The sequence below is a fragment of the Robertkochia marina genome, from assembly GCF_004799345.1.
Classification (GTDB): domain Bacteria; phylum Bacteroidota; class Bacteroidia; order Flavobacteriales; family Flavobacteriaceae; genus Robertkochia; species Robertkochia marina.
This window is the reverse complement of the sequence record NZ_SSMC01000003.1, coordinates 403,701-461,371: the sequence shown is the minus strand read 5'-3', so window position 1 is coordinate 461,371 and position 57,671 is coordinate 403,701. Positions and strand designations below refer to the sequence as shown.

At 45.4% G+C, this 57,671-nt stretch carries 43 protein-coding genes and 1 tRNA gene (1 of these 44 only partly in view); 22 read left to right on the top strand and 22 right to left on the bottom strand.

The features are described 5' to 3' along the window. Positions 1-25 precede the first annotated feature (25 nt). From E7Z59_RS12630 to E7Z59_RS12615, 4 genes are all read left to right on the top strand, one after another. A complete protein-coding gene (locus tag E7Z59_RS12630; protein WP_136336701.1) occupies positions 26-949 on the top strand; it encodes a hypothetical protein in 924 nt (307 codons plus the stop codon). A 1,163-nt stretch (positions 950-2,112) separates the two neighbouring features. Continuing rightward, positions 2,113-4,722 (top strand): right-handed parallel beta-helix repeat-containing protein, encoded by a 2,610-nt coding sequence (locus tag E7Z59_RS12625; protein WP_168731298.1) that lies wholly within the window; start codon positions 2,113-2,115, stop codon positions 4,720-4,722. A gap of 145 nt (positions 4,723-4,867) precedes the next feature. Continuing rightward, the gene (locus tag E7Z59_RS12620; RefSeq protein WP_136336699.1) at positions 4,868-6,178 is read left to right on the top strand and encodes an OmpP1/FadL family transporter; all 1,311 of its coding nucleotides are present in this window, start codon (positions 4,868-4,870) and stop codon (positions 6,176-6,178) included. Positions 6,179-6,497: 319 nt separating this feature from the next. After that, positions 6,498-6,574 (top strand) — tRNA-Pro (locus E7Z59_RS12615). Between the two features lie 827 nt (positions 6,575-7,401). Here the strand turns inward: E7Z59_RS12615 and E7Z59_RS12610 are convergent. From E7Z59_RS12610 to E7Z59_RS12595, 4 genes are all read right to left on the bottom strand, one after another. After that, on the bottom strand, positions 7,402-7,947 hold the full coding sequence (locus tag E7Z59_RS12610; protein ID WP_136336698.1) for a phosphatase PAP2 family protein: 546 nt from the start codon (positions 7,945-7,947) through the stop codon (positions 7,402-7,404). Positions 7,948-8,325: 378 nt separating this feature from the next. Further along, a complete protein-coding gene (locus tag E7Z59_RS12605) occupies positions 8,326-8,736 on the bottom strand; it encodes a hypothetical protein (RefSeq protein ID WP_136336697.1) in 411 nt (136 codons plus the stop codon). Between the two features lie 37 nt (positions 8,737-8,773). Then, the gene (locus tag E7Z59_RS12600) at positions 8,774-9,559 is read right to left on the bottom strand and encodes a hypothetical protein (protein ID WP_136336696.1); all 786 of its coding nucleotides are present in this window, start codon (positions 9,557-9,559) and stop codon (positions 8,774-8,776) included. Between the two features lie 79 nt (positions 9,560-9,638). Beyond that, the gene (locus tag E7Z59_RS12595; protein WP_136336695.1) at positions 9,639-10,271 is read right to left on the bottom strand and encodes a porin family protein; all 633 of its coding nucleotides are present in this window, start codon (positions 10,269-10,271) and stop codon (positions 9,639-9,641) included. Positions 10,272-10,499: 228 nt separating this feature from the next. Here E7Z59_RS12595 and E7Z59_RS12590 point away from each other — a divergent pair, with 228 nt between their 5' ends. The 6 genes from E7Z59_RS12590 (at position 10,500) to E7Z59_RS12565 (ending at position 18,437) form a co-directional block, all read left to right on the top strand. Further along, a complete protein-coding gene (locus E7Z59_RS12590) occupies positions 10,500-10,997 on the top strand; it encodes an RNA polymerase sigma factor (protein WP_136336694.1) in 498 nt (165 codons plus the stop codon). A 70-nt stretch (positions 10,998-11,067) separates the two neighbouring features. Beyond that, positions 11,068-11,985: a FecR family protein gene (locus E7Z59_RS12585; RefSeq protein ID WP_136336693.1), complete on the top strand. Its 918-nt coding sequence runs from the start codon at positions 11,068-11,070 to the stop codon at positions 11,983-11,985. A 19-nt stretch (positions 11,986-12,004) separates the two neighbouring features. Then, positions 12,005-14,488 (top strand): TonB-dependent receptor, encoded by a 2,484-nt coding sequence (locus E7Z59_RS12580; protein WP_168731296.1) that lies wholly within the window; start codon positions 12,005-12,007, stop codon positions 14,486-14,488. Positions 14,489-14,647: 159 nt separating this feature from the next. Further along, complete coding sequence (locus E7Z59_RS12575) at positions 14,648-15,364, top strand: hypothetical protein (protein ID WP_136336691.1); 717 nt, start codon at positions 14,648-14,650, stop codon at positions 15,362-15,364. 349 nt (positions 15,365-15,713) lie between these two features. Continuing rightward, positions 15,714-16,397, top strand: coding sequence for a hypothetical protein (locus E7Z59_RS12570; RefSeq protein WP_136336690.1), 684 nt, complete (start codon positions 15,714-15,716; stop codon positions 16,395-16,397). A 429-nt stretch (positions 16,398-16,826) separates the two neighbouring features. Further along, a complete protein-coding gene (locus E7Z59_RS12565; protein ID WP_136336689.1) occupies positions 16,827-18,437 on the top strand; it encodes a S8 family peptidase in 1,611 nt (536 codons plus the stop codon). Between the two features lie 191 nt (positions 18,438-18,628). Here E7Z59_RS12565 and E7Z59_RS12560 read toward each other — a convergent pair whose 3' ends face one another. From E7Z59_RS12560 to E7Z59_RS12490, 15 genes are all read right to left on the bottom strand, one after another. Continuing rightward, positions 18,629-19,495 (bottom strand): RnfABCDGE type electron transport complex subunit B, encoded by an 867-nt coding sequence (locus E7Z59_RS12560; protein WP_136336688.1) that lies wholly within the window; start codon positions 19,493-19,495, stop codon positions 18,629-18,631. Between the two features lie 46 nt (positions 19,496-19,541). Continuing rightward, positions 19,542-20,399, bottom strand: coding sequence for a ferredoxin reductase domain-containing protein (locus tag E7Z59_RS12555; RefSeq protein ID WP_136336687.1), 858 nt, complete (start codon positions 20,397-20,399; stop codon positions 19,542-19,544). Positions 20,400-20,435: 36 nt separating this feature from the next. After that, positions 20,436-20,669 (bottom strand): hypothetical protein, encoded by a 234-nt coding sequence (locus E7Z59_RS12550; protein WP_136336686.1) that lies wholly within the window; start codon positions 20,667-20,669, stop codon positions 20,436-20,438. Positions 20,670-20,680: 11 nt separating this feature from the next. Further along, a complete protein-coding gene (locus tag E7Z59_RS12545) occupies positions 20,681-21,262 on the bottom strand; it encodes an electron transport complex protein RnfA (protein ID WP_136336685.1) in 582 nt (193 codons plus the stop codon). Continuing rightward, a complete protein-coding gene (gene rsxE, locus E7Z59_RS12540) occupies positions 21,259-21,885 on the bottom strand; it encodes an electron transport complex subunit RsxE (RefSeq protein ID WP_136336684.1) in 627 nt (208 codons plus the stop codon). Before rsxE ends, E7Z59_RS12545 begins: the two co-directional genes overlap by 4 nt. After that, positions 21,875-22,591 carry an RnfABCDGE type electron transport complex subunit G gene (locus E7Z59_RS12535; RefSeq protein WP_136336683.1) on the bottom strand — a complete coding sequence of 239 codons (717 nt, stop codon included), beginning with the start codon at positions 22,589-22,591 and terminating at the stop codon, positions 21,875-21,877. The genes rsxE and E7Z59_RS12535 overlap by 11 nt, the downstream gene beginning before the upstream one ends. Beyond that, positions 22,588-23,607, bottom strand: coding sequence for an RnfABCDGE type electron transport complex subunit D (locus tag E7Z59_RS12530; protein WP_136336682.1), 1,020 nt, complete (start codon positions 23,605-23,607; stop codon positions 22,588-22,590). Before E7Z59_RS12530 ends, E7Z59_RS12535 begins: the two co-directional genes overlap by 4 nt. Beyond that, positions 23,600-24,958: an electron transport complex subunit RsxC gene (gene rsxC, locus E7Z59_RS12525; RefSeq protein ID WP_136336681.1), complete on the bottom strand. Its 1,359-nt coding sequence runs from the start codon at positions 24,956-24,958 to the stop codon at positions 23,600-23,602. Before rsxC ends, E7Z59_RS12530 begins: the two co-directional genes overlap by 8 nt. A 15-nt stretch (positions 24,959-24,973) precedes the next feature. After that, the gene (locus E7Z59_RS12520) at positions 24,974-29,935 is read right to left on the bottom strand and encodes a 2-oxoacid:acceptor oxidoreductase family protein (protein ID WP_199287173.1); all 4,962 of its coding nucleotides are present in this window, start codon (positions 29,933-29,935) and stop codon (positions 24,974-24,976) included. 53 nt (positions 29,936-29,988) lie between these two features. After that, positions 29,989-30,348, bottom strand: a complete 360-nt coding sequence (locus E7Z59_RS12515) for a hypothetical protein (RefSeq protein ID WP_136336680.1) — start codon at positions 30,346-30,348, stop codon at positions 29,989-29,991. A 420-nt stretch (positions 30,349-30,768) separates the two neighbouring features. Then, positions 30,769-32,412 (bottom strand): RagB/SusD family nutrient uptake outer membrane protein, encoded by a 1,644-nt coding sequence (locus E7Z59_RS12510; RefSeq protein WP_136336679.1) that lies wholly within the window; start codon positions 32,410-32,412, stop codon positions 30,769-30,771. Positions 32,413-32,434: 22 nt separating this feature from the next. After that, entirely contained in the window at positions 32,435-35,566 is a 3,132-nt protein-coding gene (locus E7Z59_RS12505) for a SusC/RagA family TonB-linked outer membrane protein (RefSeq protein ID WP_136336678.1), read from the bottom strand. A 309-nt stretch (positions 35,567-35,875) separates the two neighbouring features. After that, a complete protein-coding gene (locus E7Z59_RS12500; protein ID WP_242015620.1) occupies positions 35,876-38,344 on the bottom strand; it encodes a zinc-dependent metalloprotease in 2,469 nt (822 codons plus the stop codon). A gap of 336 nt (positions 38,345-38,680) precedes the next feature. Next, positions 38,681-40,336: a bifunctional metallophosphatase/5'-nucleotidase gene (locus E7Z59_RS12495; protein WP_136336677.1), complete on the bottom strand. Its 1,656-nt coding sequence runs from the start codon at positions 40,334-40,336 to the stop codon at positions 38,681-38,683. Positions 40,337-40,367: 31 nt separating this feature from the next. Then, positions 40,368-40,784 carry a DsrE family protein gene (locus E7Z59_RS12490; protein WP_136336676.1) on the bottom strand — a complete coding sequence of 139 codons (417 nt, stop codon included), beginning with the start codon at positions 40,782-40,784 and terminating at the stop codon, positions 40,368-40,370. A 480-nt stretch (positions 40,785-41,264) separates the two neighbouring features. Between E7Z59_RS12490 and E7Z59_RS12485 the strand changes: the two genes are divergently transcribed. Next, positions 41,265-41,714, top strand: a complete 450-nt coding sequence (locus E7Z59_RS12485; protein ID WP_136336675.1) for a DUF2267 domain-containing protein — start codon at positions 41,265-41,267, stop codon at positions 41,712-41,714. On the opposite strand, the gene E7Z59_RS12480 is transcribed toward E7Z59_RS12485, so the two are convergent. Beyond that, positions 41,711-43,423 carry an adenosylcobalamin-dependent ribonucleoside-diphosphate reductase gene (locus E7Z59_RS12480; protein ID WP_136336674.1) on the bottom strand — a complete coding sequence of 571 codons (1,713 nt, stop codon included), beginning with the start codon at positions 43,421-43,423 and terminating at the stop codon, positions 41,711-41,713. The genes E7Z59_RS12485 and E7Z59_RS12480 overlap by 4 nt on opposite strands. Before the next feature lie 271 nt (positions 43,424-43,694). Between E7Z59_RS12480 and E7Z59_RS12475 the strand changes: the two genes are divergently transcribed. Together E7Z59_RS12475 and E7Z59_RS12470 are read left to right on the top strand one after the other, a co-directional pair. Then, positions 43,695-44,345 (top strand): dienelactone hydrolase family protein, encoded by a 651-nt coding sequence (locus E7Z59_RS12475; protein WP_136336673.1) that lies wholly within the window; start codon positions 43,695-43,697, stop codon positions 44,343-44,345. Between the two features lie 3 nt (positions 44,346-44,348). Next, positions 44,349-44,978 (top strand): phosphoribosyltransferase, encoded by a 630-nt coding sequence (locus tag E7Z59_RS12470; RefSeq protein ID WP_136336672.1) that lies wholly within the window; start codon positions 44,349-44,351, stop codon positions 44,976-44,978. A 27-nt stretch (positions 44,979-45,005) separates the two neighbouring features. On the opposite strand, the gene E7Z59_RS12465 is transcribed toward E7Z59_RS12470, so the two are convergent. Further along, entirely contained in the window at positions 45,006-45,503 is a 498-nt protein-coding gene (locus tag E7Z59_RS12465) for a hypothetical protein (RefSeq protein ID WP_136336671.1), read from the bottom strand. 394 nt (positions 45,504-45,897) lie between these two features. Beyond that, positions 45,898-48,354: a phosphoenolpyruvate synthase gene (ppsA, locus tag E7Z59_RS12460; RefSeq protein WP_136336670.1), complete on the bottom strand. Its 2,457-nt coding sequence runs from the start codon at positions 48,352-48,354 to the stop codon at positions 45,898-45,900. A gap of 236 nt (positions 48,355-48,590) precedes the next feature. Here ppsA and E7Z59_RS12455 point away from each other — a divergent pair, with 236 nt between their 5' ends. The 9 genes from E7Z59_RS12455 to E7Z59_RS12415 form a co-directional block, all read left to right on the top strand. After that, positions 48,591-49,262: an SGNH/GDSL hydrolase family protein gene (locus tag E7Z59_RS12455; RefSeq protein ID WP_242015621.1), complete on the top strand. Its 672-nt coding sequence runs from the start codon at positions 48,591-48,593 to the stop codon at positions 49,260-49,262. A 103-nt stretch (positions 49,263-49,365) separates the two neighbouring features. Further along, the gene (locus E7Z59_RS12450) at positions 49,366-50,499 is read left to right on the top strand and encodes a PQQ-dependent sugar dehydrogenase (protein ID WP_136336668.1); all 1,134 of its coding nucleotides are present in this window, start codon (positions 49,366-49,368) and stop codon (positions 50,497-50,499) included. A 135-nt stretch (positions 50,500-50,634) separates the two neighbouring features. Beyond that, a complete protein-coding gene (udk, locus tag E7Z59_RS12445) occupies positions 50,635-51,243 on the top strand; it encodes a uridine kinase (RefSeq protein WP_136336667.1) in 609 nt (202 codons plus the stop codon). Further along, positions 51,244-51,579 carry an FtsB family cell division protein gene (locus E7Z59_RS12440; protein WP_136336666.1) on the top strand — a complete coding sequence of 112 codons (336 nt, stop codon included), beginning with the start codon at positions 51,244-51,246 and terminating at the stop codon, positions 51,577-51,579. Then, on the top strand, positions 51,572-52,975 hold the full coding sequence (locus E7Z59_RS12435; RefSeq protein WP_136336665.1) for a methylmalonyl-CoA mutase subunit beta: 1,404 nt from the start codon (positions 51,572-51,574) through the stop codon (positions 52,973-52,975). The genes E7Z59_RS12440 and E7Z59_RS12435 overlap by 8 nt, the downstream gene beginning before the upstream one ends. 3 nt (positions 52,976-52,978) lie before the next feature. After that, entirely contained in the window at positions 52,979-55,105 is a 2,127-nt protein-coding gene (gene scpA, locus E7Z59_RS12430; RefSeq protein ID WP_136336664.1) for a methylmalonyl-CoA mutase, read from the top strand. A 25-nt stretch (positions 55,106-55,130) separates the two neighbouring features. After that, a complete protein-coding gene (locus E7Z59_RS12425; protein ID WP_136336663.1) occupies positions 55,131-56,012 on the top strand; it encodes an SDR family oxidoreductase in 882 nt (293 codons plus the stop codon). A 207-nt stretch (positions 56,013-56,219) separates the two neighbouring features. Beyond that, positions 56,220-56,993, top strand: a complete 774-nt coding sequence (locus tag E7Z59_RS12420; protein WP_136336662.1) for a ParA family protein — start codon at positions 56,220-56,222, stop codon at positions 56,991-56,993. Between the two features lie 3 nt (positions 56,994-56,996). After that, positions 56,997-57,671, top strand: the 5' portion of a protein-coding gene (locus tag E7Z59_RS12415) for a ParB/RepB/Spo0J family partition protein (protein ID WP_136336661.1). Its footprint extends 228 nt past the window's final position; 675 of the gene's 903 nt are visible here — the first part of the coding sequence; it begins with the start codon at positions 56,997-56,999; its stop codon lies beyond the right edge, outside the window.

Genomic DNA, 57,671 nt, shown 5'->3' with positions numbered 1-57,671 from the left:
TTGTATGACCCAAAAATAATCATGCATGGATTTTATGCTAGTACATAAAATGAGGACACCCCTTGATGGGTGGAGAATCTTTAGTCGAGCCGATATAACACTTGTTTTATTTCTAATCGTACCTAATATGTTGACTAGTCAGGTAAAAGCACCAAAAATGTCCGAATCGTTTAGACTTGAATATGGTCAAAAGATTCTTGAGAATACCACAAGAATATTGGCTAGGTCAAAGGATACCACGTATGCCGATTATTGGAATTTGGCGCTTGCCAATTGCTTATTATCGGCGGATGAGGAAATAGTAAAAGAGTTGTTATTGAAAAGTAAAGCCAAGAATAGTAGAAAATTTCAAAGTTTGATCGATGATAGTGCAAGATATTATGGAGGTATCGATAAACTTCCATTTCACGAAATGTTGGGGAAGAAATTCCTCGATCTATTGGAAACCAAGGTGATTCCGGATCAGGCAGTCAAGGGGATGGATAAACCCGATAGTGATAATCCAACAAAGCCAATTAATATTGGTCTGGTAGAGATGATGAAAACCCTTTATGCAAAAGACCAAAAATATCGAAGCTTACCTGATTTTCTTGAGAACCTATCCTTGATTGAAAAGCAAAGAAAGTTGGATGATGCCAATGGGGTCGCATTGCAGAGGATTTTTATGAAATATGGTTACCCTGGTGTTACTTTTGTTGGTGTAAAATATGCACCGTATGCATCTATTATTATGACACATACGAATGAAATGGAACTTTTTAAGACATTATTTCCTTATGCTTTGAAAGCCTACCATAATAATGATTTGAGTGAAAATATATTTATACTTTTGGTAGACCGATATCATTGGAGGATGGATGGGAAGCAAATATTCGGCACCCAAGTTGGGGTTCCTTTTTATGAGGAAAATCAAATTAAAAAGCTTAAAAACAAGTATTTGCTGCAATAACCGGTAATATAAGAATTGTTTAATCGATAAATTATTGGAGAACCCGAAAATCCATAAAAGAGTAGGAAAATCATGTTTAATGAATTTCAAGGTTACCCATACGGTTAACCGGGAGTTGAAAACCTAAGAATATTCAGTATTCATAAGGGTTGGTGTTGACAGGACAAGCTTCCTGCCACCCCGACAAAAAAGCCGAACAACAGAAGTTGTTCGGCTTTTTTATTTGAACGAGGCGAAAGCCTGACTGTCGACAGACAGGCTTGCTTTCAGGCCGAAGTGAGAATAAAAAAGCAGGCCGCGCGACAGCGTGGGTTCGGCTTTTTTGCAACGACCCTCTACAGGATCACGGTCCTGACGAAGGAAGGGACGTGAATCCTGTTTCTGAAAAGCGACAAAAGCCTGACTGCCCTCAGACAGGCTTGCTTTCAGGCCGAAGTGAGAATAAAAAAGCAGGCCGCGCGACAGCGTGGGTTCGGCTTTTTTGCAACAACTCCTACAGGATCACGGTCCTGACGAAGGAAGGGACGTGAATCCTGTTTCTGAAAAGCGACAAAAGCCTGACTGCCCTCAGACAGGCTTGCTTTCAGGCCGAAGTGAGAATAAAAAAGCAGGCCGCGCGACAGCGTGGGTTCGGCTTTTTTGAATCACCCCCTAAAGGATCACGACCCTGACGGAGGAAGGGACGTGAATCCTGAAGTAACAGGTGACAAGTGACAGGTGAAGACGTGGTTGGACTTTTTGCCAGGAATATCCCTTCCGTCCTTTGGAATAACCAAATATTCAAGCCCCAAATCCCAAAAAAAAAGAAACAATCGAATTAAGCCCCTTCTCCATGATCATCAAAAAGGCGACCTCAAAGGTTACCTGGACACCGTCATCTCCCCAGAGTTCGATCTCCCGGTCCTCACTAAGTACTTCCTTACTGCCATAATTCCCATTAACAAGAAATAGTAATCATTTTTCAGGGTATTTCTTATCGATTTGAAAGGCAAGGAATACAGGTAAATAATGAAAAATAATCACCCGTATATTTCGACTAAAAATAAGGTCAATTATCGCCCTTAAAAACATCTATTAGGCTGAAAATGTGTACTTTAGAATCGTAATCAGCCCTTCCCTCCCACACTGTTGGATTTATACTTATGCCACCTAAGACTATGAAAATGCACAAAAGCGAGGAAGGATTCTTAGTTTATTCATCTGTCAAATCATGCTTCCGGCCCACCAAGGCCGGACTTTTATTCCTGTGTCTCAGCCTTTGTTCTGTACTGACCCTTTATGCGCAGAATGTTACGTATTATTTGGCTGCCGAAGGGGATGACAATTCTGACGGGCGCTCTCCGGCCACCGCCTGGAAATCCATTGAAAAGCTCAACGAAGTAAATTTAAGTCCCGGCGACAGTGTACTTTTTAAAGGCGGTGATGAATTTCGGGGGTCAGTGATCCTGGATGAGCTTGACGGTAATGATCCTTTGAACTTCCTGGCAATATCATCCTACGGTTCAGGTATGGCCACCCTTAACGGAGGCAACGGATACGGCCTGGTTATCAATGAAACCGAGGGTATCTCTGTGACCCGACTGAAGATCATTGGCAGTGGCATGGAGACCAACAGCCAAAGCGGCATCTACCTTCTGAATGCGCTTGACAGCGATTTTAAATTTACGGGATTTGAATTGCGGGAACTGGAGATCAGCGATTTCGGCCAGCGTGGAATCCTCATTAGTGGTCTGTCGGGAAATTCCGGATTCCGCGATGTACTCATTGAAGATGTTACCATATATAACTGCAAGGATGCCGGTATTTTTGCAGTGGGAGAATTTTCCAATACTAAAACCGGGTATGCTCATGATAATATCGTGGTGCGTAGAGCCGAGGTATTCAACATTACCGGTTACGACAAGGATAAACACTCCGGCAGCGGTATCGTATTGTCAGACACCCGGAATTCGCTCGTAGAGAATTGCGTGGTTCACGACTGTGGAGAGCAGAACACCCAATGTGGGGGCCCTGTGGGAATCTGGTTCTTCGAATCAGACAATGTAACCATCCAACACTGCGAGGCCTACAACATCAGTTCAGGAACCGGATGTGACGGAGGAGGCTTTGATATGGATGGTGGGGTTACCAATGGCCTGATGCAATACAATTACTCTCATGACAATGACGGTCCGGGTTTCCTTGTGGGGCAGTTCATTGACTCCCGTCGTATGTTTGACATCACCGTGAGGTACAACATCAGTGAAAATGACGGAAGAACCAATGGAGGTGGCATTTACCTTTTTAATGTCAACCCCAACTTCGCACCTGAGAAGGTAAGAATCTATCACAACACGGTCTTTGTGAGTCCCTCCGCGGATAATGAAAATCTAACTGCGGCGGGCGCTCTTGACGGATTTGAGCTTGGGCCCGACATTGTGATCGCCAACAATATATTCTACACCACGGGCAATGTTAGTTTTACCAATATCCCTGAAGGTAAGGAGGTGAGCTTCGTAAACAACCTCTATTACACCGAAGGCACTCCAAAATGGATCTTTCAAGGCCGTAATTACAACAGTCTCGAATCTTTCAGGGAATCAGGTAATGAAACCATAAACGGGCAACCGGTAGGTTTAAATGAAGATCCTTTGATGGAAAATCCGGGAGGTGGCGGTACCATTGGTTTTGGTAATGAACTAAGCTCGCTACCGGCCTATCAGTTGGGGCATCGCTCTCCGGCTTTGAATATTGCTACCCCGTTAGGCGACAATAACAGCCTGGTGGATTTCTTTGGCACAGAAGCCTTGCTGGGACCTGAGCGGGATCTAGGAGCCTTTGAGCTGGATGATCAGATACCTCCTGAGATCACCTTGTTAGGTGATAATCCCTTTACCCTGGAAGCAGGATTCGATTTCGAAGATCCGGGCGCCATTACCGATGATGGTTCTGAGGTGGTAGTAATCACAGAAGGGTTGAAAAAACAGGTAGGAGAATACGAGGTGATCTACACCTCCACTGATGTTTACGGAAACTTTGCCGAGACAAGCAGATTGGTTACGGTGATCGACACCCGTGCTCCCGAGATCGCCTGTAATGAAATGTTTCTTGAACTTGATGAGAACGGCCGGGCAGAGCTTACAGAAGAGTTCCTGACAGCAAATATTACCGATCCCAGTGAATTTGAAGTGGTATTTGATGCTGCTACCTTTTCTTGTGAATCCATTGGAGTTAACCCGGTTCAGGTAACTGCCATTGACGCTTACGGTAATACAGCCACCTGTACTGCCAATATTGAAGTGGTTGACCTCAGCCCTCCGAAGCTACAAACGCTTCCTGAAGACCTGCCGCTTCAGCTATATGTTGCCGAGCTTGAAAAACTGGAAATGCCGGAAATGAGAAGGCTTATCGATATCAGAGATAATTGCACACCTGAGGAAGAGATCATTATAACTCAATCGCCCAATGCAGAGAGTCTTCTGGGAGCCGGGGTTTATGACCTTCGTATCACCCTCACCGATGCCTCAGGAAATTCGACAACCCTTAATTTTCCTTTGACCATTTCGGAAGGAGTACCCAATGATGATATCTTTTTTATCTATCCCAATCCTGTGACTGATATTGTGCGATTTAACAAGAATGTAGTACGCACCACGGTTTTTGACATGAAGGGTGCTCAATTACTTCAAACCTATGACCCGCGACTGGACCTTTCATTCCTGCAACAAGGTACTTACCTTTTTGAGGTAATTACTCCCGAAGGCACCTTTTACAAAAAAGTGATCAAAAATTAACTCCCCCCTTCCTCAGAAATCCCTCTTCTCACCTTTTGTCTATGACAAAAGTCATGTATACTAAAAGAACTCTGGTGTAAATTTATTCTATAATCCAACCAGACCCAATAAAACCTAATAATGCATTTCTAAAATTCACAACACTATGAAAAAATTATTATTGAGTGTATTGAGTGTCTTATTTTCTGTTGGATTATATGCACAGGCAGGACACATTATGCAAGGCGTCGGTGCCAAAAACATGTCGATGGGAGGTGCCGCCACCGGGCAACCTATTGATATTTCAGGGGCACTGCACTGGAATCCTGCTGCCATTACGAATTTTGAAGGTTCAGAATTCAAATTCGATATCGGCATGTTCTTTTCATCTCCTGAATTACGCTCTTCCGTTCCAGAATTTGACATGTCCACAGGGCAACCCACCGGAAATGTCATCAGTGGCGTAACCGAAGATGATCGTGGTATCTCTCCCATGCCTGCCCTGGCTTTTGTTTGGGGAGATGACGAAAGCAGGTCCAAATTTGGTGTCTCTGCCTTTGGGATCAGTGGTTTTGGGGTTACCTTCCCTGAAAGCATGACCAACCCCATCAATGCTCCACAGGAATTTGGAGGTTTTGGAAGAATAGAATCTGATTACCTGTTATTCCAGGTTAGTTTTACCTGGGCTTACCAGCTTACAGAACACCTGTCAATTGGTATCCAGCCCAACCTGAATTACGCAGGCCTGGAGCTTATTCCAAACCCCACAGCAAGTCCAAATCAGTCAGGATACCCAAGTACTGATGCAGCATCTGCCTTTGGGTTCGGAGGCCAGGTATCTGCCTTTTACAATAGTCCTTTTGGCTTAAAAGCGGGGGTTTCTTACAAAACCACCCAAAGTTTTAGTGAATTCGGGCTCGACAATACCTATCCTGACGGTTCTGTCCAGGAGAATGAATTTAAGATCAACTATCCCGCCATCCTATCTTTCGGATTAGGGTACTCTCTGGGTAATATCGACCTGGCCTTAGATTACCGTTTTGTTGATTATGAAAACACGGCCGGCTTTGACGCTTCAGGATGGACACCCGCTGCTTCAGTTCAAGGTTTTGGATGGGATAATATCAATATCCTTTCGGCCGGGATTCAGTTCAAAGGTATTAACCGATTACCATTACGGGTAGGATACACCTACTCTTCCAATCCGATCAGCTCAGAATTGGCCTTCTTTAATATTCCGGCTACTGCGATTATTAAAAACGCCTACCAGTTCGGTTTAAGCTATGAATTCAGCGACCGATTCGTACTTGATGCTGTTTATCATTACGGCGACAGTGATGGGGCGACTTCAGGACCTGTTTTAAACCCCATGTTAATCTCTCCGGAGAATCCGCTTGGAGCATTCCCCGGAAGTGAAGTTTCTTACGATATGACAACCTCTATGATACAGGTAGGTGTAAGCTACCGTTTCAATTAAAATAAATTTTCTATCTATTTGGTAAGATCCCCGAAGTCTTCCTGATACAGGAGCTTCGGGGATTTTTGGCCGCTATCACTTTCAGCGTTGTTTCGCAGAGGGATGGGCCTTAATAATTGGCTTCCAGCCCATTGATATACTCCAGGCAAAGAGAGGGGTAAAATCTGATAAAAACTTATTGTTAATATTCAATAAACGTTTATTTTTGCAATCCACTTTTGAGCAAACTGCCGGGTGGTTTTCGGTTTAAGTTTAAGTTAAGTTCAAACCGGAAAGTTTAGGTTTAATGATTTTACATGAAACAGCCTCGGCTGTTTTTCGGGATGTGGCGCAGTCTGGTAGCGTACACGCATGGGGTGCGTGTGGTCGCTGGTTCGAATCCAGTCATCCCGACCAGGAAAAGCCAAGCAAGGAATTGCTTGGCTTTTTTTATGCCCAAAAGCGTAGAAAGCCAGCTTTCTTAAGCGACTTGGGTATAAAAAAAGCTAAACCCGCACAATCGTGCGGGTTGGCTTTTCCTGAGCAATAACCACCCCGGCCGTAGGCCACCCCTCCTCAGCAAGGAGGGGATATAATCATTTTCAAAATCAGCCGTATTACACTCCCCTATCTGGATCACGGCCCTGACGCAGGAAGGGACGTAATCCTTGCGTAACAGGTGACAAGTAACAGGTAACACGATCATGCGGGTTGGCTTTTCCTGAGCAATAACCACCCCGGCCGTAGGCCACCCCTCCTCAGCAAGGAGGGGATATAATCATTTTCAAAATCAGCCGTATTACACTCCCCTATCTGGATCATGAGCGCAGCGAATAATCCGGAGGGGGATGTGGGGATGTGGGATGTCGAGATATCACAAGAAAGTTTAAAAAGGGCTTTTCCTGAGCAATAACCACCCCGGCCGTAGGCCACCCCTCCTCAGCAAGGAGGGGGTATAATCATTTTCAAAATCAGCCGTATTACACTCCCCTATCTGGATCATGAACGCAGCGAATAATCCAGAGGGGGATGTAGGGATGTGGGGATGTCGAGATATCACAAGAAAGTTTAAGAAAGAGTTTTTCCAGAGGCTTCCCCTTCAAAGATCACTGACCCCGACAAAGGAAGGGGAGGTAATCCGGAGGTGACAAGTAATAAGTGACAAGTGACAAGTTACGTGTTACGTGTTACTGACTATAGGCAACAAAGTGAACAAACCTGAACAAAAGACCCCTTAGCCCGCGTTAAAATTTATAGGTAAACCCCAGAAGGTAGCTGCCATCGCCGCTGTTAAAGCTAAGCTGCATATGTTCCTGCTGGTATTCGGTGGTAAAGAGCAGGTTGCTGCACAACCCAATGGCCGCTCCTACGGTCACATCTATAAGGTCATGTTTATCTGCATCAATTCTACTGGCAGCGGTAAATCCCGCCAATAAGTAAGATGGAATGCTGTATTTAAAACCGTAACGCCTGTGTACATACCCCGCACTATGAAATACCACAGAGGTGTGGCCTGATGGGAAGGCGTCGTTATTACTCATATCAGGACGCTCCTTGTCTATGGCGTATTTTAAGCCATAGGTAACCGCTGCGGTAAGCACGATCCCCTTAGAAAATTGCCAGGCGCCCTTTTTATCTCCAATGAGCAGACTTGTGCCCAGGGTAGCTGCAGGCATGGTAAACTTGATCACGTCACCAATAATCTCCACGGTGCCTGCTTCAGGAGTGGGCTGCACGGATTCCTGCCCCTGCACTCCACTAAAATTCAGGATGAAGAGCAACAGCAACATCCTGAGAAGAAAAGTATGTATAGTCGTATGGCAATCCCGCATTCTAATATGTTATCTCGTGTATAAAAGTTTTACCATCTATGGTGTACATCGGCAATACATGCCTTTGCCAATGGATAGGGTATACAGATTACAAGAATAATCATTTTATCATTTAACACGATGCTGATCTCATTTTAAAGTCAGATTCACTCCTTAACAAGAAGAGTTATCCATGGAATTGATATCCGGCATAAGTAGAATGAATTCTTGACCAGAAACAGGGCAACCCTAATCAGGCAAGCTCAAACTGCAAACTGTAAACCGCAAACTGCTAACTAAAAAAAGGGCCATCCTTTGCAGGACAGCCCTTACTAGTAACTATCAAAATCGGCTACCCTAGTTGCCGGGAGAGATCGAAAAGGATCCGTCGCCGTTAAAATCAGACAGTACGATCTGTACCGTCCAATCGCCGGGTACACCAGCCTGTGATACTCCCGAACGAGAATCATCGCCTTGTCCTTTAACCAACGTCTGGTCCAGAACAACAGTTCCTTCAGCATCCTGCAGGATCAATTGAAATGATCCGCCGCTCGAGGTAGTGATATCCATATTATAATCTACTGTAGTTAACGGATTGCTCCAGGTATAGCTGTTGCTCAGGCTTCCTCCGGTACCGGTAACATCTCCGTCAAAATCGGTGTTTTGCGCCGTGAGATTAACTTCTGCAGTTGGCCCGTCATCATCGCTGCAACTAACGGTTGCTAAACTGATAAAGAGCACCATAAACGCTTTAAAAACAAATTTCATAGTATAGGTATTTAAGTTAATTAGTTAAAAACTGGGGTTAGTCATCTAATAATTCGATGTGCTTCTTGATGGCTTCCTTGATGGTATCAGCAAGGCCGTTGTTTCCATCCTCATCCATCGGACTGATCTCGATCGTACCGTCTCCATTCCCATCGGTAGCCATAGACAGGTCTACTCCGAAATCATGGTTGAAGATCGCAGTGATATCAAAGTTGATCGTAATACTTTCAGTACCTTCAGTAATGACAATATTTTGTTGAACATCCTCAAAATCGACCTCTACCTCTTCGTTAAAGTCGTGCCAGAAAACAAAAGGGGTACCTGCATAGCTTCCTTTCACCAGGATCGACTTACCGAAGAGTTCACTTTCCTGGTTCATGCTTTTGTCAAATTTGAATTCCAGTTCTTCAAACTCTCCTACAGGAACACTGATATTCATTAATTCTACCGAACCGGCTAAAAGATCTACCTCAAAAGGACCTTCCAGCTCGATCTCATCTTCAAAATCGTAGAAGCCGTCGTCATCCCATTCTTCTTCATATTCTCCTTCGGTTTCACTCTCTGTCTCCATTTCATAGTCTTCCCCTTCATATTCGATCTCCAGCTCGAACTCTTCGATATTGATCCAGAACTCTGAAAGGGAGAGGTCGGCATTAATATCCTTAGCGGCAACGGCCGATTTAGCACTGGCATCCACCAGGGAATTATCGATACTGATACTCAGTTGTCCGCGGGTTGCCGGATCGTCGTTATCAGAACAAGAGATCATTAGAAGACCTGCAAATAACAGGGCTCCTGCTTTGGATAAAAATTCATTTTTCATGGTATACATTTTAAAAGGGTTATTATTAAATAAACGATGTGTTTTACGTTTCGTATAAAAATGATTTAAAAGTCTTGACCTACAGGCCAAAAATATACCCTACAGAGAGCATCAATGATCGGGTCTTTACGCTCTGCCCCGGATCAAAGAACCCCTCTTCCAAAGGGTCATCATTCGTATCAGTCAGTCCGAAATTGTATCGGGCACTGATCTCCAAACCGGAATCAAAGGTATATCCTCCTCCAAATCCGAGCGCGATATTAGTACCTTTAACCACCTCGCTCGATCCGATCGCCTCGGTAACATTTTCGATCGTGTCTTCTTCTTCAAACTCTCCTCCACTTAAAAATCCTATCTGGGGGATGAGCATCAGGTTGATCTTGTCAAGGATCTCATATTTTAATCCGGCGCCAAAAGTGATATACCCCAGCTTGGCCCGTTCTATTTCTTCATTGTCTTCAAACTTGGCGCCTTCCTGTTGAAAAAAAAGCTCGGGTTGAAAGATCAACTGATCTGCGATACCCAATTGACCGAACACCCCAAGGTGTACCCCCAGCCTGGAATCAGGGTTGGAATAATCCAGGGCCGGATCAACGTTCAGGCTGCTGAAATTAACGCCTCCTTTAACCCCCAATTTCAAGGATTGAGCATGTAATGTGGCTCCACATAAAATTGCGACCGCCAGTACTAGTAGATTTTTTGAATTCATCATAAAATTTGGTTCTCGTTTCCTATTAAACAATCCACACCGGAAAGTTTACCCCCCCGGATGTAGGATTTTTTGCATTAAGAAGAATTCAGATTGCATTGACGACATCAACTTAGCGCTTACCCTCTCTGTTCAATACTCATAATAGTCTTCTTACGACTCTGAAAATCATTATAAAATAATTCTCCTATCTTCATAGCGGATATTGCAACCTTAGACCCCTGAATTTGAATGAACGTTTGCGATAAAAAAGTATTCGAGAAAATTTATGCCGAGTATATTCAGAAGATCAGTGACTTCCTGTTTTATAAGTACGGTGAGGGTCATGACCATTTTGACATTGCCCAGGAAGCCTTTGTAAAGCTATGGCAGAACTGTAGCAAGGTGACCCCGGAAAAAGCCAAGGGCTACTTATACACGGTAGCAAACAATACAATGCTTAACGAATTGAAGCATCAGAAAGTGGTATTAAAGCACCAAAAGGAGGCTGTCAAAGATTATGACCAGGAAGACCCGCAATTCATTCTCGAGGAGCAGCAGTTTCTTAAAAAATACGAACAGGCCCTTGCCGGACTCAGTGAAAATCAAAGAGTGGTTTTCCTGCTGAACCGTGTGGAAGGGAGGAGTCACCAGGAAATTGCAGAATTATTAGATCTCTCCATCAGGGCCGTTCGAAAGCGTTTATACATGGCCGTTGACAACCTGAGAAAACACATTGACGGGATTTGAATTGTAAAATTTAAACCCATTAGGGGTAAAAAAAAGAGATTAAGTTGTTTAGCATATAAAAGGAAACCCGATGAAAAAAGAAGACCTCATCTTAAAGTGGCTTGACGATGACCTGACTCCCGAAGAACTCAGGGAGCTGGAGGCCATGGAGGGTTTTGATACCTACCGGAAGATCATTGAAAGCGGTAAGTACTTTCACAACCCTAAAAAGGTGGATCCCAAAAAGGGATTGGAAGCCTTAGGGGATCGCATGAGGCCCGCCCCCAGGGTCATTTCCTTTAAAGAACGTATCAGGTATGTAGCCGGGATCGCAGCCACCATTGCGGTACTTATTACCGGGTACCTTTTTTACCAACAGCAATCGCAGGTAAATTTCTCGGCAGACCTCGCCGAGCAAAGTTCCATAACCCTTCCTGATAACTCCCAGGTAACCCTGAATGCCCAATCTGAGATCATGTTTAACGAAAAGGGATGGTCTAAAAAACGCAGTTTGAAATTAAAGGGAGAAGCCTGGTTTAAGGTGGAAAAGGGATCTGCCTTTAAAGTGAATACCAAAAGCGGGTGGGTTCAGGTACTGGGTACCCAGTTCAATGTGTACAACCGGAAAGGCATTTTTAAAGTAAGTTGTTATGAAGGCGCCGTAAAGGTAGGAGTCGGTTCAGAGGAGTATACTCTACGTCCCGGGCAAGAGCTTCTGTTAGTAGAAGGAACATTAACCGAGCGTAGGATCGGCGATAAGCATCCGTCCTGGATCGATGGTCGTTCAGCCTTTGAGAGTATTCCCCTGGCCCAGGTCTTTCAGGAGATCGAAAGACAATACGATATTAGGGTGGAATACCGGAAAAAACTTTCTTCTCCACTCTTTACCGGAGTATTTCCCCATGACAACCTGGACCAGGCACTTCGATCGGTGTGCCAGCCATTCGGGCTTCAATTTAAGATCAGTGTTGATGGTAAAAATGTAAAGATCTCTGCCGTTGAGAAATAGCCTTTTGGTAACATTTATATTGGCATGCACCCTGTTTCTTGGAGCCATTACCTCCGGATTCTCACAGGAAAAAGCCCCCCTGAAATCGGTGCTTAAAACCCTGGAATCCCGTTATGACTGTAGTTTTTCTTATGCCGATGACCAGGTCGCTGGTTTTGAGGTTATACCCCCCTCCTCCTCGTTCACCTTAGAAAAGGCCATCAACAACCTGGGCCAACAAACAGGATTGGTTTTTCAGATCCTGGACAATCTTATTATCACCATTGCAGCAGTCAAGCCGGTTCCTGATACCTTGTGTGGCACGGTTACCGACCTTGAAAAGAATCCATTGGAGGGGGCTGAGATACGAACCCGCTACCAACGAACCTTTACCGATAATAAAGGTTTTTTCCGGCTTCCCCGGGTGAACCAAAGCGACACGCTTTCCATTTCCTTTCTTGGATTTAAGACTTTACAAATACCTGTTTCATCCATTGACAGATCCGGCTGTGAAAACTACAGTTTGGAAGGAGATATCAACCCATTGCAGGCCATCACCTTATACAACTTTTTGGCCAGGGGAATATCCTTAAGGGGAGATGGAAGCCTGCAGGTGGAAGCATCTGAATTCGGGATCCTGCCCGGGTTAACCGAGGCCGACCCCTTACAAACGGTGCAGACCCTTCCGGGCATTAACAGCAATGATGAAACCGTAACCAATATCAATATTCGGGGGGGCAGTCACGACCAGAATTATATCACCTGGAACGGCATGCCCATGTATCAATCCGGGCACTTTTTCAGTTATATCTCTGCCTTTAATCCGGACCTTGTACAGGAGACCAACCTGGTGAAAAATGGCACTTCGGCAGCCTATACCGGAGGGGTTTCGGGGAGCATCCTGATGAGCACTAAACAGGCAACCGACAGTATATTTTCCGGAAATGCAGGTCTGAACCTCATCAATGCCCATGCGTCATTGAATATCCCACTTAGCAAGAAAGCTTCTCTAAAAGTTGCAGGAAGAAGATCTTTCAATGATCTGTTTCGCTCCCGGGCCTACCAGAACTATTTTAACCAGGCATTTCAGAATACAGAGGTCATTACCAACAGAGAAAATGTTATTGAAGCCAGTGACTCCTTTCGTTTCTTTGACCTTGGTGGAGTTCTGAATTACACCCCCGGCAACAAGGATCATTTACAAGCAGGCTTCCTGCTTATGGATAACAGTTTTTCATTTTTAGAAAATGCCTTTGTTGACAACGTCGAGCAATCGAGAGAAAGCAACAGCACCCAACAACATACCGGAGGCTTTTTCAACTACCAAAGGTCCTGGAACCGGGGCCTCACCACCTCCCTTAACACCTACCATGTTCAATATACCCTGGAAGGACAAAACGCCGACATCTTACAGGATCTGTTGTTCATACAAAACAATAACATTGCAGAAACCGGGATAAAACTGGAAGGAAAACTGGCGATCAAGCCGGATCTTTTAGTAAAGGGGGGGTACGAACTGAATCATACCCGGGTGCAAAATACCGATACCCTGCAGGGGGGAGCTATCGCCACCGAGATCGAGCAGCGCCTAACCAGGCACGCCCTCTACAGTGAAGTATTCTGGAACCCCTGGAAGGGTGGTTCGGTACGACCGGGCATTCGCCTTAATTACCTGAAGCAACCTGACCTGCTTCTGGCGGAACCCCGTTTAAACCTGGTGCAGGCACTTGGTAATGTCGGTTCTTTAGACCTTTCGGCCGAGGTAAAGAGCCAGGTGATCACCCAAGAGGTAGATCTGCAAACGGATTTCTTAGGGGTCGAAAACAGGCGTTGGTTTCTCTCAGAAGAACCAGAACGCCCCATACTAAAAAGCAGGCAGCTATCGCTCGGATACCGGTATCAAACGGGAGGATGGAAATTTCATACGGAGGCCTACCTTAAAGCCGTGGAAGGGTTGAATGCCAGAAGCCAGGGATTTACCAATGCCTTTGAAGGGGTGAATGCCCTGGGGAAATACTTTTCTAAAGGAGTAGACCTTATCATCAACCATCAATCTGATGCTTTTAATGGCTGGGTGAGTTATTCCCTGGCGGAAACCACCTATGATTTTGAAATCCTCTACCCTGAGTATTTTCCCAGCAATTTTAATATCAACCACGCCGTTTCTTCGGGGTTGAGCTATTCCTGGCGCCGGTTAACAACATCCGTAGGCATGAATTGGCGTTCGGGCTTACCTACTACCCTGCCTGTACCCGGCAATGAGGTGGTAAACGGGGCTATTAATTACGAGGCGCCCAACAGCAGGGTCTTGCCCTATTACCAACGAATAGATGCCTCCATGAATTATGCGGTTAAACTCAGGGAACACAGTTATGTGAAGTTTGGGGCTGCGGTTTGGAATCTGTTCGATCAGGAAAATGAGATCAATCGCTTTTACCGATTTACAGATATTAACTTTCCGCAACGGGTTTCCCGATTCGGATTGGAACGAACTGTCAACCTGTTCGTAAAAATTGAATTTTAGAAACTTGTTCATACTTCCTTATCTAAGGAAAGTTGCTGTTAGCACTAAAAAAATTGAAAGTGGCAGGGGTAAATTTCCCCTTCAAGGTTGTTTTAGAGATAAATGGGACTACCCCATTTACAGTAATTTGAAAATTAAATACAATAAACTGAATAAATAATGAAAAGATTAATCCCCATGAATTGGTCCTGCTTATGTGCTATGGTAGCTTTTACCATAACCCTGGCAAGTTGTTCCAGCGACCTGGAAGATGTTGGTTCCGGAACCTCCATCCTGGAGGTCTCAGCCTCCCTGATAGCGCCGGTACAGGCGAAATCTGTTCTTACCGAAAATAGATTTACCGGAAACCTGAATTTCACCTCCGGATATATCTGGGTGAGTGCTGTAGAATTTGACGGCACCCTTGACAGAGGTACTTCGATCAACAGAAGGGTTGAACGAGCTTCCCGGATCGACTTTATGAGTGGCGAAGGCGTGCCACCCATTGATGATGTGATCATACCTTCAGGCACCTACAGCTATGTAAACATCGAAGCCGAATTAAGGGATGAAGACACCCAGCCGGCTATCGTCATGGAAGGTACCTATACCCGTACTGATGGCAGTTCGGTACCGCTGCGGTTTGAATTTAACTCCGGGGAGACTTTTGAGGCAGAGACTGAACAAACGATAACACTAACCGAGGATGCTACCGTGATCGGGAAGATCGTTATCGACCCTTATACCTGGTTTACCAACGTTTCTGCGGAAATGATGGATAATGCCAATATCAATGCAAACGGGGTTCTCCTGATTACCGGAGAGTTTAATGAAGATATCTATGATCTGGTTTCTGATGGTTTGGATGAAAGCACAGAATCTGAGTTTATAAACTAACAATTTTGGTACAGACGCAGTTTTACTATAAATACTACCGCGTCAACTAATTCCTAATACTATTCATGATGAGAGCAGCCTTTTTAAGGCTGCTTTTTTTATATATCTTATTTGATCACCCTATTTTTCTAATATATGCTCCGGCGCTTCCCTCCTTCATCCTTCCTCTTTAATCTTGGTTCCTGGCTCTTGGAGCTCTCTAAGAACAGCTAGCCCTCTCCTCCCAAAAATCAATTCCACCCTTAAGCTTTAAAAAAAGCTGCATTAGAGGGGGTAAATCACAAGCCTTTAATTGTTATAAGAGTAGTAAACACATAATAACTCACTTAACCCAAAAATTACCTTCATTATGAAAAATCTATTGTTCGCTTTCATGGCGGTTGTTGCACTGAGCTCCTGTAGTAAGGACGACACCTCGGGTGCCACTTTAAAACTTACTGCCGGTATCGAAAATCCCTCAGCAACACAGGCTAAAGGTGTTTCCTTACTTGCCAAAGAACCCGGAACCCTTGATTTTACCTCCGGATATATCTGGATCAGCGAGGTGGTGTTTGACGGGGATTTTGCCTCCGGAGAATCGGTAAGTAAATCGATCGGAAGATTTTCGAAAATAGACTTTGCAACGGGCGTTGCCGAACCAAGTCTTGATGATGTAACGATTCCTTCAGGTACCTATACCAATGTATACCTCGGGATCGAACTGAGAGACGAAGATGCTCAACCTTCTATCATTATGGAGGGTACCTATACAAGAACCGATAACACTGAAGTTCCTGTTCGTTTTGAATTCAACTCAGGAGAGGTTTTTGAAGCAGAAACAGATCAAACCGTTGTAGTAGCCGATGAGCAAGTGGTTACTGCCAAGATCGTATTTGACCCCAATGTATGGTTTAGCGTAGTGTCTGTCAACATGCTTGACAACGCCAACCTGAATGCAGAAGGTGTTATGGTGATCAGCGGTTCAAGAAACGAAGCCATTTTTGATCTTGTGGCCGACCGTTTAGATGTAAGTACAGACGCAGTTTTCTATTAATACTACCGCGTCAGCTAATGCCTATTAGCAGCAATGATGAGAGCAGCCTTTTTTAAGGCTGCTTTTTTTATGCATTTTGTCTTTACTAAGATATGGCCACTCAAAAATTCTATGCCTCCTTATTTTCGATTTTATGATTGAATAATCTTCAGTTTTTCCATATCCTGATCCCAAAATAGAAGGATTAATAATCCGTAATAGTAAAACGAAACACTAAGAATACAACCACTCTATATCTTTTGAACAAGTCATCAAAAAGTGAGAACAATGCGACGTGCGCTAAAGGAATGCTAGTAAGACCAAGGGTAAAAAAGATGAAAGTTGACCTAAAGAGAGCAACAACCGCATATTCTTTTGATTTACAATTATTTTTACATACTTTTCTTACAGAAATAGTCAATACTACCCAAATATAAATACTATACCCGTATGCGTAACATAGTTTTACCCTTATTATCCTTTGGACTTGTTTCACTTCAATTTTATGCTCAAGACACTCCGGAAAATTGGCATTTACTGGATAAAGAACAGGATAATGTCCCGGGAATCAGCCTGCAAAAAGCCTACAACCTTTTAGAAGAAAATAACAGACCATCAACTCCTGTTATTGTTGCTGTACTGGATTCAGGCCTTGATATCGAGCATGAAGATATTCAAGGTGTATTATGGACCAACCCGGGAGAGATTGCAGGAAACGGAATAGACGATGATCAAAATGGATATATCGATGATATTCACGGGTGGAACTTCATTGGAGGCTCTGATGGAGAGAGTCTGGAAGCCGAGACCCTGGAACTCACCCGAATTTACAGGAAGCTAAAAACACAATTTGAAGGAAAGAACAAATATACCATCACTGCCGAGGAGCGGGAAGACTATGAGGATTTTCTCAGGCATATGAAGGCATACAATGAAGGGAAAATAGAACTGGAGGCAGCTATAAAAAATGGCTCGGAAGAGTATGATTTCTTTAATAAACTGATACCACCGCTTCAGAAAGCAATAGGAAAAAAATCCTTTAACGAAAGTGAATTAAAAAGGGCAAAACTGAGAGGTTCAACTCTTGAAAATCTAAGGGCTAATTTCTTCCGAATATTAGAACGCAATAAAGACAAAAATCTCACCGCGGAGAAATTAATTAAACATTACGAAGAGCTTTCCTCCAGGATGGAAATGATGGAGACCCGATTAAAATACAATTACAGTTTAGATTTTAATGGCAGGGAGGTGATTGGAGACAACGAGTCCGATCTGAATGAAAGATACTACGGCAATAATGATGTTACCAAAAGATCGGAGCACGGCACTCATGTTTCAGGTATTATTGGGGCCAAAAGAAATAATAATATAGGCATAAACGGCATTGCTGATGATGTTATCATCATGCCTATACGAAGTACGCCCATGGGTGATGAAAGAGATAAGGACGTTGCCAACGGGATTCGTTATGCTGTTGATAATGGAGCTAAAATTATCAATATGAGTTTTGGTAAGGATTTTTCACCTCATAAGGAAGTGGTTGATTCTGCGATCCAATATGCGGAAGAGAAAGGAGTACTCATTGTGCATGGAGCGGGAAACGACCATAAAAACATCGATTATTTCTATAATTATCCCAGTTCGCTTTTACAGGACGGCACACTTGCGACAAATTGGATAGAGGTAGGAGCCAGTTCTGTTCATATAGATGATAATCTGGCAGCCTCCTTTTCTAACTATGGTCAATCTGCTGTAGATATTTTTGCTCCAGGGGTTGATATTTTTTCCACCCTGCCAGATAACAACTATGATACCCGAAGCGGAACAAGTATGGCTGCACCAGTGGTTTCGGGGGTTGCCGCTTTATTACTTTCTTATTTTCCACAGCTAACTCCTGAGGAAATTAAAACGATCATTACCACATCGGGAACAAGATATGATCTCATGGTCAACCAACCTGGCTCTGAAAGCAAAGTTCCATTTTCGGCCTTATCCAAAACCGGAAAGGTCATCAATGCCTACCAGGCTATTAAATTGGCGCTGGAACTCTACAGTACTTGATTGCTTTAATGCTGGGAACATTCCTGTCCTTGTCACTGGCCAAATCCTATTACCATGAAAGTGATAACAAGAAGGACGGAACTTAAAGAATTATAAGGATCATCGACCATAAAACGTCTTTGATCCTTCTTCTTTCGTCCATATTCCTACATCTTGACTCTTGACTCTTGACTCCTGGCTCTTGATTCTCCCTATGAACTTCCAACCCTGCGCTCCCCTTTTCTAATGATCTTTCTGCTGTCTTTTCCTTTCACGGGTGTACCATCATCATCTAACCAGACAATAGCCCCGGTAGGGCATCGCTGGATAGGATCTTTCGTTTGGTGAAACTTCGAGTAATCAATAACAGGAAGGTTGTTTTTCATGGTGATCAGGTCTCCGGGGGCGTCCATGGCGCAACGGCCGCAGGCGGTACACCCCACATGGCAATCTTCCAGGATGGCCTCTCCGTGTTCCAGGTTTTTACAGGCCACCCAAAGCCGGTTGCTTACCGGTTGCAGGGAGAAAAGATCTTTCGGACAGGCTACCACACAGTCGCCACAGGCGGTACATTTATTCACATCTACCACCGGCAAGCCATGTTCGTTCATGGTAATGGCGTCAAAATCGCAGGCCACTTCACAGTCGCCATGACCTAAACAGCCCCAAAAGCATCCTTTACCGCCACCGGAGATCAGAGCTGCCCCCTGGCAGCTTCTTATACCTTCATATTCGGCACGGTTGATAGCCACATTGGTTCCGCCGGCGCAGGCAAGTCGGGCTACCTGCCGTTCTTCCCTGCCAAGATCGACCCCCAGGAACTGGGCGATCGATTGCCTGCCTTCATCGGTGCTCACGGTACACTTGCCCGGCAGGGCTTTACCTTTTACCAGGGCTTCGGCAAAGGGTCTGCAGCCGGGGTAACCACAGGCCCCGCAATTGGCCTTAGGGAGCATGTCTTCTACCGTTTCAATACGAGGGTCTTCATACACAAAAAGCTTCCTGTTTGCGGTAATAAGCATTACAGCAAGCAATAGGGTTAACCCTCCTAAGGCGGCCAAGGCAATAAATACAGACATAGTACTTCAGCGGTTCGTTAAACAAGTGGTTTACCTATCTTTCATCTTAAAAAATGATCTCGGCCCATTTTCTACCGGCGATCAGTTCAGCTTTTCGCAACCTCCATTTCTCTTCTGAGCCCAGAATATTGGCAAAAGCCTTGTTGAGTTTTTTATGGATGGCTTCATACCCTGCTACATACACATAGGTGTTCGAACTGGCCAATAACTCCTTGATCTCCTCCGTCTGGGCTTCCAGCGCCTTATCCAGATCAATAGGGTCGGCCCAGGCCGGTCTCGGACTCAAGGCGTGAAAAGCCTCAAAGGTTTCTTCATCATAATAATCAGAGATATCACCGTCTTTATCGTTCATATACAACAACTCCAGGCCACTGCGTGCCCCATAGAAGAGCCGTATTTTTCCTTCCCAGTCTTTAACGTTTTTATAGATATGTTTGATAAAGGCCCGGAAGGGAGCGATACCGGTTCCCAATCCTATCAGGATCATGTTTGCGCTCTTATCTTCAGGCACTCTGAATGGCAGTTCGAAAGGACCTGTCAGGGTGATCTCATCTCCGCTCCTTCTGTCGCATAGATAGTTCGAGGCAATTCCCTGGTACTCTTCCCCGCTAAATTCATCAATATATGAACAGCGTTTTACCAGCATGGTGATCTTTGGGTTGCCATTCTCTTTTACGGGCAGGTCTGCCACGCTGTAAAGTCGGTGATGCATGGAGTTGCCGAATTCATCCTTTGTATTTACCAAAACGCCAAAGCTTTGGTCTACCTGACATGTAAATGCCGGATCCTGTACTTCCAGTACGATCTCCCTTACCTCCTCAGTATCTGTTGGGGTAAGGCGGGAGGTATTGCGTACCACTGCCTTATACTGTTTGTCGACTGCAAAATCTGATAAATGTGCCATGATTTCTATGTATTTCTTGGATAAGCGTTTTTATGATTAGTCATTATTGAGTTCCCTGAAAACTAAGTTCGGGTTAGGTTTCCGGAGCTCCCGCTCCTTTTTTCCACACTGGGTGGTACACCCGCAATTAGAGCAGCTTCTTCTTCCTGCAAGCACATCATCTTCACGGTATTCTTCGCGAAATGCGTCCTTCCATAGAACTTGCACCAGCACCCATACCAGCACGATGCTTACAATTAAACCGATTCCTATTAAAAGTGAATGCCACATACTTTTATGTTTTAAGCTCCCAGGCCTGCAAAGCCCATAAAACAGAGCGATAATATTCCGGCTATAAACAATGTCAATGCGGTACCTTTAGAAATGGAGGGTACCTCTGCAAAAGTGAGCCGTTCTCTTAATCCTGCGATCAATACCAGTGCCAGTGTAAATCCAACTCCGGCCCCCAGGGCATAGACCACACTTTCCAGCAATCCGTAGCCTTTATTGGTTTGGAATAAAGCCACTCCCAGAATAGCACAATTGGTAGTGATGAGGGGGAGGAATATTCCAAGGGACTGGAACAATGCCGGACTCATTTTTTTAATAAACATCTCTACTAACTGAACTGTAGAGGCAATCACCACTATATAACTGATCAGCTGCAGGTAAGGGGCATCAATAACCACCAGGAAGGCATGAATGCCGTAGGCACATACCGAACTGATGAGCATGACGAACATCACGGCTCCTCCCATTTTTGTGGCGGTTTCCATCTTTCCGGAAACTCCCAGAAACGGGCAGATGCCCAGGAAATAAGCCAACACAAAATTGTTCACCAAGGAGGCGTTGAGAAAGATCGTTCCAAGAGATTCTGTATTCATGCTTTTTTGGTTTGAAGGGCGTTAATTACCAATAACCATGCAGCCAGGGTAAAGAACCCTCCTGCAGGCAATATCATTACGATCCAGCTTTGAAATCCTTCCGGAAATACCGCAAGGCCGAATAAGGATCCGTTTCCAAGGAGTTCCCTCACGGCGCCCAGGCACAACAGGGCGAAGGTAAAGCCAAGGCCCATTCCCAGGGCATCCAGCACCGATTTACTCACCGTATTCTTTGAGGCAAAGGCCTCCGCCCGACTCAGTATCAGACAGTTTACCACGATCAGAGAGATAAAGGCTCCCAGGGCCTTGTGCAGCTCTACACTAATGGCTTGTATGGCGTAATCGGTCACGGTCACGAAGGTAGCAATGATCAAAATATAGGAGGCTATACGAACCTGTTTGGGAACAAAGTTTCGCAGCAGAGACACCAGGATATTCGACATCAACAGCACGAAGGCTGTCGCCAGACCCATAGCCAGGGCATTTTCGGCTGTATTAGAAACAGCCAATACCGGGCACATTCCCAACACCTGAACAAATACCGGGTTATCCCTCCACAACCCTTTGATAAACTCATCGGTCGAGGTGATCTTCTTCGCAGATGGAGGTGGGTTATTTGTCATCGTTCTCGTTTTTTTTTGGGTTTGCTTTGGGGGTTTCCATCATTTTATAATTGTCAAAAAGCAGGGGGATCACTTCTTCAGTGCTGCTGCCAATAATATCGCCCACAGCCCTGGAAGAAATGGTAGCCCCGGTTATACCGTCAATTTCCCAGGCATTTACCTTGGCTCCCTGTTTAACGGTGGTCACCTTATTGGCAATGTTTCCTTCCTTATTCAGGCCTACGTCAAGGGCCGTAAAATTGTCAAGAAACCGTTGTTCCTTTTCTATCTTATCTCCCAGTCCGGGAGTTTCTTTACTTTCCAGTACCTGAAATCCTATTATTTGTTGCTGCTTTGGGTTGTATCCATACAAGATCCTGATCTTATCGGCATAGCCCTGGCCGGAAGCCTCTACGGCATAGCCCACCAGTTGATCAGCACTATCATACCCGGCGTATACTAACGAAACCGGTGATTCTTCCGTATCGGGAGCTATCAACTTTCCTTCTGCATTTACGCCAAAGGTTCGCGAACTCACCGCCCCGGGTAATACTTCAAAAATGGCCTTTTCCAGGGCCTCGGCCTTTAGTTGTTGTACGCGAGGCTGGGTAAGCTCAAAGGTCACCACGATCAAAAGGGCACTGAGCACTCCTATACCCACCATGGCCTTTAGCATTTTTGTACTGCCAGCAGGGTTTTGTGATGCTATATTCACCGTTTCACTCATACCGCTTTCATTTTTGGGGTAGTACCGTACACCCGGTTCTTAATAAGCCTATCGATCTGGGGAGAAATGGCATTGGCCAGGAGAATGGAATACATAACGCCTTCGGGGAGTCCGCCCCAAACGCGTATCACGATGGTCAGGACCCCTATAATAGCTCCATAGATCCAAAGTCCGAGGGGGGTAATGGGCGAGGATACCATATCGGTAGCCATAAAGACTGCTCCGAGCATCAACCCCCCTGAGAACAGCATAAACACCGGCGAAGGATATAGTTCGCTATTCACCAGGTACAGGGCTCCACTCAGCAAGAAAGCACTCAGCAAAACCGCAGCCGGGATTCTCCAATTCATCATATTCCTTGCTATAAGGTAGATCCCTCCCAGGATAATGATCACGGCACAGGTTTCTCCGGCCGAACCGCTTACCAGCCCAAAGGCCAACTCTGAGGCCGGTGTGGTATACCCTTCAAACTTAAATGCCGATAAGGGGGTGGCTCCGGAAATGACATCGTATTGGGGCTGCATTAAGGGTAAGGCGAGTACCGAAGAGGCTACTTCGGAGAACCGATCAGGTAAAAAGGCGGGATGCCAGGTGGTAATGGCTACCGGAAAGGCTGCCTGTAATACCGCTCTTGCTACCAGGGCCGGATTAAATACATTATACCCCAGGCCGCCAAATATGTATTTACCCAGGGCGATACCCAGGGCTCCTCCTACAAAGGCCATCCATAACGGAAAAGCCGGAGGCAGGGTAAGCCCGAGGAGTATCCCCGTGATTACTGCCGAATAGTCGGCAATGGTGGTTTCTTTTTTTGAAAGGCGGCATAGAACATGCTCTGTGATCACACTCCCCAAGGTAGCTGTGGCAATGACCAGCAGGGCATTCCACCCAAAGGCATACACCGAGTAAAACACCACCGGCAGTAAGGCCCAAACCACATTTTTCATGATCTGATCGGTAGTGTGCCCCTTGAAGATATGGGGTGATGAACTTATATGTAGGGTCTTTTTAAGCATTTACTTTTTCTTTTTGCAGGGCTTCCTTCTTCCGAACCGCACGTTTGGCCAATCGGAAATATTGTACCAGCGGAATATGAGACGGGCACACATAGCTGCAGGAACCACATTCAAAACAATCCATTAAATTAAAATCGGATGCCATTTCTTCATAGGCCCCGAATTTGGCCAGGATCCCCATTTGCGAGGGATTCAGCAAGATCGGGCAGGCATCAACACAGGCCCCGCATTTAATACAGGGATAGGTTTTAGTATTCAGACTTACCTCTTTCCTGGTAAAGACCAGGATACCGGAGGTTCCTTTTACAATGGAAATATCGAGGTTAGATACGGCCATCCCCATCATCGGGCCGCCCATATACACCTCACAAACATCCTCCTCTACCCCTACCTGCTCTAAGACGAACCGCAGCGGCGTACCTACGGGGATCAGGTAGTTCCCTTTCTTTTTAACCCCGGGACCGGAAATGGTGATCACCCTTTCCTGTATGCCTCTTCCATGAGGTAATAAACGTCCGATCTCTGCGGTGGTGGCCACATTGACCACTACCACGCCTACTTCTATAGGAAGTTTTTTTGAGGGCACTTCACGACCGAGTATAGCCGTGATCAGCATCTTCTCTGCCCCCTGCGGATATTTTACCGGCAGTACTTTTACAGCAATGGGCAGATCTTTCGGCAGGTGTTTTTCCAGGTGGGCCGCAGCATCCTTTTTATTGGCCTCGATACCAATAATGGCCTGTTTTGCCCCGGTTACTTTCAGCAGGTATTTGATACCGGTAAAAATATCCTCCTCCTGCTCCAGCATCACCCGGTGATCGGTCGTCAGGTAAGGTTCACATTCCACCCCGTTTATAATAAGGGTTTCACAGGTCTTGCCGTCAGGCACTTTTAGCTTTACATGGGTGGGAAAGGCGGCCCCTCCCAGTCCGACAATACCTGCATCCTGAATACCCTGGAGGATCTCCTCCGGGGTAGCCGTGTCCGGGTCTATGGGTTTACCTTCTTTTACCTCCTGGGTTGAAAACGGAAAAGCTTCGAGATAGATCCCGGGCGACATTTTTCCCGAAATGGTAGGCACATTGGCGATCTTACGCACTGTTCCCGACACCGGGGCATGCAAGGGTACGGAAACGTACCCCCCAGCTTTAGCCAGTAATTGCCCCCGTTGGACTTCCTGCCCTTCCCGGACCAGGACCTGAGACGGGGCGCCAATATGCTGCTCCATAGGCAGGATGATCAGCGGGGAAAAGGGGAATTGCCTAATAGGCAACCCCCTGGTCTCTTCCTTACTTTCAGGCGGGTGTATCCCATGTTTAAAGGTATCCTTATGGAAATTGAATAACGACATAGTGCCTTTTGTAATTTAATTATACTTCTCAGCGCGACTTATCCACTTTTCAATATCCTTTTTAGAGCGATCGGCCGGCAACCCGGGATGGATCACCCCGGCGGTACACTTTTCAGCAGCCTTCACCAGGTCTTCATAAGCTCCTGCCTTTGGGTTTTTAATAAAAGCCTTGTTGTCATCGTTATAAGCGAAAATATTCGCGTTGATCTTCATACACTCGTCACAAGAGGTACATTCTCCTGTTTCCAGCCATGGGGCCATATACTCGCCGTTGGATGCTGTTTCAGCCTCCTTTTCAACTGGCCCGACAGGGGTATCCACTACCAGGCCTTCCATGCCGTTGTTATTGCCACCGGCCAACTTCATCAATCCCTGTGCGATCTTGCCAACCACCTCGCTACGTATCTTTTCTTCCAAATTTTCCTCAATGGACTGCTCAGCATCTACGCCTGCAAGGTCTTTCAGAAGCAACCAGAAATCGCGTCGTTCCTCACAGGACTCCACGATGGGTTTAGCCACCAAAACTCTGTTGAGTTTTTGATCTCTGTCTACTGCCCAGATAAAGGGGAATTTACCTTCTCGGTCGCTTTCTTCCATGTCAAGGAATTCAGCTAACAATACCATGTTATCATTCCAGGCATCTCTGGGTACTTTGCGGAAATGTTTCCTGAACCGCGCTTCTGTAAGGGCAAAATCGGCAAAGGTCATAGGCAGCTCCATGGTGCGTTCCTGTCCGTATTCGAGGTATTTTAAACGATAGGTCGGCCAGTCTTTATTAAGATCCGGATTCCCTGACAGGTCAAAGGCCTCGGTGGTTTTAATACCGTGATCCGGGTTGTATTTAAAGACCGGATAGGCTCTTGATTCCACAGCAAGTTTCGCCTGGTTTACCCCCATATCATCACCGACCCCATGTTCAGGCTGGCAGGTGGTATAAAGGTTAAATATAGCCGGACGCTTGGTCATTAAGCCATCGATAAATCCTTCTATCATCTGGCTCGTATTGGCCAGAGACCCTTGTAACACGTAGGTATTTCTATGGGCCATGGCGATCAGGCCGATCTCTTTTCGGGGTTCTTCCTTCCCTTTCCAAACCTTACCGTATTGAGCCATGTCAGACACCTGGCCGATAAAGCCGGAGGTACAGGCCTGCCCACCGGTATTAGAGTATACCTGGGTATCAACCACGATCACTTTGATCGGTTTACCGGAGGCCATCATACGGGAGAGGTTCTGGAAACCTATGTCGTACATGGCGCCATCACCTCCGAGGGTGACCACCGGCGGACACAACAGCCACTCTTCATCAGTGAATTGCTGCCAGGTAAAATAGGTAAAGAACTCATCGTGTTCTGTTGGGTCGTACTTTCCATCAAGAATAAGCTCTGCTTTTCTAATGGCTTTAAAGCCTTCTGCCATTTTAGCCATATGTCCCTCAAAGACACCCATGGCCATAGAGGTAGAATCCTGGAACAGGTGATTGGCCCAAGGGAAAGGATACGGGTTAAAAGGCCAGGTACTGCCCCAAACCGAGGTACAACCTGTGGCATTGAGCATTCCCATATTAGAACGCCCTTTTCCGGAGGTACCATTGGTATATTTCCATTTGAGCTTTTTCAGCTGTGCCAGCAGCTGGGTAATATTTCGCAGCCATTCCTGGTCAATCGGTTCTCCACCTTTCTCAGATTCGAACCTGCGGGTGATCTCTGCCATGGTGAGATCAGCATTTTGCATCTCGCTAACGATCTTGGCCATGGTGGCAGAATCTGTGAGATCTACCCCACCCATCAGTTTCCCCTGGACATGCTTCTCCAGTTTATCGGTAAGCTCTTCAAGGTAGGCCATATGTTTCTCTATACGCGGCTGCATCAGCGACTCTACCGTGGCGGTAAAGATGTGCACCACCGATTTTTCAGAACATCCCAAACACGCTCCGTCTCCACTGGCAAAATTCAGGTAAGCATCTTTATTGAGCAGGAGTGTTTCCAGCGGACCTATCTTTTCTTCCAGATCATCAATGCGATTAAATTTCTGAGGTGTATTGGGCAGGGCATTCCAGAGATCCCATTGCTTGTTCAATTCTACCACAGAACCTTCTGTTTGCGGAATTTTGATCAGGGCATTGTCGTTACACACGGCCACACATTCCATACATCCTTTACAGGTGTTGGGGTTGATGGTGATACTGAACAAACCTCCGCTGCCTTCTTCTTTTTTCTCATGAAGGTCAAAATAAGGCCGGGTTAAGGCGAAATTGAATTCCCCCAACTCCTCTTTGAACCAATCAAACTCCTTAACCATTTCGGAATTGCCTTTAAGATCGGCGATGGTCATTTCTATGGCATTCTTGATATTTTCATTGACGGTAGCCCCGTTATTGGATGTTTTGAACAGGGTTCTTACGTTACTCTCGAGTTTACGCACGGCTCTGGGCAAGTGTTCCAGCTTACCGTGGTTCTTTTTAACCCGTGTTACGATAGTATCGAAAACATCAGACACCTCACTCACAAGACCCGGAATGGCGGTATCAGGACATACGGTATAACAATCACCGCAGGCGGTACAGTTATTCGGGATCCATTTAGGGTGTTCAAAGCGGATGCCTGTCATATTGCGGAATACCGATGTTACCGCCGGCATCACACTCAGCCCGATGAATGGATCGGTGAGGTTATCATTCCCCATGCCTCGCAGATAGAAATTCCCGGTTTGCTCCCAGAAACGGTGAATATCACTCAATTTGGATTCACTTTGGGGAATTTCCTTCAGCATTTGAGGTACAGGGGGCATTTCCTGAACACTGCCATTGGTCTGATTACCCGCTCCTACTTCCTTTTCAGTGATCTCAACGACCTCATCGAATCCGCGTTTTACCACCCGCATATTATCCTCGACCACCCGTTGCCCTTTGGTACCGAACTTATGCTGCAACTGGTCTTCGATGGCTTTTAATAGTTTTTCTTCGGAAAGTCCGGATTTCTCCATTAAGGGCGAGGCGGCAAAAAATGCTCCCTGGAAGGCAATACCCTGCATACGCAACTGTAATTCGGGGTCGGTGGCCTCTTCGCGGGCGATCTTGAATCCGTCAATATAGAAGAGTTTGATCTCTTTATCAATGATGATCTTCTGATAGAACTCCGGTATATCGGCCCATACCTCTTCAGGGGTTTTACGGTCACTTTGTATAATAAAGCTTCCACCCTGTTTCAGCCCTGCAAGGGCATTGGTATGTTTAAATACATTGGGATCGGGAGAGAGCACCACATCTACGAAATAATATTCGCAGTTAATGCGGATAGGTTCTGAAGCCGCTGCCAGGTAATAGGTGGTGGGTTGTCCCTTTTTCTCTGAACCATACTTCGGATTGGCTTTAATGTTATACCCTAATAATTCATATAAGGTCATGGCCAGGTTCTTTCCTGTGGTAATGGCACCCCAGCCACCAATGGAGTGAAAACGCACCGTAATGGCGTCTTTAGGCATCAGGTTAGGATTTTCTGAGCCGCGTACCGACAGGTCCTTTACATGCGGGTAAGAGGCTGCAATAGATTCCTGGTAGGCCTTCTGTTTTGGTGAATTGGCCACCTCCCTGATAAAATCTATGGAGAGATAAAAATTCTTTTTGTGTTTCCCGTCGGGAAGCATGTTCTCAACAGCGCCGATAATACCTTCGGGCTGCAGGTCACGGCTACCCATACCAAAAGAACCGGAATAAATGGCGGGCATATCTGTTACCGCATAGGAGATAAGTTCGCGATAAGGGTGTTGTTTTTTATGGGCACCGTTCTCGACACATTTGTTCAAGACACTTCTCACCTCCCTGGTGATCGGAGAATCAACAGCCAGGGGCTGATCGAGACGCTCCAGGATGGTCACCGCTTTTTTGCCTTTTAAAACCTTAGCCAGCAAATCTGCCGGGAAAGGCCGGAACATCACCAGGTCAACCACCCCTACTTTAATGCCCCGGGTTTCGCGCAGGTAATCGGCTACTACCTCTGCACTGGGCACCAGGCTTCCCTGCCCCAGGATCAGGTAATCAGCATCTTCGGTTTTATAGGTCATCACCCTTTTATAGCGCCTTCCGGTAAGCTGGGCATATTCTTCAAAGGCCCGGTCGGTCAGCTCCTGTATATGATCAAAGAAGAAGGGACGCTGGGCGGCAACGCTCTGCATATAGGAGTCCTGGTTTTGTACGATCCCGGCCATAACCGGGTTATCAACATCCCAAAGCTCCGGAATACGGCGTCGTGTTTCGCCATAGATAATACGTTGGGCCGGAGTGGGGGTTTTGATGATATCATCAGGACGCCCCAGGTACTCTTTGATCAATTCCCTTTCCGGCAGCATAAATGATTCTATCAGGTGGGTGGTTAAAAACCCGTCCTGGGCAATGATCCCGGGAGTCAATGCCAACTCTGCTATGCGGTGGGCTATGATGTTAAGATCGGCTACATGCTGTGCTTTTTTAGCGAACATCTGGAAAAACCCGGTGTCATCAACAGCGTGGTAGTCGTCGTGACCGGCGTGCACGTTCAGGGTTGATTTGGTCATGGCACGCGCACCTATATTAAGTACATAGGTCAGACGTTTTCCTACCGCCGCATAGAGCGACTCATGCATATAGGCTATTCCCTGTCCTGAGGAAAAGTTTGCCGCTCGCAACCCTGTCATGGAAAGTCCGGCGGTAACCGCTGCGGCTGCATGCTCCCCTTCGGGCTCGATAAAGATCAGGGGTTTGTCTGAGATGTTTAAATGCCCCTTGGCGGCAGCATCTGCCCAATATTCCCCCATCTGGGTAGAGGGGGTAATGGGAAATGCCCCTGCGGCATCGGTAGACTCGCGCTCACACATAATGGCAGCCGTATTACCGTCCATTGCCACCGGTTTTCCCGGATATTTGTATTTGGAAGCGCCCTTAGCAGCGGAGGCTTCCGATTTTTTACTTATTCCGATTTTCTCTAATAAGGCCTTGGTCATAACTGAAAATTTTTGAGATACTTTGAAGGAGATATATGTTGGTCATGGTCAGGTTAAGAAGCTCCTGCCAGTTGTCTTGCAAACAAGGCCAGGTCAATACAACTTTCCATCTTATCGGGTTCAGCGCTGTATTCTTCATCCTTGTCAAATTCTAATGGACTCAGGTCGAATTCCAGGAATCTTTTATCAAGAGTCCTGCATTTTTCAAGGAGTACATCGAGAGATTCCCCCTCATTCAACACGGTATCATTCTTCAATAAAAATCCCATTAAGGAATGGGAAATTGAATTGCGGGCGCTTCTGCACACCATAAAGGGCACCACATCTTCGGCAGGGCGGTTTAACTCGTTCTTTGCCGCTTCCAGGCATTGAAGGGCTTGCTCGAAATTGGATCTGATCAGTGTAGTTTCCATACAAATTGGTTTAAATGAAGTAGCTGACAGCTGTACATTTGGTTAGGGATTACACTAAAATTAAGGAAGGGGTGGTCAATATTTCATGACTTATATCAGGTCTTGAGTTTTAGATGATGGATTATGAATTGTGAATGGTGAATTGTGAATGGTGAATGGTAAGTGGGGAGTTACGGGGAACCGAACTTCATCCATAGAAACGGGATATCCCCCTCCTTTTTAAGGGGGCTGAGCGTAAAGAAAAGGTCCAGTGGACCTTTTTAGCGATAGAGCCAGGTAGCGCGATGGCAAAGGCAGGGTGGGGTGGTTATTTCAGCAGATTACAAAAAAAAAGCCCTTCATTTTTCAATGAAGGGCTTTTGCTATAAAGAATGTTCCTTTTCAGCACCTTATTAAAGAGTGCTTTAGGATCATTTTCTCTTAGTTCTGGTCACCTGGACCGATGTTTGGATTCGCATCGATCTCTCTTTGAGGGATCTTAAAGATCCAGGCGTCATTTACAGAAGGAGGATCCTGACGGAAACCTGCCTGGTAAAGTACCTCTGAAGCTCCTGAACCTCCGTCAGCTGCGTGGTCAATACCATCATCCCAACGGATCTTATCAGTGTAAAGGAATCCTTCACCGTATAATTCAACACCTCTCTGGAACTTGATGTGATCCATCAATGATTCAGCAGTATTGTAAACAGATACATCATAAGCACTGTCTCTGGCAGTTCCAAGTGGCTCAAGAGCCGTCTGAGCACCTGCAATATCTCCCATCATTAACTTAGCCTCGGCCTCGATCAGGTACATCTCTGAAGAACGCATGTAAATGATATCATCAGGATCGATGGTACCCGGGTTCTTCTGTAAGAATTTCACCTGCATGTATGGGTGAGAGTTATGACGGGTAGTCCACCCGTACTGAGAACGATATTCAGCTTCTTTAGCATCAAAAAGCGCCTCGTCAGTATAGTTCGGATCATTTCCAAAACCACCTTCTCCATTAGCTGCAGAAGTGTTGGTATTAGGAGCATCTGCTAAGAATACGTCTTTTCTGTAGTCAGTATCAGGAATTTGGTTATACAGTCTTCTGTCAACCAGCTTAGGGTTGTTTCTGTTCTGGCTACCATTAAAGGTATTACAGATCAGGTAGAAGTACGAACGGAAGAAAGTAGTTTCCGTATCGATCACGTTACTACCCCAGATAACCTCAGGCAGCGAAGTGGTGTTAAACCCGGACTTCCAATCAGCCTCGCTCATAATTGGGTAATCCTGTCTGGCTGCAACAGCAGCATCAGCAGCAGTTTGCCAATCACCTTTTGATAAGGCTATTCTGGCTTTAAGACCGTTGGCTACATCAATATTCAATTGTGACTTTGTCTCAGGACCTCCTGATGGTCTTGGCGTTCCATTTTCAAAGTACTCAATAGCCGTATTGATGTCAGATTCCATCTGCGCATATACCTCTTCTACCGTAGATCTTGGCGCACTGTTGAATCCTTCTTCTGTACCAAAAAGTAATGGCACTCCGGGATCAGTAGATGGGCTTCCGATCAGGTATCCTTTAGCAAAATGCTGAACCAAAGAAAGGTAAGAATACGCTCTGTACGTATAAGCCTGGCCAACAATAGCATTCAGGTTCTCATCCATAACCAGACTACCATCAGTTGCTTTGTTAATGATGGCATTGGCACTGGCAATGGTATTATAGCGGTGATACCAAAGGATCTCAGGAGTTAAGGCTGTCTGATCAGTATGTGAGATCCACTGGGTTTCATCTTGCCAACTTAAGTTATTTGCTCTTGCAGAGTGGATAACGCCTCCTGCCAGGTTATCCCCTAGCGGGATCCAGTAATGGTTACCGGCACGGGCTGTATTACCACCCGGGAAAATGGTCTGTGATTGGGAGAACAGTCCTCTGTGCAGACCATTCAGGATCAGCTGCATATTCTCTGCACTGGAAAGAGCGTCTGTAGCAGAAATGGCATCAGTTGGAGTGGTCTCCAAAAAGTCCTTTTCGCATGAGGTTATTGCGATGGTTAATACCAACAATAACGCTTGTTTTATTCTATTAAACATAACTATATATGTGTTTTTTTAATTAAAAAGCAACGTTTAAACCTAAAGAAATAATCCTTGCAGGATTAAAGTCATTCCCTGCAGGAGTACCCGCCAGGTTGTACTGTGGATTTAATCCTGTTCTCTTAGACTTCAGGAATAAATTCTCACCCGTTACCGAAACGGTTAAAGCGTCCATACCCAAAGAATTCACCAAAGCTGAATCAAAGGTATATCCTAAATTTACGTTTTTCAACGACCAGAAAGAAGCATCAGTTAAAAATCTGTCTGATTGTGTTCTAACCAATCCGTTGTTTCCGCTCTCTAAACGAGGAACATCAGTAATGTCTCCGGGCTGTCTCCAGGCGTCAAGAATATCCGGGTGGTAAGATCTACCAAAGGTACCACTGTGCATCATGGCAGAGTATCCGTTATCAAGGAAGCTTCCTCCGATACCGTAAGTGATCAGGAAGTCGAAGTTAAACCCTTTCCATGAAAGGCTGTTAGAAACAGAACCTAACAGATCAGGAATTGAACTGTCTCCTGTATAAGCTCTCTCTGTAGCCTGCCAGTCGTTAGTTACTTCCTGGTTACCGTCAGCTCCGATTACAGGTACACTGTTACCTTCAGCATCTAATTCATAAACATAGAATAACTGGTCTCCGTTATCCGGATCTACACCGGCAGTACGAAGCAGGTAGAAATCAAATCTTGAACGACCTACATCCCAACGCTTTGATCCGTTGATAAATGGATCCGGAAGACTGGTGATCTCGTTCTTAAAGGTAGAAGCTTGTAACCCTACGTTCCATCTGAAATCAGGTGTATTGATAAGATTGGCATTCAAAGCAAGTTCCCAACCTGAGTTGTACATATCACCGATGTTCTGAGGTACGGTATTCAAACCGTTACTCAAGGCGATAGGAAGGTTGTTTAACAGGTCTGAAGAGTTTCTCTTATAGTATTCAAGTGATCCTTCAAGGAAGTAATCGAACAATGTGAACTCTAAGGCAACATCAAAACTTTCAATGGTTTCCCACTGCAGGTTAGGGTTACCCAGGTCTGTTGAGATAATGGCAGGGTTACCTGCATTTGAAGTCAGGGAGTATCTTGGCTGAGAAATGAACTCATCCAAAAGATCATCGTTACCCACTTCCCCGTAAGAAGCTCTCACTTTCAAGGCATCAACAAAAGATACATTATCCATAAAGCTCTCCTGGTCAATTCTCCAGGAACCACCTACAGAGTAGAAGTTACCCCATCTTGATTCTTCACTGAATACAGAAGAACCATCACGTCTTGCAGAAGCACTGATGTAATACTTGTTATCGAAGTTATAGTTACCTCTGATGAAATAACCTTCAATAGCTTTCCTGACACTGTTCCCTCCTAAGCCTACTGGAGTAGAGAAATTATCAAATTCATAGATCCCGGTTGCAGTTTGCTCAATTGCTAAAGCATCCATTTGAGAGATTTTTGTATTAAAACTCTCATGACCGGCAGTAATATCTACATTATGAACCCCGTTAAAGCTTTTATTGTAGGTAAGGATCTGGTTGAAGTTTTCTACTTCTCTTCTGAATCTGTCTTCACTGTATCTTCCGGTAGGCTGCGCATCACCGATGATGTTGTTCTCGTATTCTTTTGCAAGACCTTCAAAGGTATCACGACCGTAGTTCAGTCTGAAGTTAAGACCGTCGATGATCTGAAAATCTGCGAAGAAACGCAATCCGTAAGCATTATCTCTGTTGCGTTCATCGTTTAAAAGTAATTCCTGGATGGCGTGACGCCCCTGGCTGATCGGTCTTGAACCGATGTTGTATTCAGGGAATCCTTCCCCACTATCAAATACAGGGTTTCCGGCCGCATCCAGTACAAGGTTACCTTGTTGGTCATTTACAAAGATCGGATAGATAGACCCGATGTTCTTGGCAAACCCAAATGGGTTTACGATACTTCCGGTACCTGCAGAACTTGGTCCTACTGCTTCAGAAATAGTAATGTTGGCACTACCTCCCAGGGTAATAACCTCATTCACATCAAACTCAGCATTTAGACGAGAGGTGATACGATCAAAGGCAGAAGTGATCACATATCCTTCCTCATCAAGATAGGATGCAGAGAAGAATACCTTATGATTTTCACCACCCCCGGCAACGTTTACGTTATAGTTCTGACGTATCCCTGTCTGCTCCAGGAAATCATCCCAGTCAAGGCTTTGGTATACTACGTTTGCATTAGGATTCAGCTGCCCGTCTAATCCAACGATCTGATCGTTAGGAACGTCAAACGGGTTATACCCTAAACTGTTGTAGATATTCGCAGATGCATAGGCAGGATCTCCTCCTCCGGCACTGGAATTCTTAAGGGCTTCCCACATTACTTCGTAATACTCTCCGGGAGACACCTGGTCATAAGCAGGAATAGCTCTGGATACCAAACCGAATTGGGTAGAAGCCGTTACTTTGATATCTCCTTTTTTACCACTTTTTGTCGTGATCATCACTACCCCGTTCGCAGCACGCGAACCGTAGAGCGATGTAGAAGCAGCATCTTTAAGGATGGTAAAAGATTCAATATCTTCCTGGTTGATCGTGTTAAGATCTCCTTCATATTGAATACCATCTACAATAATTAATGGATCAGAGGAACCGTTCAGGGTACCCACACCACGAATAACAATTCCGGGAGATGAACCCGGCTGTCCTGAGGCAGCAACAAACTGTACCCCTGTGGCTCTACCTTCAATAGCCGCTACAGGAGAAGTTACGTTCCTGGTGGCAAGGTCTCCGGCTCCAATCACACTCGCCGAACCTGTAAAGGCCTCTTTTGTAGTGGTACCGTAGGCAGTTACAATAACCTCTTCAAGTGTTTCTGCATCTTCCTGCAGGCTCACATTGATAACGGATTGCCCCCCTACTACAACTTCCTGCGACTTTAAGCCCAGGTAAGAAAATACTAAGGTAGCTCCTTCACTGGTTGAGATGGAATAGTTTCCATCAAAATCTGTCTGCACACCGTTGGTGGTTCCCTTCACCAGAACACTTGCTCCGGGCAGAGGAAGACCATCAGACGCTGTCGTCACCGTACCGGTGACCGTTTTACTTTGTGCAAAGGTGAACTGCACAAACATCATGAACAGCAGCATGAACACTGCTCTAAAATTTGTCTTCATTCGATTGAATTTAAGTTAGCTTCTCGCGAAAATCATACATTATCACAATATATCAAAGGTTTTACCTACGTATTTATTGAAAGAAATCCACATTTTAACATTCGTAATTTTCTTATGTATATAAACAGGAAAAGACTGCAAGACAAGTACAGGGTTAAATAATTGATTACCAAATATCTACATCTCAAAATCTTGCGTTAACATATATTTATGTTAAGGAAATCACAAAGCAAAATCGATCATATGAACGCATAAAAAAACCCGGTTGATCATCAACCGGGCTTCCTATTCTATAAGAACTAAAATAGCTTATCTGTTCGGGTTAAGCGTTTCGTCAATACGCTCTCTCAGGTCTCTCAGGTGGTATTTACTCATACTGTCACCGGTGCGATTAATGGCGCTGCTTACCTGCGATCTCAGGGCGTTGAGTTCTGCTCTTGAAATAGCTCTGATATCAGACTGGCTTACATCTACCGGGGTAGCCGTTCTTCTGCTCTGCTCCTGCTCTTCATGAAGCAAATAGCCAAGGCGCTCGACATAGGCTCTTTGAAGGTTTCTGCGATAAGTATCTATGGTTGCCCCACGTCTTAACTCGCTGAACAATCCGTTTCTCAGATCTTTCATCATATCTTCAAGGGTATATACACTACTGCCATTAAGGGCTTCGTTTTCGATCATTCTGGCCAATCTGCCGAAATCCAGCAGGTTGTCAAGGGTACGTGTCTGCACTCTTCTGATACGCTCCACAGTACCATCGGCCTCGATCTTACTCACGATCTCTTTATCAAGCATCCACTCCGGTGTTTCAAACAATTGTCTATGCAGAAAGTCCATGGCTTTCTCCTGGTGCGCTTTTGGCACATGGGTGTATACAGGGCCCTCCTGGTCAAAAGACTTATAATGTTCGTAAACCCCTCCGATATTGTTGCTTACATGCCCCATGTATCGGTTATACTGTGAAAATACCTGGCCGTACATCTGCTCCAGTTTTTCATAGTCCTCCCCTTTCTCGTAGGTCCATTTTGTAAGATTCGGAACAATGCGCTTCAGGTTTTCGATACCGTAATCACTCGCTTTTACAGCATCATCACCGAGATCTTCGGTCTGTGAACTCGGATCCACCACAGTCCACTGCTGTCTTCCAAATCTATACATCGGGTCTCCGGCATGCTCCATGATCCAGCTGTCAAGTACTTCCTTCTCATCTTCGGCTGATTTTTCCGGGATGGGCATATACCCCCATTTAATGGCGTACTTATCGTACACTCCGATCTCCGGCATTAAAGCCACCCCTTTATCTTCAGGCTGGGCCACATAATTAAAACGGGCATAATCCATAATAGAAGGTGCTGTACCATACTTTTGAGTAAACGCTGCAGAACGCAGTGAATCTACCGGGTAGGCAACACTACTTCCCATATTGTGCGGCAACCCGAGGGTATGGCCTACTTCGTGTGATGACACAAAACGAATGAGTCGACCCATTACCTCATCTTCGAACTCTACCTTCTGAGCATCGGGATTAATGGCTGCGGTCTGCACAAAGAACCAGTTCTTTAACAGGGTCATTACATTGTGATACCAATTGATATCAGATTCAAGGATCTCCCCGCTTCGAGGGTCACTCACGTGAGGGCCGTTAGCGTTCGGGATCGGAGAAGCCAGGTAGCGTACTACAGAGTAACGCACATCTTCAGGAGACCACTCCGGATCTTCTTCCTTCGATGGAGGATCTTTAGCAATGATGGCATTCTTAAAACCTGCAGCCTCAAAAGCAACCTGCCAGTCTTCAATACCTTGTTTGATATACTTTCTCCACTTTACCGGAGTCGCTCTGTCAATGTAATAAACAATGGGTTTTTTAGGTTCTACAAGCTCTCCGCGGTTAAACTTCTCAAGGTCTTCATCTTTCACCTCAAGTCTCCAGCGGTCGAGGTAACGTACGGTTTTACTTTCCTGTGCATCCAGACCGTAATCTGTTTGCCCCCTGGCAAACCAACCTACACGCTGATCAAAATACCTTCTTTTCATAGGCTCTTTAGGCAGCAACACCATAGAGTTATTCATCTCTACAGTGATAGACCCTAAACTCTCATTAGAAGGAGGATTTCTGGAAGAATAGGTTTTGACATGACGGGCTTCGATATTCAGCGGGAAACTTTTCAGGCTTTCAATATAGGTACGATCTCTATCGGTGGTGGTAACCTTATACCGCTCTCTGTAAAACTCGGGCAATCCAAGGGCTTTTACATCCTTCTCGAACAGGTCATTAACCTGAACGACCACAGAAGTAGAATCTTTTCCGAAGGCCTCAATATCAAAACTGTGTAGAATAGGCTCCAGGTTTGAATTTACCACTGCTTCATGAATTGGCAGGGAATCTGCGGCGTAGATCTCATGCGAAACCACTCTTAACAATACCTTTTTAGGTTTCTTCTCCCAACGAAGCACCTGGGTATTGGCCTTCCCTCCACCAAATCCGATATTGGTAGCGGTTTTTGCAATTCTCGTAACCATGAGCATCTCCCTTCCGAATAAACTGTCGGGAATCTCATAGTACATCTTGTCATCTACGGTGTAGACATTGAATAAACCTTCATCTTTTGTGGCATCTGAAGTGATCACCTTACTAAAAGGTTTGATGCCGTTTTTCTTTTCCTTAGCAGGGGCTGTCGGCTGTTCCTTTTTCTTCTTCTTAAAAAGCTGTGCTTCAGCCGAACAAGAGGACAAAAGAAAACAGGCAGACATAACAAGGGTCATGCCCAATCTTAAATTCATAGTAGTTAGTTTAATTTTTCATCAAATTACCTGAATATTCTTCAAAGAAGTTGTTAAAAGCTTCTTAAGGTTGTTTTTAAGGGGACGGGTAACGGGGTACGAGGTACAGGTGATGAATGGTGAATGGTGAATGGTGAGTGGTGAATGGTGAGTGGTGAGTGGTGAGTGGTGAGTGGTGAGTGGTGAGTGGTGAGTTCCGGGATTTGGAATTTGAGATTTCCGGTTTGTCCAACACTCCTCAATACGAAAAAAATCCCCTCCTTAAACAAGAGGGGATCTTTATTACTCTGAGATAACATTTATATTGTATACTGCAAACTGCTTACTGCTTACTGCCTACTGAAAAACATATTCCGTTCCGGGTACGGTAGAAAAAGAATAGGTTCCGAGGTACTCACAATACGCCCGTCCTTCCAGTACGGGGGAAACAGGCGAATTTTCTTTCAGGTATTCCTCTACCACATCGTGTATGGTGTAGTCCTTCACCTCAACATCTTTCACATTAGGCATCCGGCACAGGTTATCGATTGGGTCTCCGGGCCTCACGCAGGCAGAGATGCTATAGTACTTATCATCCTGAATAGGTTCACCTCCCACCAGGATCTCCTGGATACGTTCTCCCTTCGGATTCTGACTATTGAATTTGACCTTCATCCCGGAGAAACGCACCAGCCACCCCCCGAAGCGGTCAGAGGCATCCTGGGCAAAGGCATTGTGCATCTCCTGTTCCAGCCAGTCTTTGATCTGTTGTCCGCTGGCCTTTCCTGTTTTCAGTTTTTCATTTACTGGTAGCAGGTTCCATAAATTCGCCCTGGTAATGGGCGCAGGCTCCCCGTTTTGTGGTACGATGGGGTTTCCGAAACGGAAACCATTGGAAATAGAGATATCTACCCCTGTTTTCCATCGGGCCGCATCGGTGATCATATTATCCATGGGATTTTCCACCGTCAGGTACCTGAATAAAGGAGTATTGGTATAACCGATCACCGTCTCAAGATCTTCTTTATAGGGTGCTTTGGCCTTATCGACCAAGGCCTGAATTTCAGCATCCGCAGGATATATTTCCGGATCTACCTCGATCAATTCATAGTGATCGCCCACCAACTTCCCGTCTTTGAATTTCAGGGTCAGTTTACCCACAAAAGACCCAAAGGCTCCGGGCTCGGTTACTTTGGCGTATTTACCATCAAGGGGTTCGCGTACCCTTTCATGGGTATCGTTCCCCAGAATATAGTCAACACTTTCTGCCATAGGGTCATTCCCCAGGGCCAATTGCTTAAACACCCCGATATGGGTCACCAGAAACAGGACATCCACCCCCTTGGTTTTCTTTAATTCATCAAGGGTTTCCTTGAATTTTTCATTCATCCCGGAAAAGGCAATCCCTTTGCTGAATATAGGGTTCTGACGGATAGGTACCGCCGGATCATTAAGCCCTACGAATCCGATCTTGATCCCTTGTATTTCTTTGATCCAATAAGGAGGAAACAGGGGTTCTTCATTTTGCTCGTGATACATATTCTGAGCGATCACCTCGGTGTCATATCCTCTCATAATTTCAAGCATATTCTCTTTACCGTATACCACCTCCCAGTTTCCCGGAATGATCACATCATAATTCATCGCTCTAATGATGTCGGTCATTACCTTTCCTTCTGAGAGGGCTGCATAACCACTCCCCTGTATAAGATCGCCCCCATCTACCACAATGGTCTGTCCGGGATTATTCTTTCTTTCCCGGTCAAAAATGGTCTTTATATGGGCCAGCCCACCTCTTTCTTTAAAAACTATGGTGCTGTCTTCCCAAAATAGTTCCGGGTGCGCATCCAACTGCCCGTGAATATCCGCGGTTTGAAGAATGGTAACACTTAAGGTATCAGATTGCGATTCCATTTTGGCAAGATCTCCCTTACCCTTTTTACAGGAGACAGCCATCAGGCTTATGCCCAGTATTCCCATAGCGATCACAGCATATCTTTTGGTTGTTCTCATAAATAGTCTATTTGGTTAATGAATTTTAAAATTACAGACCCAGGCTGTGATATCCCTTTTTCTGTAATTGAAAGTTGTACAGAATACCGTTTTCAACGATTTCCATCTTTTCAGGAACTGCGTTTCTGTCTACCTTGAATTTATTGAGAGAAAATCCACAGGCGATAAGCCTGACTCCCAATGCCTCTGCTTTTTCGATAAAGGCGTCGATCTTGGCGGGGTCAGTGATATCTCCGATCTCCTGTCCGCAAATGATCACTTCGAAGGCTCCGAAATTTTCTCCATCCTCTTCTTTTAGCTTTTCTGCGGTTATAAGAATGGGCTGCAATTGGGGTACCTTTTTAGTAAGCACCACGTAATTGTGTTTTTCGCCTTCCTGTGCGCTGACCCCTGCGGTGGTAAAAACGGTGAGAGCCAAAACAAAGGTTGATAGAAGAATCGTTTTCATGGTTTAAAATTTCAAACAGTTCGTTGGTGTATTAAGTCAAAATACAACTTCCCACCTAAAGATCGGGCCTCCGATCTCAAAAGGTACAACTACTAAAGTATTGTTTTCGTTGAGTTTTAAGTGTAACAATTGTTACTGAAGAAAGTCTCCTGTCAAGTAATACCCCCTGCAACAAACTGTTCTCAAGCGTTTTGCAAGGGAAATCATGCCCGAGGCAGGCCATGTTTTTTTGGCGATAAAATGATCGTTTTCAATTTAGGCATAATTAAAGCCTGTAACCTTCGTCATAGACCTTCATAATATCCATTGGCCTAAAGGATCAATGCACACTGTATTATTAAATGTCCATCGCCTGAAAACCTTTTATTATTCATTAAATGAACACATTACAAATGAAATTGATTGCCGTCATTGTCTGCAGGCAGCATTCCCTATAAATTGCATAACAAGCTTTTTATCAACCCTTTAAAACAAGATGTCATGGCACTCAATTTTAATAATTATGCGACAGAAGGCAACACATTTATCAAAGCCTACGCGAAAGATCTGGATATGATTGAAGACAGGGACAAGGCCGGAAGAATTCTGATCAGTATTCTTCATGCCTTAAGGGAGGTAATTCCTGTTGAAGAATCCTTTCAATTGATCGCCCAGTTTCCGATGTTTCTTAAAGGAGTGTACGTCAATGGATGGTCTCCGGGTAAAAAAAGAGAAAAGGTGAGGAATTTGGGTGATTTTATAGACCTGGTCAGAAAAATGGATGGAAACACTTCCTTACATGATTTTGGCTCGGATGAAATGGCAGAAAATTACATACTGACAACTTTTATTGCCCTTCGAAGGTATACTTCTTTAGGGGAGATGGAAGACATACGTTCCGGTTTACCTAAGGAGCTGAAACATATTGTTTACCATCAGATCATGTTCTAACAGGTTGATCTTACCAGGCCACAGCTTTTATTGAGCACCTGTTCTTTTTTGCTTTTATCCCGATAAACGGTGATTCCTTTCAGGCCATATTCCCAGGAATTTCGGAAGATCTTTTCTACCTGTTCAGGGCTCACCTTTTCAGGAAGATTTATGGTTTTGCTTACCGCATTATCGGTATAGTTTTGAAATGCCTTTTGATGCCGCAGGTGAAATTCCCAGCTAATCTCCTGGCTGGTTGCAAAACACTTCCTGATCTCCACCGGGATCCAGCCGGCTTGCGCAAGGCTGCCGGTATCATGTACCAATTTTCTTGTACGTGAACCCCATAGCCCTGATGATTTCAGCTTTTCCAAAAGCACAGGTTCCAGTACATACTGCGTCCTATTTCCCAAAATCCCTTCCCGGGTATAGGAGAGAGCGTATAATGGTTCAATGCCATAAGAGGTGCCGGCAATAATAGCGAGTGATCCTGTCGGGGCAATACTGTTGCAGGTTGCATTTCGCATCTTTTTTTTCTCGAAGAACCGGCTTTTGTAATAATTTGGAAACACTCCCTTTTCATCAGCAAGGATACCGGAGGCCAGGTAACTCTCCTGCTGAATAAACTTCATCAGATCGGAACCAAGCTGTACTGCTGCCTCCGAAGCGTATGGAATATCCATCCTGATCAGCATCTCTGCCCACCCCATGACACCCAACCCGATTTTCCGGTTTGCCAGGGTCATCTTTTTCACTTCCGGTAATACATAGTGATTCACGGTAATTACATTATCCAGAAATCTTACTGCAGTATGAATAACAGAGCGCAATTTATCCCAATCAACCTGAACTTCTCCTTTCTCCTGCTGAAGCATTCGTGACAGATTTACCGAACCAAGATTACAACTTTCAAAATCCTCTAAGGGCACTTCTCCACATGGATTCGTACTGGTTATCACACCGTTTTTGATCGGGTTCCGGCGGTTAATGGCATCCAGAAAAATCAGACCCGGATCACCGCTTTCCCATGCATTACGCACAATAGCATCCCAGATCGATCGGGCAGGCACTCTTTGCATAACTTTTTTGGTAAACGGATTCTTAAGTTCCCAGGGCAAGCCCCCCTCCACAGCTTTCATAAAACGATCGGATATACCTACAGAAAGGTTAAAATTTTGAAGGCTCACGCCGTCGCCTTTTGCATTTATAAATTCCAGGATATCCGGATGATCCACGTTCAGTATACCCATATTAGCCCCGCGACGTTTACCTCCCTGTTTTACCTGACGGGTGGCTTCATCAAATACCCGCAGAAAACCAACAGGACCCGAAGCCGGCCCCACGGATCTGCCTGCATCACTTCCCCTGGGTCTCAATTGCGAGAAATTATAACCTGTACCGCCCCCACTTTTATGAATAAGGGAAGCCTTGGTGAGGGATGAGAAAATAGCTTCCAGGTTATCCTCTATTGGCAATACAAAACATGCACTGAGCTGCCCCCCGGTCAAACCCGCATTCATCAGGGTGGGAGAGTTTGGTAAAAACTCCAGACGGCTCATCATTTCAAAGAATCTTTCCGCCCAATAAGCCTGATTGTCCTTTTCAGCTGTGGCTATATATTCAGCAACTCTTTGAAACATGGCTTCAGGACTCTCCATAAGATCGCCATTCTTCTTAAGAAGGTATCTCTGCTCTAACAATTGCATGGCATTTGGTGAAAGCGCGTCCATAAGAATTCTGTTTTATACCAGGTTCCGGTAACTGTAAACTCACAAAGAGGGTGGTTCTAGCCATTATAGTTCCTCAACCGGGGTGTTTTTCTGAAAATCGCACATTAACAAATGCACCCAACACACTGATAATCATCATTATAAATGTATTTATTTCTCTTTAAATTACACCCGGTATCCTCAATTTATTGAGGAGCACTCTGCAGACCACTTTACAGGATAAAAGCCTGCCTGATTTACCACCTCTATAAGGACCAAAACCGGGGAAATCATGAAAAGCATTGAATGGAAAACAGATATACCTATAAATCTGGAACAGGTGTCTCTAAAAGGCAGATTACAAAAACCTGAAAATGCCAGGGGGTTAGTGGTTTTTTCTCACGGTAGCGGCAGCAGTCGTCTCAGTTCACGTAATAATTATGTAGCCTCTGCCCTTTCTTCCCATGGTTTTGCCACTTTGCTGTTTGATCTGTTAACAGAGAAAGAGGACCGGGTATACAGCAATCGGTTTGATATCGACCTGCTTACCGGTCGGCTATTGGAGGTAACCGCCTGGCTGAAGAAACAGCCCGAATTAAGTCATTTAGCAGTAGGCTATTTCGGTGCCAGCACCGGTGCAGCCTCAGCCTTAAAGGCAGCTGCAGTTTTAAAGGATCATATCAAAGCGGTGGTCTCAAGAGGTGGCCGTCCGGACCTGGCCAGCGATGATGAACTTAAGGCCCTAACCACCCCTGTTTTATTGATCGTGGGAGGCTTTGACACCGAGGTTATTTCCCTAAACCGCGAAGCATTCATGATGATACGATCAACTAAGCATTTGGAGATCGTTGCAAATGCTTCCCATTTATTCGAGGAACCCGGCAAATTACAGGAGGTTACTGATTTATCTATTAATTGGTTTGATCAATATTTAAAATTGTAAATCATGTTTTTAGATCGTTCTCATGCCGGAAAATTACTTGCCGAAGAACTAAAACTCCTTCAGGGTCCGGACACCATAGTAGTGGCTATCCCCAGGGGAGGCTTGCCTGTGGGTGCTGAGATCGCGACAGCGCTCAAAGCCCCGCTTGAAATTATCCTTTCCAAGAAAATCGGGCATCCGGCCAACAAAGAATATGCTATTGGAGCTGTCAGCCTGAGTGGTCTTGTGTTGGAACTTCAGGCAGCGGAGATTCCTAAAAGTTATATTGAGGAAGAAACTAAAAGAATACGAAAGGTTCTACAAGATCGACAGGAGATGTATTATCACAACCAGACCCCAAAACCTTTAACGAACAAAACCGTGATCGTTGCAGATGATGGTATTGCTACAGGCAACACCATGCTCTCTACCTTGGAACTGATTAGCAGGGAGTCTCCCAAAAAAGTCGTTCTGGCCATTCCCGTTGCCCCGGAATCAGCCATAAAGAAACTGAAAAAATCTCCGTATATCCACCAGATCGTATGCCTGAAAATTCCGGGACTCTTTAATGCGGTTGGGGCTTATTACCATCATTTTGATCAGGTTAGTGACCGGCAGGCCATAGAGATCCTTGAGGCCCACAGAAATCGTTAAAAGCAAACTCCCTTCAACTTACAGTGATCAGCCGCTCATAAATCCTATTTTGTGATCCTGGGCAGGTACTTCCCAACGAATCATCTCCTTTAAAAACTCATCTACTTTTTCAATGATCAGCCTCTCTGTAACCGTTTCCGGTCTGTAGGTCCCCAGGTCCATGCTGTTTTTGTCCACAACCAGGTTTTCAACTTGCGGAAACAGGATAAACACCACCACATCTCCATTCTGTGCCTGTGAAAACACTAAAGACCCACCGGTTATAAAATCGCCCTCCTTGATCTGACCACTGCTATTTAGAATACTCCCGGGTAGTTCTTTAAAAGTGAGATTGACAGATTCGTTATAAAACATCCAATTTAACTCCTGCACTACCCAGCCTATCTTATATTTTTCTTCGATAGCCTTTAAAGTATTTACTAAAAGATCTTTGGTAGTACTTCTCCATCTCTGCTTCTTTTCGAGAACTTTATTGATCGAAAGCGAATAGTCCTTAACTCTTTCCTCTAAATGATCTATGGTCATAACTACAGATTTTATTGATTAGCGCTCAGGTAAGTCCCATATCGATCAGGGGAGGGTAAGGCTCTCGATGAAAGATCCTTACCAGAGAAAAAACGGCCGTATACTGCTGTAAACAAGCCTTTCATTAAAATTACAGTATTTTAATTGAAGTATCTTAAAGCTATTCCAGTGAATCTTATTCTTTCCGGTTCCAAATAGCCCCTGCTGTGAGTTCGAGCCTGCCTGCGGTAGGCAGGTGCCACGCTGAAAGCGTGGTGTATCGAGAACAATTCGGGCTTAAAAGCCTCTCGATACGATCCCGCTCTGCGTGATCACTAGAGGTGACGCTCGTCATACCACTACACAAGAAATCTAATTACAGCGGTCTCACTAAGACTTTATAGAGTTTTCCTTTTCAGGTTGTATTTACTTTCCCGATTGCCTCCACTGCTGAAATCACCTTAAGTGTTTTCAGCATGGAATCGGGTGTTACAGAAATACTATCAATACCCTCCTGTACCAGGAATTCTGAAAAATCAGGAAAATCGGAAGGTCCCTGACCGCAGATACCCACCTTGACCCCGTGGTTATGCGCAGTACGTATCAGACTTCTGATCATGGTTTTTACCGCCTCATTGCGCTCATCATAGAGGTGGGCCACCAGGCTGGAGTCACGATCAAGCCCCAGGGTAAGCTGGGTCAGATCGTTTGAGCCTATAGAAAAACCGTCTATCATGGGCGCAAATTGCTCAGCCAGGATGATATTGGAAGGGATCTCAGCCATCAGATATATTTCAAGATTGCGCTCGCCGCGCTTAAGGCCGCTCTCTTCCATGATCGTCAAAATCTTTTCCAGCTCTCCGGGGGTTCTGCAAAACGGTATCATGATGGTAATATTATCAAGCCCGAAGTCATCGCGAACCATTTTCAGGGCCTTGCATTCCAGGTCGAAAGCTTCGCGAAAATCAGGGGAATAATACCTGGAGGCACCCCGCCACCCGATCATGGGGTTTTCTTCTTCAGGCTCAAAGAATTGTCCTCCCAACAGATTAAAATATTCATTTGATTTAAAGTCCGAAAGCCTTGTAATAACCCTTTTCGGGTAGAAAGCAGCGGCAATTTTAGCCACCCCCTGGGCGAGATTATTAATAAAAAACTCCTCCTCATTGGTATAGCCCTTTATGATCTTTGCGATCTCGGCACTCAGCTCCTTATCCCCGATCTCACGGTGTTTCAGGAGGGCCATTGGATGTACTTTGATATGATTATTGATGATAAATTCTTCCCTGGCAAGTCCTACCCCTGAATTCGGGATCTTATTAAACTGCAAGGCCAGGTCGGGTGACCCGATATTCATCATGATAGGGGTTGTGGTTTTAGGAAAGTCAGTGTAAGGGGTCTCAATGAGCTTGTAATTCACATGACCCATATAGACCTTCCCCGTAGTTCCTTCGGCACAGGAAACTGTAAGTTCCTGTCCGTCTTTTATTTTTAATGTTGCCTCTGCCGCTCCCACAATAGCAGGAACGCCAATCTCTCTGGCCACTATGGCTGCATGACAGGTACGCCCGCCTTTCTCAGTGATAATGGCCGACGCCTTCTTCATTAAGGGCTCCCAATCAGGATCGGTCATCTCTGTTACCAGGATCTCTCCTTCCTGAAACTCCAGTTCATCAGCACTCCCATCCCTTCCATCGAGGGTAAAGATACGTCTGGCTTTGCCTACCCCTACTTTTTCGCCTACCGCTATGCCTTCCAGAAGCAACTTCTCAGCCAATCCGTTCTCTTCGATCTGGAATTCCCTGATACGATCCTGCTCCTGCTGTGAATGAATGGTCTCCGGCCGGGCCTGTACTATGAACAATTCTCCGGAAAGACCATCTACCGCCCACTCTATATCCATCGGGCACCACCCACCTTTTCTTCCCGAGTAATAATCTTCTATCTTCTGCACCCATCTTGCTAACTGCAGGATCTGCTCATCCTCCAAACAAAAAGCCATTTGCTGTGATTGTTCTACAGGTACTTTTTTAACCGTTTCAAAGGGTTTGTGCCCATAGATAAGTTTATGGGTCTTTTTTCCCAGTTTTTTCTCGATAACAGAAGGATATCCCTTCTTTAATGCAGGTTTGAAGACCAGGAATTCATCAGGCATGATTTCGCCGCCTACCACCAACTCTCCCAAACCGAAGGCTGCATTGATCAACACAAGATCCTTAAATCCTGATTCGGTATCTAAAGAAAACGCTACTCCCGAAACTCCCAGGTCTGAACGCACCATTTTTTGTACACATACCGATAATTTAACAGCGAAGTGATCAAATCCGCGGGAAGAACGGTACGAAATAGCACGGTCAGTGTACAGGGAGGCAAAACAACTCCTGATGGCAGTGAGCAGCATCTCACCTCCCCTGATGTTCAAAAAGGTAGACTGCTGCCCTGCAAAAGAGGCATCAGGCAGATCTTCGGCAGTAGCCGACGAGCGCACTGCTATATCTGTGGCCTCTTGCCCGTATGATTCAGACAGCTCGTAATAGGAGTTCAAAATGGCCTTTTCAACACCCACCGGAAATTTTCCGTTAGAGATGAGCTTTCTGATCTCAGAACCTGTTCTTCTGAGATTTACAATATCATCAACATTCAGCTGCTGTAAGATATCCTCTATCTTTTCCCTCAGATCATTCTCTTCTATAAAAGCATCGAATGCATCGGCGGTAACCGCAAATCCATTGGGGATTTTAATTCCCTGGGCTGTCAGGTTACTGATCATTTCACCTAAAGAGGCATTCTTACCTCCCACCTTCAGAAGGTCGTCCATGCCAATTTCTTCAAGAAAGATCACATAGTTATTGGTTTGGTTTTTGGAAGTCATAATTCATTTTTTTGAAAACTACGAAAACGTTTGCGTAAATTCTTTTCAAAATCGTTGAAGACTTCATAATCAATTTTAAAAAGCACTTTCAATGAGGGATCTACTACATAATTGAGTTAAATTACCAGGGCTTTTTAAACCCTTTGATCATTGTTGTACATTTATAGCTCTAAACATATACTAACCACCCTATTTTAATGAGACTAACCGCCAAACTCTTAATACTATTCCTAGCTATGAACCGACTTTGGGCACAGACACCTCCTGCACAGGACCTAATGAAACAGGACTGGGCTAATTTGCAGAAATACGCAGCAGATAATGAACGTACCTTGGAATCGGCCAATTATCCGGAGGTGGTATTCATGGGAAATTCGATTACCGAGATGTGGGCCGGACAGTTTCCGGCTTTTTTTGAGAAACACCATTTTCTGGGACGGGGTATCAGTGGGCAAACCACGCCTCAAATGCTCATCAGGTTTACCCCGGATGTGATCGATCTGAAGCCAAGAGCTGTGGTTATCCTGGCAGGTACCAACGACATTGCCGGAAATACCGGGTTCAGCACCGAAAAAATGATCACCGATAATATCACAGCTATGGCAAAGCTTGCCGAAGCCCAAAACATCAGGGTAATAATCTGTTCCATCCTTCCCGTCTACGATTACGCCTGGCGCCCCGGTTTGAAGCCGGCAGAAAAGATCATTTCTATCAATAAATTCCTGGAAACCTATGCCCGCGAACACGGGCATGTTTTTGTAGACTTTCACAAGGTGATGAAGGACGAGCGAAACGGCATGCAAACCCAGTACTCAGAAGATGGAGTTCACCCTAATACCGAAGGATACAGGGTCATGGAACCCCTGATACTCAAAGGGATCGAAAAAGCACTGAATACGGAAGACTGAGAAGAATTTTATTTTTCCCCGCTGTTCACGATCTTTGGCAGGATCAAAGCCTTCTTACGGCTTGATTATGTCACTTTATTACCAATAGACTAATTCGTTAAAAATGAAGAAATACTTACACATCTTTAAAATAATCATGGTAGCCTCCGGGTTGTTTATCTCGACCTCCTGTGCTCAAAAAAAAGATACAGAGGTCAACACGCCTGAAGCTGTTGGTTATGAGCCCGAGATCTATGTAGACAACCTGATCAACCCCTGGGGCATGACCTTCTTACCGGACGGGAGTATGCTTATTACCGAACTTAACGGGACACTTATCTTATTCAAGGACGGTGAAAAAACAGAGATCGCCAATGTTCCTGAGGTATTTTATGGCGGTCAGGGTGGTTTACTCGATATTACCCTGCACCCGGATTACGAAAATAATGGCTGGATCTACTTCACTTATTCTTCCCCGGAGGGAGAAAACGAAGGAGGCCACACAGCCCTGATGCGGGCCAGGCTGTCAGAAAACAGCCTGATCGACAGGCAACTGCTGTACAAGGCCACCCCCAACACTACGGTAAACCGCCACTTTGGTTCCAGAATTGCTTTTGACCGGGAAGGCTTTCTTTATTTCAGTATTGGAGAACGCGGAGCAAGGGACGTTAACCCACAGGACCTGACTCGTGATGGTGGAAAGGTGTACAGACTTCATGACGATGGCCGTATTCCTGCAGACAATCCGTTCGTAGATATGGAAAACGCCAAGACAGCCATTTATTCATACGGGCACCGAAATCCGCAAGGCATGGTGCGTCATCCGGAAACAGGAGCTATCTGGACACATGAACACGGTCCACAGGGTGGTGATGAGATCAACATCATTGAAAAGGGTGCTAATTACGGATGGCCGGTGATCAGTTACGGAATCAATTATGACGGAACCACCTTCACCGACCTGACCGAAAAAGAGGGAATGAAACAGCCACTGTACCAATGGACCCCCTCTATTGCTCCTTGCGGAATGACCTTTGTAACTTCAGATAAGTATCCGGAATGGCAGGGAAGTCTTCTTGTCGGATCGCTTAAATTCTTATATCTCGAACGCCTGGTGATCACTGACGATGAGGTGGAAAAGCGGGAAAAACTTTTTGAAGGGGTAGGAAGACTCAGAAATGTAATTGAAGGGCCTGATGGGTATATCTATATCGCTGTAGAAGGCCGCGGTATTTTCAGGATCGTTCCAAAAGCCTGAATACACTGACTCAACCATCATACCTCCACCTGCATCAGAGGGTGGAAAGGTGAGGTCAGAGCGAGAAATGATCGGAAAATGCTGTTTATGTTTTTTAAACAGCATTTCCCTAATTTTGTAATAAATCAACCGAATATGCTTATCATTGGAATTGCCGGAGGAACAGGTTGTGGAAAGACCACTGTGGTTAACCAGATCATCAATGAATTACCTCCCAATGAGGTAGGGATCATATCTCAGGACTCTTATTACAACGATCTTTCCCATCTGCCTATGGAGGAAAGAGTCAAGGTGAATTTCGACCATCCTTCTGCCATTGATTTCAATTTACTCTCCGAGCACCTGATCTCACTAAAATCAGGAAGATCTGTTCAACAACCCGTCTATTCTTTTAAAGCCCATAACCGGACAGGAGAAACCGAGATCACCATTCCGCGAAAAGTAATGATCGTAGAGGGCATTCTTATCCTGACCAATCCTGAGCTGCGAAAACTCTTTGACATTAAGATCTATGTGCATGCCGATTCTGATGAGCGCCTGATCAGAAGGATCAAAAGAGATGTCGAGGAACGAGGAAGAGACATGGAAGAGGTACTCTCAAGGTACCAGACTACCCTGAAACCCATGCACCAGCAATTTATTGAACCTACCAAGGAATATGCCGATATCATCATCCCGAACAATAAGTACAATACGGTTGCAATAAATATTGTAAGAACCATAATTAACGAACGCCTCATATAAATGAACTGGAAAACCATACGCAACAAAAAATGGTTTCGCTGGGGGAGTAACATCTATGTATTAGTTTCTCTCGTCTTTGTGATCTGGATGTTGTTCTTTGATACGAATTCATGGTGGTTTACCCATCGTGAACTGGATCATGAGATCGAGAAACTCCAACTCCAGAAAAAGCATCTGCAGCAGGAAATAGCGAAAGATAAAAAAGCCTTGAAAGCCTTACGCGACAAAAAAGAATTGGAGCGTTTTGCCAGAGAGGAATACTATTATAAAAAAGACAATGAAGAGATCTTCATCATCGAGTATGAAGACAGCCTTAAAACCATCCAAAATGACTGATCATTTATTTGATATGTTCGAAGGGGTAAGTACCAAAGAATGGAAGCAAAAAATTCAATTTGATCTCAAGGGTGCCGATTACAACAAAACCCTGCTTACCGACACCCCTGAACATATTACCATAAAACCTTTTTACCATCCGGATGACCTTTCAGAAACTACCGCAGCACCAACGGCTTCCGGGTCGTGGTCGGCTTGTGAACGCATTTATGTAGCCAACGAAGAAAAGGCTATACAAAAGGCCCGCCTGGCACTGGACAAAGGTGCTGAAAGTCTTCACCTTGTGCTGCATAACAAAACTACAGACCTCCATAAGGTATTTAGTCAGACAGATGCCCCGGGTATACCGGTGTACCTTGAAATGCATTTTCTTTCTACAGAGAAGATCACCGAGCTTTTAAAGGCAGCCGGGAGCCTTCAACAACCTGTCCACCTTTTACTTGACCCTATTGGCGATCTGAATGCTTCAGGCAACTGGCATTATAACAGGAAGAAGGATATGAAACTTCTGGCAGAGATCCTGAAAATGCTCACCGATGAAAACATACCCGGAAGTGATTTTGTAAGATCTCAGGTGGGTGTCAACATGAGCAGGTACCTAAACTCGGGAGCATCAGCTGTGCAGCAGCTGGCCTATGGGATGGCCCATGTAAACGAGTATCTGAATCTCATGGAAGAAAATGAGCTTGACGCCACTCTTCTCTCGCCCTTGTTTTACTGTGGCGCAGGACATCATTACTTCTTCGAGATCGCGAAACTAAGGGCGCTGCGCATTTTATGGAAAACCCTGGCAACGGCCTATAATAACCCGAATGCTGCCCATATTTTGGCCACCCCCGGGAAACGCAACAAAACCCTTTACGATTACAATGTGAACATGCTGCGCACCACCACCGAATATATGAGTGCGGTTATAGGCGGGGCCGATGCAGTTTGCGCACTGCCTTATGACAGTATTTATCACAAAGACAACGCCTTTGGGTCGAGAATAGCCAGAAATCAACTGCTTATTCTCAAGCATGAAAGTTATTTTAAGGCCGTAAACAATGCCGCCGACGGCAGTTACTACATAGAGTCTGTTACCGCAGAAATGGCCGAAAAGGCGCTGGATATCTTTAAACAGATCGAAGCGGGAGGCGGATATTTACAACAGCTTATGGACGGGGCCATTCAGAAAAAGATCAAGGAAACAGCCCGGGAAGAGCAGGAAGCTTTTGAAAAGGAAGAACGCACCCTGGTGGGCACCAACAAATACATCAATCCGGAAGACAGCATGAAAAACAACCTCGAACTGGATCCTTTCTTAAAAAAGGAGGCTGTTAAAACTCTGGTGGAACCCATTATTGAAAAAAGACTTGCAGAGCAGTCTGAAAAAAAACGTCTTAAACAAGAATAAGCCATGAGCAGAAAACAACTTCAAGATCTCACCATAACACCCGGAGAGCCTTCTAAAAACACCGGTAACGGTAAGGTTGAAACTGCAGAAGGCATTGCATTAAAACCAACATACGGGCCGGAAGACCTGAGTAATGTAAATCACCTGGAATTCGCTGCCGGTATCCCCCCCTACCTGAGGGGTCCGTACAGCACCATGTATGTAAGAAGGCCATGGACCATACGGCAATATGCCGGATTTTCTACGGCGGAAGAGAGCAACGCCTTTTACCGGCGTAACCTGGCTGCCGGACAAAAAGGATTATCGGTAGCCTTTGACCTCCCCACCCACAGAGGCTATGATTCAGATCACGAAAGAGTGATCGGAGATGTAGGAAAGGCCGGGGTGGCTATTGACAGCGTGGAGGACATGAAAATTCTTTTTGACCAGATCCCCCTCGATAAGATGTCGGTATCTATGACCATGAACGGGGCGGTGCTGCCCATCATGGCATTTTATATAGTGACCGCAGAAGAGCAAGGAGTACCTCCGGAGCAATTGTCGGGAACCATCCAGAATGATATTCTCAAGGAGTTTATGGTAAGAAATACGTACATCTACCCTCCTACGCCCTCTATGAAGATCATTGCAGATATTTTTGAATACACCAGTAAGCATATGCCCCGGTTCAACAGTATCAGTATATCGGGCTACCATATGCAGGAAGCCGGAGCCTCTGCCGATATTGAATTGGCCTATACCCTGGCCGATGGCCTGGAATACATAAAGACCGGCCTGGAAGCCGGCATGGACATCGACAGTTTTGCTCCGCGGTTGTCCTTCTTTTGGGCCATAGGAATGAATCATTTTATGGAGATCGCCAAGATGCGGGCAGGAAGAATGCTTTGGGCTAAATTGGTCAAGCAATTCAAGCCTAAAAACCCGAAATCGCTTGCACTAAGAACCCATTGTCAGACCAGTGGCTGGAGTCTCACCGAACAAGACCCCTTTAACAACGTTGCCCGGACTTGTATTGAAGCTGCCGCCGCAGCTTTCGGCGGTACACAATCGCTGCATACCAATGCACTGGATGAGGCTATTGCCCTGCCCACAGATTTTTCTGCAAGGATCGCACGAAACACACAGCTATACCTTCAGGAAGAAACCATGATAACACGTACCACCGACCCGTGGGCCGGAAGTTATTACGTAGAGCGCCTCACCCATGAGATCGCCAACAAAGCCTGGGAACTGATACAGGAGGTTGAAGAGCTCGGAGGAATGACCAAGGCCATTGAAGCCGGAATTCCAAAAATGAGGATCGAGGAAGCGGCTGCAAGAAAACAGGCCCGAATAGACAGCGGAAAAGACATTATTGTAGGGGTAAACAAGTACACCCTTGAAAATGAAGATCCGCTGGAAATTCTTGAAGTAGATAACGAACAGGTAAGAAAACAACAGCTTGAACGCCTCGAACAGATCAAGGCAACCAGAAACAACGGGAAGGTGGAAGAAAGTCTGGAAAAACTCACTCAGGCAGCAAAAGACGGTACTGAAAACCTCCTGGCGCTGGCTGTGGAAGCTGCCAGAAACAGGGCCACACTGGGAGAGATCTCCTATGCCCTGGAGAAGGTGTACGGACGATACAAAGCAAAAATTCAATCCTTTAGCGGGGTTTATTCAAAAGAAGTGAAAGACGACACTAATTTCCAAAAGGCCCGGGAGATGGCCGCAAGATTTGAAGAAAGTGAAGGCAGACGCCCGAGGATCATGATCGCAAAAATGGGACAGGACGGCCACGACAGAGGTGCCAAGGTGGTAGCAACAGGCTATGCCGATGTAGGTTTTGACGTAGATATAGGTCCGCTTTTTCAAACGCCTGAAGAAGCTGCGCGTCAGGCCGTTGAGAACGACGTACACATATTGGGGGTTTCATCACTTGCCGGCGGTCATAAGACACTGGTACCCCGGGTAGTCAAAGCCCTGAAAGAATACGGGCGCGAAGATATCATGGTCATAGTTGGAGGGGTTATCCCCCGACAAGACTATGAGGATCTTTTTAATTCAGGAGCCACCGCCGTTTTCGGGCCAGGCACAAAGATCAGCGATACGGCCATTAAAATTCTGGATATCCTCCTGGAAGAGGAATAAACATTAACAAACAAAACAACCTGATATGAACCTTAAAGAAAAAATGTTAAGAGATGACGCCTTAAAGGGCAAAACCATAGTGGTTACCGGGGGTGGTAGCGGACTTGGAAAATCCATGACCCGTTATTTCCTGGAACTGGGGGCCCGGGTAGCCATCACCTCAAGAAGTTTGGAGAAGCTGGAAAAAACCGCCGCTGAACTTACCGAAGAAACCGGAGGAGAATGTTTTGCCGTGCAATGCGATGTACGTCATTATGACCAGGTAGAAGCCATGCGTGACCGCGTTATTGAGAAATTCGGACAGGTAGACGTATTGCTCAACAACGCTGCCGGAAACTTCATCTCTCCCACCGAACGACTTTCTGCCAATGCCTTTGACACCATTATTGATATTGTACTGAAAGGAACCAAGAACTGTACTCTGGCCTTCGGAAAACACTGGATAGACACGGGGCAGAAAAATACAAGTGTACTCAATATTGTTACCACCTATGCCTGGACAGGCTCAGCCTATGTGGTTCCTTCCGCTACCGCCAAAGCCGGTGTTCTGGCCATGACAAGGAGCCTTGCCGTTGAATGGGCAAAATACGGGATGCGATTCAATGCAATTGCCCCCGGACCTTTCCCTACCAAAGGAGCCTGGGACCGACTCTTACCGGGCGAACTCAAAGAAAAATTCGATCTGGCCAAAAAAGTACCCCTCAAGCGGGTAGGAGATCATCAGGAGCTGGCTAACCTGGCGGCCTACCTGGTATCAGACTTCAGTGCCTATCTCAATGGAGAGGTCATTACCATAGACGGCGGTGAGTGGCTGAAAGGTGCCGGACAATTCAACCTGCTGGAGGCTATCCCTGAAGAAATGTGGGACATGCTGGAGGCCATGATCAGGGCTAAAAAAGGGAAATAAACCCCTTTCTGTGTATAACCGTCCTGATTAAGTTATTAACAACACCTATCCCTTTTAAATCGCCTTGTTTGGCAACCCAATAGGGCTCAGAGGGATAGGTTTCACATCCCTTTCAGTTACCGGCAAAGAGAGGCCCGTTGTTAAAAAAATTCATTTTTAATACTGACAAATAATCGTATTTTTACGAGGTAATATCTATTTATTGTTATGGGTAAAATTATTGCTGTCGCAAATCAGAAGGGGGGCGTGGGTAAAACCACCACCTCGGTTAACCTCGCAGCTTCGCTTGGAGTTCTTGAAAAGAAGGTGCTGCTTATTGATGCAGATCCTCAGGCGAATGCCACCTCCGGACTCGGGATTGATGTAGAGGCCGTAGAACACGGATCTTATCAGGTACTCGAGCACTCCTTGCCTGTAGCCGACACCATTATTAAAACAGAATCACCAAATGTAGACCTGATCCCGGCACATATTGACCTGGTGGCTATTGAGATCGAACTTGTAGACCAGGATGAACGAGAGTATATGCTCAGAAAAGCCATTGCTGAGGTCAGAGACAATTACGACTATATTCTTATTGACTGTGCGCCATCATTAGGATTGTTAACCCTGAATGCCCTTACGGCGTCTGATTCGGTTATCATTCCTATTCAGTGCGAATACTTTGCTCTTGAAGGACTCGGAAAACTGCTCAACACTATTAAGAGTGTTCAAAAGATCCACAATCCAAATCTCGACATCGAAGGAATGCTGCTAACCATGTACGATTCCCGCCTGCGTTTATCGAATCAGGTGGTCGAAGAAGTTCAAAAGCACTTCAGCGATATGGTATTCAACACCATCATTCAGAGAAACGTTCGTTTGAGTGAAGCACCGAGTTATGGGGAAACCATAATAAATTACGATGCGACCAGTAAAGGAGCTACAAATTATCTAAATTTGGCCCACGAAATAATTGAGAAGAACAAGCAAGCGGTATAATTCATGGCAAAGGCAACCAAGAAACAAGCTTTAGGAAGAGGACTTTCGGCCCTTTTAAAGGACCCGGAAAATGATATTCAATCGGCGGAAGATAAGAATGCCGATCAGGTAGTTGGAAACATCGTAGAACTGGAATTGGACACCATTGAGGTAAACCCTTTTCAGCCACGTACAAACTTCAACGAAGAGACCCTGCAGGAGCTTGCCGTTTCTATTAAGGAACTTGGGGTTATACAGCCTATTACCGTTCGTAAGATCGACTTTAATAAATACCAGCTGGTATCGGGGGAGCGTCGACTTCGCGCATCTAAGATCGCCGGGTTAAAGACCGTTCCTGCCTATATCAGGATCGCAAACGACCAGGAGTCGCTGGAAATGGCGTTAGTGGAGAACATTCAACGTCAGGATCTGGACCCTATTGAAGTGGCTCTTTCTTACCAACGTTTACTCGACGAGATCGAGATCACCCAGGAAAAGCTGAGTGACCGTGTTGGTAAAAAGCGTTCTACCATTACCAATTACCTCAGACTACTTAAACTTGACCCTATTATTCAAACGGGTATGCGAGATGGTTTTGTGAGTATGGGACATGGCCGGGCATTGATCAATATCGAAGACAAACAAGATCAGATACAGATCTACGAAAAGATCATCTCGAATTCACTATCGGTTAGAGAA

Excerpts from the sequence above, each read along its gene's own strand:
- E7Z59_RS12490 (WP_136336676.1), bottom strand. The coding sequence starts at position 40,784 with ATGAAAACGATTCTTCTATCAACCTTTGTTTTGGCTCTCACCGTTTTT.
- E7Z59_RS12600 (WP_136336696.1), bottom strand. The coding sequence starts at position 9,559 with ATGAAAAATGAATTTTTATCCAAAGCAGGAGCCCTGTTATTTGCAGGT.
- E7Z59_RS12495 (WP_136336677.1), bottom strand. The coding sequence starts at position 40,336 with ATGAGAACAACCAAAAGATATGCTGTGATCGCTATGGGAATACTGGGC.
- E7Z59_RS12455 (WP_242015621.1), top strand. The coding sequence starts at position 48,591 with ATGAACCGACTTTGGGCACAGACACCTCCTGCACAGGACCTAATGAAA.
- E7Z59_RS12505 (WP_136336678.1), bottom strand. The coding sequence starts at position 35,566 with ATGAAGACAAATTTTAGAGCAGTGTTCATGCTGCTGTTCATGATGTTT.
- E7Z59_RS12630 (WP_136336701.1), top strand. The coding sequence starts at position 26 with ATGGATTTTATGCTAGTACATAAAATGAGGACACCCCTTGATGGGTGG.
- E7Z59_RS12550 (WP_136336686.1), bottom strand. The coding sequence starts at position 20,669 with ATGTGGCATTCACTTTTAATAGGAATCGGTTTAATTGTAAGCATCGTG.
- E7Z59_RS12560 (WP_136336688.1), bottom strand. The coding sequence starts at position 19,495 with ATGTCTGTATTTATTGCCTTGGCCGCCTTAGGAGGGTTAACCCTATTG.
- E7Z59_RS12510 (WP_136336679.1), bottom strand. The coding sequence starts at position 32,412 with ATGTTTAATAGAATAAAACAAGCGTTATTGTTGGTATTAACCATCGCA.
- E7Z59_RS12530 (WP_136336682.1), bottom strand. The coding sequence starts at position 23,607 with ATGCTTAAAAAGACCCTACATATAAGTTCATCACCCCATATCTTCAAG.
- E7Z59_RS12610 (WP_136336698.1), bottom strand. The coding sequence starts at position 7,947 with ATGTTGCTGTTGCTCTTCATCCTGAATTTTAGTGGAGTGCAGGGGCAG.
- E7Z59_RS12515 (WP_136336680.1), bottom strand. The coding sequence starts at position 30,348 with ATGGAAACTACACTGATCAGATCCAATTTCGAGCAAGCCCTTCAATGC.
- E7Z59_RS12475 (WP_136336673.1), top strand. The coding sequence starts at position 43,695 with ATGAAAAGCATTGAATGGAAAACAGATATACCTATAAATCTGGAACAG.
- E7Z59_RS12555 (WP_136336687.1), bottom strand. The coding sequence starts at position 20,399 with ATGGCACATTTATCAGATTTTGCAGTCGACAAACAGTATAAGGCAGTG.
- E7Z59_RS12500 (WP_242015620.1), bottom strand. The coding sequence starts at position 38,344 with ATGAATTTAAGATTGGGCATGACCCTTGTTATGTCTGCCTGTTTTCTT.
- E7Z59_RS12465 (WP_136336671.1), bottom strand. The coding sequence starts at position 45,503 with ATGACCATAGATCATTTAGAGGAAAGAGTTAAGGACTATTCGCTTTCG.
- E7Z59_RS12520 (WP_199287173.1), bottom strand. The coding sequence starts at position 29,935 with ATGACCAAGGCCTTATTAGAGAAAATCGGAATAAGTAAAAAATCGGAA.
- E7Z59_RS12625 (WP_168731298.1), top strand. The coding sequence starts at position 2,113 with ATGCACAAAAGCGAGGAAGGATTCTTAGTTTATTCATCTGTCAAATCA.
- E7Z59_RS12425 (WP_136336663.1), top strand. The coding sequence starts at position 55,131 with ATGAACCTTAAAGAAAAAATGTTAAGAGATGACGCCTTAAAGGGCAAA.
- E7Z59_RS12440 (WP_136336666.1), top strand. The coding sequence starts at position 51,244 with ATGAACTGGAAAACCATACGCAACAAAAAATGGTTTCGCTGGGGGAGT.
- ppsA (WP_136336670.1), bottom strand. The coding sequence starts at position 48,354 with ATGACTTCCAAAAACCAAACCAATAACTATGTGATCTTTCTTGAAGAA.
- E7Z59_RS12595 (WP_136336695.1), bottom strand. The coding sequence starts at position 10,271 with ATGATGAATTCAAAAAATCTACTAGTACTGGCGGTCGCAATTTTATGT.
- E7Z59_RS12535 (WP_136336683.1), bottom strand. The coding sequence starts at position 22,591 with ATGAGTGAAACGGTGAATATAGCATCACAAAACCCTGCTGGCAGTACA.
- E7Z59_RS12485 (WP_136336675.1), top strand. The coding sequence starts at position 41,265 with ATGGCACTCAATTTTAATAATTATGCGACAGAAGGCAACACATTTATC.
- E7Z59_RS12590 (WP_136336694.1), top strand. The coding sequence starts at position 10,500 with ATGAACGTTTGCGATAAAAAAGTATTCGAGAAAATTTATGCCGAGTAT.
- udk (WP_136336667.1), top strand. The coding sequence starts at position 50,635 with ATGCTTATCATTGGAATTGCCGGAGGAACAGGTTGTGGAAAGACCACT.
- E7Z59_RS12565 (WP_136336689.1), top strand. The coding sequence starts at position 16,827 with ATGCGTAACATAGTTTTACCCTTATTATCCTTTGGACTTGTTTCACTT.
- E7Z59_RS12585 (WP_136336693.1), top strand. The coding sequence starts at position 11,068 with ATGAAAAAAGAAGACCTCATCTTAAAGTGGCTTGACGATGACCTGACT.
- E7Z59_RS12570 (WP_136336690.1), top strand. The coding sequence starts at position 15,714 with ATGAAAAATCTATTGTTCGCTTTCATGGCGGTTGTTGCACTGAGCTCC.
- E7Z59_RS12480 (WP_136336674.1), bottom strand. The coding sequence starts at position 43,423 with ATGGACGCGCTTTCACCAAATGCCATGCAATTGTTAGAGCAGAGATAC.
- rsxE (WP_136336684.1), bottom strand. The coding sequence starts at position 21,885 with ATGACAAATAACCCACCTCCATCTGCGAAGAAGATCACCTCGACCGAT.
- E7Z59_RS12620 (WP_136336699.1), top strand. The coding sequence starts at position 4,868 with ATGAAAAAATTATTATTGAGTGTATTGAGTGTCTTATTTTCTGTTGGA.
- scpA (WP_136336664.1), top strand. The coding sequence starts at position 52,979 with ATGAGCAGAAAACAACTTCAAGATCTCACCATAACACCCGGAGAGCCT.
- E7Z59_RS12545 (WP_136336685.1), bottom strand. The coding sequence starts at position 21,262 with ATGAATACAGAATCTCTTGGAACGATCTTTCTCAACGCCTCCTTGGTG.
- E7Z59_RS12605 (WP_136336697.1), bottom strand. The coding sequence starts at position 8,736 with ATGAAATTTGTTTTTAAAGCGTTTATGGTGCTCTTTATCAGTTTAGCA.
- E7Z59_RS12420 (WP_136336662.1), top strand. The coding sequence starts at position 56,220 with ATGGGTAAAATTATTGCTGTCGCAAATCAGAAGGGGGGCGTGGGTAAA.
- E7Z59_RS12575 (WP_136336691.1), top strand. The coding sequence starts at position 14,648 with ATGAAAAGATTAATCCCCATGAATTGGTCCTGCTTATGTGCTATGGTA.
- E7Z59_RS12470 (WP_136336672.1), top strand. The coding sequence starts at position 44,349 with ATGTTTTTAGATCGTTCTCATGCCGGAAAATTACTTGCCGAAGAACTA.
- E7Z59_RS12450 (WP_136336668.1), top strand. The coding sequence starts at position 49,366 with ATGAAGAAATACTTACACATCTTTAAAATAATCATGGTAGCCTCCGGG.
- E7Z59_RS12435 (WP_136336665.1), top strand. The coding sequence starts at position 51,572 with ATGACTGATCATTTATTTGATATGTTCGAAGGGGTAAGTACCAAAGAA.
- rsxC (WP_136336681.1), bottom strand. The coding sequence starts at position 24,958 with ATGTCGTTATTCAATTTCCATAAGGATACCTTTAAACATGGGATACAC.